This is a genomic window from Mesorhizobium sp. Cs1299R1N3 (assembly GCF_037179625.1).
Classification (GTDB): domain Bacteria; phylum Pseudomonadota; class Alphaproteobacteria; order Rhizobiales; family Rhizobiaceae; genus Mesorhizobium; species Mesorhizobium salmacidum.
Map to the genome: position 1 here is coordinate 1 of NZ_JAPYKQ010000024.1, position 55224 is coordinate 55224.

Consider the following 55224-nt stretch of genomic DNA (forward strand, 5'->3'; position numbering starts at 1 on the left):
TCGCGCGAAGCGCGATTGATGCGGGATTTGCAATTGAATTCGACGCGGCCGTTCCGTGATCGCGAGTGTCGGCTGGGCGAGCCGCTAACATATCTGCCACGCGTCAGCACCTCCCTGTCGGCGCTGTCCAAGGCGCGGCTGGCCGACGACCCAAGGGCTGCCAACACATCAACCCAGCGTCACTCCGTGTCGGGCACATCGCCCACACCGACGAGCGTGGTGGGCTCCCCGTAAGTGCGACCACCCCAACAGCGAGAGGGTTGGTTTGATTCCGAAATCGTTTCTGGGCGGCACTGGCAAAGTCCGCGGGCCGGGCCGTGTACGTCAATCTCGCTGTGATGCCTCTCCTCTGCGTCAGAGAGGGGCGTGGGCCAATACCAATCCGTTTTTGCTTTGCGTCGAATCTCTGAATGAGTTTAGTTTTTCACGCATCCATGGAGGAGGGCACATGCCAATTTATCAACGAGCTAAAGAAGCTGGGGTGTTCGATTCCTCCGAAGTCGCTCTGCTGGGCCGCGTTTTCGAGAAGTTGAAAACCGAGGGCCAATCGCCGGAGCGGCGTGAAGCGCTCGCATCCCGCGTTATAGCAAACTATCAGGCCGGGATTAAAGACGAGGAAGAACTTGCGGCGGTCTCCAAACTGCCGCTGGGGCGGTGAAGACCATCCGTTCACGCTGGGCTGTCCGCAGGTGCATCAGCCCTGTCGAAACAGAGCAAAAAGCCCGTCAATTGCCGACGGGCCTTCTGACTGCCGGGCGGGAGAGTGCCATCCCGCCGTCGCGGCTGGTTGGCACTTCGACCCGGTATTTGCACTAACGGCGGGCGATTAGCAGACAAAGCTGTCGCAAGTCGCGGTCGTAAGAGTCTTGACTATTGAGTACATCCACGCAGCGCTTCTTCATTCGGGTCAGCTGTGCACCTGATATGTCGGCGGCGGCGCTAACCAATCTCGCCCTATTGGAATTGGACTGGCTACTACTCGGGACGGATTGACCGCTTAGGATGGATGGGCTGCTTAGGATGTTTGCCGTCCCAACGCCCGAGTTGATGCCGCTTCTGGAAGCCACGGCGGCTCTGCCGCGGTCCCGGATGGCCTGCCCAGCGTTGCATTCAGTCTGGTCGCCACGCCGTCGACCCCATCCACTGTCGCACCGGCTCCGGCTTTCAGCGAATTCGGGCCGCTTACTGTTGCGCCCAATGCGGCCACCACCCCATCGGACCCACCGGCCGTTGTGGATACTCCGGCTCGCAGGACCGCCAGCCTTTGGCGCAATTCCGGCCCCCGAGATTTTGGCCCCGCCCACTGTCGCGCCGACGCCAGCGTCGATGCCACTCTCGCCTCCCACCGACGCACCGAGACCCGCGCCGACATCGCTCGATCCGCCAACCGCTACTCCCAGGGCATTGACGCCGCCAGCCGCACCGATGGAAGCACCGGCCTCGGCGCTGATGCCGCCAGAGCCACCGACCGAAGCACCGGCCCCAGCATTGATGCCGCCGCTCCCACCAACGGAAGCGCCGACGCCTGCGCTAATTCCTGCGGCGTTTGCGGGCGCACAAAGAACTGCAATGATGACACCACCCGCCAATGTGCGGGCGGCTCTCGCAACGATACTGCCCATGACACTCTCCTGTGGCTGGCAAGACCAAGTGCAACAAGGCGCTTGGCCTGCTATCCACATTAGAACGGGCTCACGTGCCCGCCGTTTCACAAGCGGCAGAGCGTTCCACCAGGGGTCGGATGGGAGTCCGTGTCGTCACTTCGAAGCAGTGACACGAACTGCTTTAGAACGCTTTGCGCAGTTCTCTCCACAGCCTCACCCGCTATCGCCCATTGAGCGAAGTGTCCATCAATATGCATACGGGCCAGCCCGTAAACCAGCGCCCTGGCGGCGACATTGGCCTCGGCGATATTCACGGCACCCAGCTTGCCTTGTTGCTGTGCATCTTCGATCGCGCCCTCCATAGCCGACCGCACCACCCTGTTGTCCTCACGAAGCGATTCCGAGCTATTCCAGTCGATGAGACTGCGCGTCGAAATGATCTGGAAGTGCGTGGGATTGTGGATCGCCCAGTGCAGGTACGCAGAGCCAACCGCCTCGAAACGCGCCATTGGATCGTCCTTCGGAATGCTCTCGACGGCATCGACGACTTCGGAACGGAATAGACTCATGGCCTGCTCCGCAACGGCCGTCATCAACGCGGTTTTGTTGGGGAAATGACGAAAAGGCGCACCGGGAGAAACTCTGGCACGCTTTGCAACTTCACGGACGCTGACGTTCTCGGGACCAACTTCCTCGACCATTTGAATGGCAGCGTCGATCAGCGCACCCCTCAAGTTGCCGTGGTGGTAGCTACCGCGACTGGGCGCCTTGGCTCTTGGCATCAGTTTATCTCCTGTTTCGGAAGTGCCGTGACGGCGGCTGAGAGAACGCAATATAATGTAATCACCGTTTACAAAACGTTCAAGATGATGTAATCACTGCTTACTGAGGGATATTAACGGGCTGCGATACCGCTGTGCCTGGATTCCCAGATGAAGGAATGACCATGCTCACCAATGTCGCCGAACCCCAATCCGTTCGCCCGTTCTCATCCCTCGATGGTGCGGACAAGCCGTATTCGCATTCGTCGGGCAAAACCGTGTCCAGCGCTTCGCTCTATCGACTTGCGTCGATCGCTGGCGTGGGCAGCTCGCTCGTTCTTCTAGTCAACGCAGCCAAGCGTGCCACCCTTATTCCAATCAACGACCTCACCCAGCTTGTGGCACCACTCGCCGAGGTGATGGCGCTCGGCCTGGTCCTTGGCTTGTTCATGGCATTTGGACGACGAGCCGGCCTGTTTGGAGCTATTGCCTTCGTCATCAACTTCATTGCCCTTGCGTGCTTGGAGGGCGTCGAAGTTGTGATCAACCTCGTCTTTGCGAAACTCCCGCCTGAAACGATCATGGAGCTCCGAGCGGGACCCCTGGGACTGATGTTGACCGCTATCTCGATGCTGTTCCTTGTAGGGTCGATCGCCTTCGCGATCTCGATGGTGAAAGCAAGGGGCGTACCATGCATTCCCCTCGCCCTTTACGCAGTCAGCTCAGTGCCAATTGCGTTCCGGGCGTTTGTTCCTGAATTGGTCTTGGACTTGGGCTTGGTGACCCTTGCGGCGGCTATTGCGTGGTTGGCCGGATGGCTTTGGGTCGATACCCGCTTCGACGACCTCCCGCCGAAGGTGGTTATCGCCGCAACGGCTCGTTAGAATGTCCTGCCCACGCCACACCGCACTTTGGCGGCTGGCACGTCGCGATGCATGAGCCGACTGCCCTCTCATCGGGTTGTCCGCCAACGCCGTTCGCTTAACTGGCACATGCCTGCGGCACTGTTTCGGGGAATAGCAAGTCCTTCGACCACGACGGTGATGGCCTCCTACCGCTGCCGGGCGGATCCAGCCAGTCACGCAACCCGTCGCCCAGGAGGTAAAACCCGCCAATTGCGGCTGAAACAAGAGAACCGACATGCGTTGCTCTCGTTTCCGATAGAGAGGAACGAAGATGGCGGACGACAAAAGCAAGCCTGATTTCCGGGGCCGTGACCGCGTCTCGCCAGATGAGGAGTACAGGTCGAGTACTTCGCCCGGAAGGCAAGCCAACACCGCAACTGGTCGGGGAGCTCATTGCCAGGTACGGCAATGACTGCGCTATGCTGGAGCTTGATGCCAAGGCCCTCAAAGGCCGTTGATGCTCGATCACCAGGTATCGGTAGAAGAGCTCTATGGCGACGAGCTCGTTTCCAGTGGAGTCGGTCGAGACCGATCCGATGAAGGCAGGGGCAGTTGCCGCCGGCTGCAAAGTTTCACCGGGCCTTGCAGGAACACTGGTTTCGCGTGGTCGATGAAGAGCCGCCGAGTACGAGTTCAGCTTAGCCGAACCGGGCGGAATAGAAGGAGGTCTCCGACCTTGCCGCCCGAGACTCTGATCGATCAGACTCGGGCGCAGCCCCCGGCCCCCCTGTCATCAGGGCTGCTAGGACGCGCACCGAGGGCAGGTCTAGACATATCGGCTGTCTACGACCGCTGCGGAGAACCATTGGAGGTTCATGAGGCCTCCCAACCGAGCCTTCTTGCGAAGTCATCCGAATTGAGGAGATCCACGATCTCGGTCGCGTAATCCCTATCGATCAGGTCGACATAGGAATGGCCCTCAATCTCAGCGGGCAGTCCGGTGAACACGTCAAAGACCGCCCAGGTGCCGCCGATTTCGTTCCTGAGGCCGTACCTTCGAGTTTCCATATGGCCACATTACTGCAATCTAATATGGCTGGGAATAGCGGGAACAAGGAGCACCAGTGGAGGCTCACATGATGTGCCCCCGGTTGATCCTTCGCTTCATGTCGGCTGTGTTCAGATGGATGACCAAATCGGTCGCCCAGGTCAGGTCAAGACCCACCGCAAGGTGCCCCCGAGTTATGGCCGGCTGCCCGGTATGTCGGTCGACCACTGACCACCCGAGATTCATCTTGTCGAGAGCGGCCTTGAGGCCGCGTGCCTGCGATGGGGGCGGTCGCGAACTAGGCCTGCCAAGGCCATTTTGCACATTCGTTCCGAACCTGAGTACCAGTAAGACCCAGGTCTGCAAGCTGATGGTCTTCGAGCTCGGCCAATTGTTTGCGTTGGCAGTGGAGTTGGATCCAGCGCGATACGATCACAATCGCTCCTGTCACATTGTTGGCGATGTGACGGACATATGTCGGCAGTGACGACAAAGGCCTCCGCGCTTCGGTCAGCGGGTGATTGAACATTTCTCATCCTTTCGCCGCATCCATATTGACCTGTGGCGTTGGAATGCCTCAATCTACTGGCGTGTGCAAAGCATCGTTTCTCGTGCTAGCCCCAATTTTTCTCATGACGTGGTGTTAAATTGGCTCGCCGGTTGCCATCGCTAAATGCCCTCAAAGCCTTCGAGGCGGCGGCACGCCATGAGAGCTTCACCAGGGCGGCGGAAGAGCTGTCCGTGACCCAGGGCGCGGTGAGCCATCAGGTGAAGGCGCTCGAGCTCGAATTGGGCATCAGGCTGTTCGATCGCGAACGTCAAAAGCTGAGCATCACACGGGCCGGGCTTTCCTATCTGGAGGTGGTGCGCGATGCCTTCGACCGTATAGCTCTGGGCACCCAGCGCATCCAGCATCTATCACGGGCCGGAGCGCTGACGGTCAGCACGTCGCCCGACTTCGCCGCCAAATGGTTGGTCAACCGCCTTGGCCGGTTTGCCGAGACGCATCCAGCCATCGATCTCAGGATTTCCGCGACCATGCATCATGTCGATTTCGCCAGAGAGGATGTCGATCTTGCGGTGCGGCATGGCGATGGCAACTGGATGGGGCATGACGTTGTCCGTCTGTGCTCCGAGGAACTGTTCGCGGTCTGCAGTCCCAAATTACAACAGCGGATGCGCGAGCCGTCCGATGTGCTTAAATTTCCGTTGCTGCATCTTGATGACCGAAAGGACTGGTCGAAATGGCTCGAGGCCGCTGGCGTGGTCGATGCCGAACTCTCCCACGGGCCGGTCTTGAACCGCGCCAGCATGCTCATAGACGCCGCTGTCGACGGCCAAGGCGTCGCACTCGCCCGCACCACCCTTGCGGCGTGGGATCTCATCAACGGGCGCCTTGTCAGGCCGTTCGCCACGGCTCTGCGATTGTCCAAGACCTACTGGATCGTCTGTCCCAAGGCGACGTCGATGCTGCCCAAAGTCATTACATTCCGCGACTGGCTGTTGGCCGAGGCTGCTGATGACTTAGGTCGCCTCAAGACGCTCGCTCCATAGTGGTACTTCCAAATCGCGAACGCCTGGCAATCGCAGGTGTTACTCGCCAAAGGCTCAATTCCTGGACCGACTCTTCCGACGGGCGACCATCCGGTTACGGGTCGTGAGCGATTTCGACCAACACCGATGTAAGAGGCCGCCTGGGCGCAAACCTGCCGTTCAACCGATGCTATGAAAAAGACCGGATTGGGGCCGTTTCCAGTCCGTCCGGTTGTGGACGAACTGGGCGATAACCTGACACTCTCCAACGGCTTTCAACGAATCTTGGAACAGCTACGGTTGGCTGTGCCGGACGAGCGAGCGCATTGTTGCGCGCTAACGCTTGCGCAATAAAACCGGGACGACGTGGTGAAAAGCGATTCCCTCATCGCGGTGTTCACCTCCGGTAATGGCTGCAAACCATGCTGACGCAGCGCCAAGCGCGGAGCCCGCAGCAGTCGCGAAGCTAAATATGGCAGCTATGTGGGCTGAAAGGCGCACCGTGCTTTCGTTAAGTTGCGCGTTAGCGGGATTGACCACGGCGGTCGCGCCGTGGCCACCAAGCATCGCTAAGAAAAACGCTGCTCCGAGTGTCGCTAGAGCCCAGACTGCGATGCCATGTATGCCATCGCGGAATTCGCTTTCACTTTGTTTGCTATCCTCCCAGCGGGTGCGCATTCGTCCGACTACATACCCGCCAGCTGCAGAACTTGCTATGGCGACGATAACTACCCATAGTCCTGCCGCGAGCACGTTCCAAGAGGCGCCACCGTTGGGAAGAGTTGGCGACCCTAGCGCCAAACCAGCGCTTGATCCGAATTGCAAAAGAACCACTGAAATGGCGCAAGCAATGACACCCCCGCCAAATATGCCTCCCCATTCAAGATAGGACGATGGGGCCGCTTTTGGGGTCACTGCAGCGCTTTCTGTTGGGACTATTTTGGCCATGATCTTACCGAAGCCCAAAAAATGACAGAATGAACAAAACGATCACGACGAGACCAACAAGATAGATTATTCCGTTCACGGCATCCTCCTCCTGATTGCGGACCGTGAGACAACGTGTCCGTGAGGGTTTGGTTGCAAAAGAGCCGGGCCTGGCCTGAGATCGGTATCCCCACTGATGTACGCGTTTAAGCAGCGGCAAAGCCGATTCAATGACATCCGTTGCGCTGCTTCTAACGGAGCCGGACGACGACCGGCCGTTATGAGATTGGTGCTGGTAACCACTGCGTCAACGCACTGCTTTATGGGTGTGAGTCTGCCTGGGCGACGGCACGGAATTGGCCGCGCCCGCCACTTCTAAGGACGGGATTGACGCGACCAAGTCACCCCACGTTGCCGAGTTGGAGTTCGCCGGTGAGCATGCGCTCGTTCGGATCGATCGAGCCAAGAGTCTTCACCACCCGAAAGCGGGCGCGCTGCGCCTGCGCGAATATCTGTTCATGCGAACATGGGTGCTGGCCGGGGACCATTTCGGCCGGACCGACCGGTCCCTCGCTTCTACGGGCATGATTGAGCGCCCGGGTGATCGCGTCGCGCTGGACCGTGCCGGCCTCGTTCACCGCCGCTTCCCACATCCTGATCGCCAGGTAATGGCCGGTGCAGCTGCCGCCCGCAGTGAGCATGGCGCTGCCGGGGAACCGGTCGCTGTAGTTGTAGGAGCGCGGCCAAACTGAGCTGTAGAGGCCCTCGATCTGCTCGAACGGGACAAGGTTGAAGAAAGACTTGACAGCTTCTCGCACTTGGTGAGTTCCGGTTTCTGATAGGTCTTCTTCATAAAGGTGCTCCCCACTTTACCCCTAGCCCGGCAATTGCGTTGCATGCGAGTCTTGCCAACCCGGGCGCCGGAGAAGAGAAGCGCGGCGCCGGCCCTCGTTTTTGCAATCACCGCCTGAGGGGTATACGGTTAGCCATCGGCGCAATTTTCCCCGGATGCGTCCGACAGTGAGAGAGAGAACCATGCTCTTGCCCGAGATGGGAGAAGAGCTATGCCCCAATCCACTTTTCGCAATCACATTTTGAAGACCCTAGCGCCCGCAGACTTCGCGCTGGTGCAGGCTTCATTGCACCGTGTCATTCTCGGCGTTAAGACCCAGTTGGTGTCGGTCAATGCGCCAATCAAATCCGTCTATTTCCCAGAGGCAGGTGTTGCTTCCGTGGTCGCAACGATGGTCAGCGGGCATCAAAGCGAGGTCGGCGTCATCGGGCGCGAGGGTATGACTGGTCTGGCCCTGGCGCTCGGCCAAGATAGGTCGCCAAACCAAACGTTTATCCAGATCGCCAGCAACGGATGGTGCCTCGCGGCACCAATGCTCCGCGCGGCACTGGCCGAAAGTTCGACCCTCCGCGATACCGTGTTGAGATATGCTCACAGCTTCATGGTTCAGTCCTCACGAACATCGCTCGTGAACAGGCGCTCAAACCTCGAAGAACGATTGGCGCGTTGGCTGCTGATGGTTCATGACCGTGTTGATTCCAACAAGATCGAACTTACCCACGATCTTTTGGCTATCATGCTTGGAACCGGGCGCCCTGGCGTGACCACGGCAATGCAAATGCTGGAATATCGAGGCCTCATCAGCGCCAAGCGTGGCGCGCTTGAAATCCTTGATCGCGCTGGATTGGTCAATGTATCGAATGGCGCTTATGGTGAGGAAGAGCAGCGTCCTTTCCGTGAGCTACCCGCCACCTACCCGGGACCTGTGCCCGTGAGTCGGGCTAGCTAAAGGGAAAGGCCTGCGTCAAACCTCTACGCAAACAGCGTGGGCCGACCGGTCGAAGCAGCGCGGAGCGAAAATCTCAGGACCTGCATGGCGACGTGATCGGCAGGAACCAAGACACCCCTGCCTCGTTTCTTTCGGGAAGGGACGTTTTTCAGGCATACAGGAATAGCAAAATGAAGGTTTTGATCTTGAGCGCCTTGGCGCTTTCGCTGGCGGCTCCGGTCGCTTCTTCGGCTGCCGAGGCTGACGTAGTGATCTCCGCGCATCACCGGCATCACCATCGTGCCACCGTCATATACAACGATGAAGGTGGCCGTCTTCACCACCGGCACCACGGGCAGGAAGCATTCTACGACAACGGTCATCGCTCGTGGCGCTATCGCCATCACCGCCCGAACACCGTGGTTGTCACCAGTTCGATCCACCGTCACCACCACAATCGGCCCGTTGTCATCCAGCAGGACGACAACGGTGATAGTGACTACTGATCGCCTTCCAAACTCGGCTCCATGCGTCAAATGCGAGGAGCCGGGTTAACGTCTAGATGCGTCCGGCCTTCAGCAGGCGTACGATGAACATGCGGGAGGGAACCGGGGAGGACGTGCGATGGTGAAACGCGAGCGGTAGCTGCCAAGCAGCGCGTGACGCTACCGATAGTGAAGACACTCGCCGATCGGCCGGTTTACGTCAAACCCCGGCCCGCCAAGAACAGACCGGCTCCGCCGCAGCATCACGCCGCCAGCAACGTGTAGGCTTTCAGACGCCCGCACTTTCCGAGCAGGACCGAGCTTAAGGATTGAGCGCCGACGCTCTATCCTTTCTCCTCTTTCTCCAGAACCCTCACGCGGTGCTGGTGAGGTTGCGACGTTCCGCGATTGGCGAAGCTCAAAGTTCTTTTCTTTTCAGGCTGAATCCCTGATGAGAGAAGCGAGATTGCTGCGTAACAACATAGGGGCTCAAGCCCCCGTTCAGCACCCGGCGGCCCGGAACATTGCAGGTTAACATATGTTAGACCGCATATGGCCCTGGCTCATCCCCCTCAATCGAAACCGGATAGCGTCCTTGTGGCCGCTGCACGATTGCAGGCGGCGCTCGACAGGCGAGCCGGCCACGATAAAAAGGGACGATCGGCAAGGCGGCCGACGCAGTGCCTGAGTTTACCGCGCCGGCCAGGGCCGACCGCAGGTCCGCCGCGCGCATACAAGACAGGACAAAGGGCCTGCGGTCAACATTCGCAAGGTGATGGATCAGGCGTGGCGGCGTGGTCCCTGTTCCTTGGAAGGGCCGCGGGAAAAGGCGGGCTTGGATGCCTACTTCGCTTTCGCGCCGTCCTTGCGTACTATCGCAAGCTTCGGCCTGTGGGCTTCAAGGATGACTCTGAGAGCTTCGTCTCTGGTGAAGCCGACCTTGCGGGCGTAGTACTCAGCTTCTCGCGCCGCTGGCGATCCAGTGGACGTTCGGTCTCCTGCTTTGCCTTCTTCATGAGGCGAATCATAGCACACCACGGACCTTGGCTAAGCCGCGCGGCGGGGCATTCTCGTGCCTACGGAGTACCACTGAGACGCGACTGTCTGGCGAGGTAGACGCACAGACGGTAGAGCGGTTGGCCCACTGCATCGGATTCGATCATTCCTGGTGCAGGATCTCGGAAGCTGTTCTACTGCCCGAAGTGCCGGAATGGATGTTGCTCGGACACTCCTAGTTCACCGGCCCTGTCCGTTCCATCGTACGGCGCGTCCTCGCCGGTTCCTGCATCTGTCGCGCGCGCACTCACAAAAGCCGCGACATCATGTGGATTAGGTGAGCAACTCGCGTACCAAGGCTGATTGTGATTTCGCCATCGTCGGTAGCAAAGTCCCAGCCGAAGAATGCTGCCCAGCAAAAAAGCAGAACGGAGTTAGCAAAGGCTAAATTAGCGGTATTGAACAAACCTTAATGCGTGGATGCTCACGCCGCGCCGCTTCCTTGCGTTCTTGCGCCACCGGTCAGCCTGGTCGGCACCTATATGATGCTGCTGAAGTTTGCCCACGCCCTTCTCTCCCCAATGTGAGAGTGCGTCCAACGTGGCGAAGAGTTAGTGATTGGTAACCCGCGGCTATGCCTCCGCATAAAGCGTCAATGCACTAGGAACACGCCGTCTCCTAGATCGTTGACTGCTGTCATGCCGTCGACCTTGATACGCAGAACGGAGTACGATCCAGACAAAAGGATTCTGTCGGTGTGGCTAGTGACCGACAACAAACGCTATGAGTTTGAGGACGTCCCGCCGGAGACCTTTGCAGAGTTCCGATCCGCCTTCGCCAAGGGCCGCTACTTCAACAGTCACATCCGTAATCACTTCCTTTACCGTCGAAGCGATAGCTGACTTCAAGCATCCATTTCCAACCGATCATGGACCGTCTTATCGTGCCAGATTACTTGCCTGAGATCCCGCATATCGACGGGCTGGTCACAGATCGGGCAGGTGTAAAAATGCTCGCCCTCGTTCTTGGGCGGGTGGCCGTGGCGCGTTCCTGTGATCGGCGGCCCTAAGTCGGATAGCTTCGTCATTCCACTAAACATTCAATTTTGCTAAAATGTTCCGGAACCTGAATCGAGCAGCCGTATGCGTAAGCCTGCCGGGGAAGATCTTGGTGGAGAAGCCTGAAGGCCATCATACGGCGCCAGCACAATCGCAGGCCCTGTATTCGAAGCAGAACCAGTGCGGCGGCTCGCGCTAGCGTCAATATCAGCGGAACCTAATATCCGCCGCGAGCTTACCGGCAGATGAGCACACGCGGCATCAACTTCCTCGATAAATGGATGGCAGAGCACCTGCCGAACGCGATGACCGACGACCCGGCGGCGATCAGCGAACTTGCTGACCAGGCCATGGAAGCAGCGGGCCGGGAGGGGATCGAGGTAAGCGAGATCTATGAAGAGGTGGGCAGCGTCTTCGAAGTGATCGCGGAGGCGATGCAGCACCGCGAAGGCAGCCTGGCGGGCTAACCGCGCGGCTAGCTCTAGGCACTGACCGGCCCTGTCGTGTTCCACTGAATGAATGTGGCATCCTTGCCGGTGATATCCTTGACCGTCTTCAACAGCGCCTCATGCGTCCTTTGCAGCGTCCTGTAGTGTTCGCTGGAAGGCGATAGAAGCGGCTGGACGATGCTCTTGTGCAGAGCTTCCGCTGCCAGCAGAAAGCGGTCCAGTTCCGCCTTCGATAGTTGCTTGGAAAGTTTTGTTCTAGCCATTGCGACCTCCTGTCAGAGAAATCGCCCCGCCTAGGACAAGGTTCCTATCGCGCTACTTGGCGGGAAGCAATAGCAAGACCATGGCGCAGACGGCCATTGATGGGGGGCAGACCATGTCGCGCTGCCGGTAGCGCAAACCGCGCTGGCGATCATTAGGTCGATGGGGCGCTAACCCGCCAACGCGCGCCCGACGCCAATAATCGCGATGGACCAATTCATCACGCTTGGCGGGCTTTCTCTTGGCGGCTTAGCAAGGCCAATAATTCGAGCAGCCGTCAACGGATGGTTCTGAACTGCCGCTGCCCGGCAGGAGCTTAATCGCAACGATTATGGTGACAACGATTACTCCTCCGAGAAGCAAACCGGTTATCTCCGATTGCTTGGCTTCCTTTTCCCGGATCGCGGCGGCAGGTGCATTGTCGTCGCTCGCGGCTAGACGCGCCTCTTTATAAGAATCATATTCACCGACCCTGACCGCGTCGACATTGCGAATGAGGATTCAGCGGTCACCTTCTTGTGTGATGCTATAAGGCGGGTTGGTCCTGGAGTGCCAAAAAAGCGGGGAGAGAAAGCGGGGAAAGTTCCCGATTATCCTAGAAAACGCAATGAAATCAATAGTTGTTGGCTCCCCGGATCGGACGAAGCTGCGAACTATGAATTCGCGATTCCCCTCCAAGGTACGCCTACGCCTAAGAAGATGCGTAAACGTGACCGCGACCGAGCTGAGGCCGGATGCTTGGCCGGCGTTCCAAAGCCGTCGCTAAGAGAGCGGGCCGTAGCCCTCGCACTTGACAAGGGCGAAGTCAGGACGAAAGAGCTGACTGATATCGGCATTCCTCGTTGCTACCTTGCCCGCATGTGCGACGAGGGCCTGCTCTTGAAAGTAGCCTATGGGCGCTACTGTGCGGCAGTTCCGAATGCGGCCTAAACGTCGCATTCGCGACGGCGGTTCAAGTAGGGAGAGCGCTACCGCCTTTCCCCATGCTCACAGAGCTGCCAGTTCAGAATTCGCTGTTCCGGCTGAGGGACGTGAACAACAACCAAGGACATTAGCTAGCGATTAAAGCTGCGCGCATCCGTTTAGAAATCGACACGATCCATGTACGCAGTTCCGGGCCGAAGGGCTTTTGCAGGGCCGCACGGTCCCAAGCGAGGAAATAGGCTTGGGATAATCTGAGCCGTTGATTGAAAGGTATGATGAGCCTGCCGGACGCGATATCCTCGGCGGCCATCGAAAGCTGCGCCAGCACAATGCCCCTTCCGTTCGTTGCTGCGTCGATCGCGGCGCTCGACAAGGAAAAGGCGACTTCGCCTGAAGCCTTTCGGTACAACGTTCCGATGCTTGCGGCCCATTCCGCCCAGCTTGGCGGCGAACGGTGGTCGCGAGCCCATTCGATGCTGAGAAGCGGCAGATCGAGAATGTCGGCAGGTTTGCGGACCGGATGTTTCGCCAGCAGCGAGGGCGAGCAGGCCGGCACCACCCAATCGGTGAACAGCTCAATATAGTGGTTGAAATCGCGATACTTGTCGCCATACGAAATGCGGAAGTCGACCTGTTCGGCGCCCAGCCGGGGTTCTGTCTCGGCGCCCACCAGCCGCACGGTGGCGCCGGGGTGACCGATCTGCCAATCCAGGAGCTGCGGACCAATCCATTTGCTGGCCAGCGATGGCAGGCAGGAGATTGTCAGCGTGTCTGCCGATCGCGCCCGTTCGATGACGTCTTGGGCTTCGCGAATTTGATCGAACCCGAGGGAAACCGCCGCGTGATAGACACGCCCCAGAGCTGTAAGGGCGACGCTCCTGCCGCGCCGTTCCAATAGCCTGGCCTCCAGGGCATCTTCCGCCTTGCGGATCTGCTGGCTGACCGCGCCGACAGAGACGCCGAGCTCATTTGCCGCAGCCGTCACGCTGCCACGCCTGCCGAAGGCCTCGAAGGCCTGTATCGCACGCAGGGGGGGCGGTTTCTTCACCGGGGCAACGATCCTGGAGTCAGCTTGATTTAGTTTTTCTAAAATAGAACGCAGATGCAAGCCCTATGTCGTCCCGTGCCCGCAAGATATTCGTTTGGGCGTTCACAAGCTGGGGAGGACGCCATGTTTCTTCGAAACTGCTGGTACGTTGCGGCATGGGACCATGAGGTCGCCGACCGGCTGGTGCCGACCCGGATCCTTGGCGAGGACATTGTTCTCTACCGCCGCACCGATGGTGTGGTGGCGGCGCTTGAGGATGCGTGTCCGCATCGCAAGCTGCCGCTGTCCATGGGCCGCATCAAGGGCGACACGGTCGAATGCGGCTACCACGGTCTGACCTTTGACAGCACGGGAACCTGCACGCGAGTGCCGGGCGCGGAAAAGATACCGCATGTCGCATGCGTCCGGTCCTATCCGATCGCGGAGCGCTACGGGCTGCTCTGGGTCTGGATGGGCGAGGCGGCAAAGGCCGATCCCGCGCGGATTTTCGCGGTCGACCACTGGGGCGATCCGGCATGGGGTGTCAATCGCGGCGAGTCGATGGCGCTGGATTGCAACTATCTCTACATGACCGACAACCTGCTCGATCCATCACATGTGTCGTGGGTCCATCAATCTTCCTTCGGCGGTGTCCAGGCCATGGAAGATGCGCCGCTCGAAACCACCGTCGGCGAGGACGGCGTGACCGTATGGCGCTGGGTGCTCGATGCCGCGCCGGCGCCCTTCTATGCGCCCTTCCTCAAATTCTCCGGCAATTGCGACCGCAAGCAGCACTACGAAGTGCGTTACCCCTCCAACGCGATCATCAAGGCGATTTTCGTGCCGGCCCGCACCGGGGGCGAGGGCAAGCCGCTGCACGAGGACGTGTTCCTCATGGACAGCTACAACTTCATGACGCCGGTCGATGAGAACCAGACGAAATATTACTGGTTCCAGATGCGCAATTTCGCTCCCGACGATCTGGAGGTGTCGCGCCAGTTCGCCACCTCCGTGCGCGGCGCTTTCGACGAGGACCGCACCGTGCTCAACGCGGTGCACAAGGGTATGGCCAACAAGCGCACGCCCAATCTTGATCTCAAGATCGATGTCGGGCCGCTGCGTTTTCGCCGCAACCTGGCCAAGCTGATCGCCAGCGAAAGCCAGCAATTGGCGGCCGCCGAATGAACGTATTCACCGCTCGCGACACCATCGCAAGAAGCGGATTTCGCGACCTGAGGGTGGTTGCGAAGGTGCGCGAAAGCGCCATCATCACGTCGTTCCACATGGAGCCGGTCAATCCATGGGATTGGCGCGATTTCGAGCCGGGCCAGTTCCTGGTGTTCAAGATACCCGTGCCGCAGGCGGCCGGCGAAAAGGGATATGTGCTGCGCAACTACAGCGTTTCCAGTTCTCCGGCCAGCAAGGGCCGCTACCGGATCAGCGTGAAACGGGAAGCAGCAGCAGCGCCTGGCCTGCCTGACGGGATAAGCTCATGCTTCTTGCATGACCGGATCGAAGTCGGCGACATACTTCAGGCCGAAGGGCCGCGCGGCGAGTTCGTGCTCGACAATGCGAGCAGCCGTCCAGTCGTGCTGCTCAGCGGCGGCGTCGGGCTGACGCCGATGGTCTCGATGCTGCATAGGCTGGCTTCGATGCCGTGCCGCTGTGCCGTGTTCATTCACGCCTGCGAAAACGGCGACGTGCATGCCTTGCGCGACGAGGTGACCGGCCTTGTGGCGACACGGCCAGGCCTGACCGCGCACTACTGCTACCGATCCCCGTCCGAACGCGACAAGGCCGAGCAACACTTCCACAGCGAAGGCATGATTTCGCGGGCCGTGCTACAGCGCCTGTTGCCGATAGACGATTACGATTTCTACCTCTGTGGTCCGCCGCCGTTCATGCAGGCGATCTACGCCATGTTGCGCGAGCATGGCGTGCCGAAGCACCGCATCGCCTACGAATTTTTCGGCCCGGCGACGGTGCTTGAGCCTGATGCCGTACCAATCCCTGCGGTTGTCGCGCAGACGGCGGGGATCGCGCCGGCAGGCGAGGCAACAACCGTGGAGTTTCGAAAATCGGGACTCAAGGCCATCTGGAATGGCTCCGCCGCATCGCTGCTCGACTTTGCCGAGGATCAGGGTCTGGAACCGGAATTCAGCTGCCGGTCCGGCATCTGCGGCACATGCAAGTCGCGGCTGGTCTCGGGCGACGTGGCCTATTTCGAAGAACCGCTGGACGAGCTTGGGGCAGGCGAGGTGCTGCTGTGCTGCTCTAGGCCCTGCGGATCAGTCGTCCTCGATATTTGAGAAGATCGTGGTGCCGCGTGTGGGCGGAGAACGGAAGTCGGGATTTGGAACAATCGGTCAAACCAGCGTCGAGCCTGCCGCTCAATCCGCATATCGCTGCCTTGCCGCCCTACAATGCCGGCATGAACATCGCGATGGCGCGGGCGCTGAGTGGCCGCCAAGACATCGCCCGGCTGGCTAGCAACGAGAACCCGGATGGCTGCTCCCCCGCCGTCATGGCCGCCTTGGCCTCCTCATCGTTCGAACCTTGGCGCTATGCCGATCCGGCCTGCACGGCGCTGCGCGCAGCGCTTGGCGAGAGGCTGGCGATCGATCCCGGCCTGATCGTTGCCGGCAACGGCTCCGAGGAGATGATCGCCGCCATCTCGCGCGCCGTTGTGGTACCAGGCGCCTCTGTCGTTACCACAGCGCCGAGCTTCGGCCTGCATGAGATAGAGCCGCTGGCGATGGGGGCTGATGTCGTCAAGATTGCGATGACGCCGGACATGGGGTTCGATCTTGCCGCGCTCGAAACGGCAATCGCCGCCGAGCCGCGGATCGTTTTCATATCCTCGCCATGGAACCCGGTCGGGCCGGGCCTCGACCATTCCAGCCTGCAACGGCTGATCGGCGCCGTGCAGCCAGGCACGCTTCTTGTCCTCGACGAAGCCTATTTCGAGTTTGCCGATCCCGGCGCGCCCGACGGCATCGAGGTCCTGCGCGACAGCGGCATCGATCATGTGGTGCTGCGGACATTTTCGAAAGCCTATGGCCTGGCGGGATTGCGCGTGGGCTATGCCGTCTGTTCGGGTCTCGAATTGGCAAGGGTGATCTCCGCTGCCAAGACACCGTTCAACGTCAATGCGGCGGCGCAGATCGCGGCCATCGCCGCACTCGCCGACGAAGGCTGGATGAAGGCGTCGGCGGGCCGCGTCAGGGCCGAGCGCGTGCGCGCAGCCGCCGCGCTTGCCGCCCTTGGTTTCCGGGTTGCGCCGTCGCAAACAAACTTCCTGTTCTTTGACTGCAAGGGCGACAGTTCGAGACTTGCCGCCGGTCTCCTGAAGCAAGGGATCATCGTCAAGGCATGGCGCGAGGCCGGCTACGAGCACTACCTGCGCGCCACCATCGGGTTGCCGGCTGACAACGACCGGCTGATCGCAGCACTTCAAGAAATGGTGGCGAGATGACCGGCCTCGCGTCTCCAAGGCAAATGAACTCGACCGACCAGGCGGTGCCGCCGTCGATTGTCGACGCGATCCGCGATGTCGTCGGTGCGGCGAATGTGCGCACCGGAGAGGATGCCGGGGCGATCGACCTTGGCTCGAATGGCGCGGATTGTGACGCCGGCATCGTCGTTGCGCCTTTATCGACCGCCGAAGTCGCGGCGGTGGTGCGCATCTGCCGCCAAAACGAGATCCCGATCGTGCCGCAAGGTGGAAAGACCGGCCTGGTCGGCGGCAGCGTTTCGCGGCCAGGCGAGGTCGTGCTTTCGATGACGCGCATGAACCGCATCGAGCGGCTTGATCCTGTCGAACGCGTGGCCGTCGTCGGCGCCGGCGTCACTCTTGAAGCGCTGCAAGAGGCCGCGCGCGAACACCGGCTGGAGCCGGGCATCGATCTCGCCGCGCGCGGATCGGCGACAATCGGCGGCATGGTGTCCACCAATGCCGGCGGCGTGATGGCCTTTCGCAACGGCGTCATGCGCCATCGCGTGCTTGGCCTCGAGGCCGTGCTGGCCGACGGATCGGTCTATTCCGATCTTACCCGGGTGGTGAAGAATTCCGCCGGCTACGATCTGAAGCACCTCTTCATCGGCGCCGAGGGCACGCTCGGCGTCGTCACCCGCGCGGTGGTCAAGCTCGACCCTTTGCCGCGAGCCAGCGCCACCGCGCTATTCGGGTTGCCGTCGGTCGAGGCCGCTCTGCGGACTATTCGCCTGGCACTTGAATCGGATGCCGGGCATCTGCGTGCGGCGGAAGCGATGTGGAATTCGTATTTCGGTCTGGCCGCTGCCGCGCATGAATGGTCCGAACCTGGCGTGCCGCTCGACCAGCCGCTGTTCCTGCTGCTGTCGCTTGGCGGCGCGCGCGAAGAGGCGCTGCGCGAGGATTTCGAGCGGATTTATTCGGAAGTAATGGAGCACTATCCCGAAGCGACCGGCATCATCGCAGGCTCGCGGCGGCAAGAGGACGATTTGTGGCGGCTGCGCGAGGACACCAGCGTGCTCTACCGTGCCCATCCCCATGCGCCTTCCTTCGACGTGTCGGTGCCTCTGTCGGAAATTCCGGCCTATCTCGACAGAATACTGCCTGGGCTCGCTGCGATCGAACCGGATCTCGCGCCCTATGTCTTCGGACATCTGGCCGACGGGAATCTGCACATCATCTTAAACCGAAAGGGCCCGCTTGGCCTTGACATGGCGGAGGCTGTTGAGGGCGTCCTGTATCAACAACTGCGGGAAATTGGCGGTTCCTTTTCCGCCGAGCACGGTGTTGGGTCGAAGCGCATTCATTCGCTGCTGGGGACGGCGGACCCGACGAAGCTCGCCGTGATGGAGCGGGTGAAACGAGTGCTCGACGATCAGTCGGTCATGAACCCCGACAAGGTGCTTCCCTGCGACGCCTGGTTCGTCCGGTCCTCCAGGCCGTCTCATTCCGGCAGCGAGCGCCGATTGCCCTTCAAGAACGTGAGCGACCTCACCGATGAGTAACCCCATGCCGGAACCACAGGGAATGAACGGATTGACCGCCAGCCATCCAGTGGGATCGACGATGCCCCGTGACGAGCCGGCCCCGGCCTATGCCTGTGATTTCGGCGCCTTGCGTCAAGAATTTCGCCAAGCAGCCGAGCGGGCGGGCGCGGAACTGTCTGAATATGTCCATCCGCTGAACGGGCCTGATGGCGGGGCGCTGGCGACGGATGTGGCACTGCTTGGCCGTCGCGATGCGCGCAAGCTGATCGTGCTCATCTCCGGCACGCATGGTGTCGAGGGGCCGTTCGGCTCGGCCTGCCAGACCGCCTGGCTCGGCCAGAAGAACCCGCGGCGCTTGCCTGATGACACGGCAATCCTAGCCATTCACCTCATCAATCCGTGGAGCACCGCGTGGTCGCGGCGTGTCAACGAAGACAATGTTGACCTCAACCGCAACTTCATCGACTGGTCTTCGACTATCCCGGTCAACAACGGCTATGCCGGCCTGCACGACGCCGTGGCATACCGCGAATGGGAGGGGCCGGACCGCGTAGCGGCCGACGAGAAGCTGGCCATGGCGCGCAGGAGGCTTGGACATGCCGGGCTGGCGGCGATCGTCGAGGCCGGCCAGTATGAGTTCGCCGACGGGATGTTCTATGGTGGCGGCGGCCCGGTCTGGTCGAACAGGACGCTGAACGAAATCCTGAAGACCTTTGCCCGCGAGGCGCGTCAAGTCATCGTCTTTGATCTGCACACGGGGGCGGGCCCCTACGGCTATCCGGCGCTGCTTTCGGTGGCGAGTTCCGAGCATGACGGTCTTGCGTGGGGCAAATCCATTTTCGGGCCGGCGCTGTCGACCGTGCTGACCGGCCCCGGCGCCAAGACAGGCACCGGCATCGCCGCGACGGCGACCGGCTATGTCTCCGACGCCGTCCGCAAGGCAATGCCGAACGCGCGCGTGCTGCCGCTTGTCGTCGAATGCGGCACGCTGGACGGCCCGGCGGTCATGGAAGCGGTGCAGGCCGACAACTGGCTGCATCTGTTCGGCAAGCTCGACTCGCCACTGGGCAAGCGGATCCGGGACACGCTGCGCTCGGCCTTCATTCCGGTCGATCCGGATTGGCAGCGCACCTGCCTGTCGAGCAGTCTGCGCTATTTCGACCGTGCACTGGCCGACCTGCGGACCGTGGCGTTGGACGAGACCAGCGGGAGCGAACGGATACCGCCAACGGCTCGCGCCGTTGTGGTGGTCGATCCGGTGTCCGTCGACGAGGCGAAGACCACGACGCCGGCCGTGCAGATCGACGAGCTTCACAAGAGCTTCGGCTCGCTTCTGGTGCTGAAGGGCGTCAATCTCACCGCTCACGCTGGCGAAGTCATTTCCATGATCGGCTCGTCAGGTTCGGGCAAGAGCACGTTCCTGCGCTGCATCAACCTTCTGGAACAGCCGGACGGCGGCAAGGTGACCATCGACGGCGAACTCATCAAGATGAAGCCGCTGTCCAACGGCCGTCTCGGGCCGGCCGACATGGCGCAGGTCGAACGCATTCGCGCCCGCGTCGGCATGGTGTTCCAGAACTTCAATCTGTGGCCGCACATGACGGTGGTGGAGAACATCATCGAGGCGCCCCGGCATGTGCTGAAGGAGCCGCGCGAGAAAGCCATCGAACACGCGCTCGCGCTGTTGAAGAAAGTCGGGCTCGCCGACAAGCATGCCCATTATCCCGGTCAGTTGTCCGGCGGCCAGCAGCAACGGGCGGCGATCGCCCGCACGCTGGCGATGCGGCCCAAGGTCATCCTCTTCGACGAACCGACTTCGGCGCTCGATCCCGAGCTGGTCGGCGAGGTGCTGCGGGTGATCCGTCAATTGGCGGAGGAGGGCAACACCATGATCCTCGTGACGCACGAGATGCAGTTCGCGCGCGAGGTCTCCCACAAGGTTCTGTTTCTCCACCAGGGAAAGGTGGAGGAAGAGGGTGCACCAGCGGAGCTGTTCGGCAGCCCGCGCTCGGAGCGTCTACGCCAATTCCTGGCACGGACGCTGTGAGGAAGCCGCATCCTCGAAGCGTCCGGTTCGCACCGGACAACGGCAATGAAGATCAACAACAAGGGGAACTGATATGAAACTGAAAGTCTTGACGCTGCTCGCGTGTCTAGCGGGAAGCATGGGCAGCGCCTTGGCAGCCGAAGGCGAGCTGTCCATTGGTACCGAAGGCGCCTACCCGCCATGGAGCATGTCCGATGCCAACGGCAACGTCACCGGCTTCGACGCCGATGTCGGCGCCTTGCTGTGCACGAAACTCGCGGTGACCTGCCATTTCGTCGTGCAGGCCTTCGATGGGTTGATCCCGGCGCTGAAGGCCAAGCGCTTCGACGTCATCATCTCGGGTATGTCGATCACCGCCGACCGCAAGAAGGAGATCAATTTCAGCGTCGGCTATGCCGAACTGGCCAACATGTTCGTCGCGGCCAAGGGTTCTGATCTCGCCGCCATCACCGACGTCGACACGCTGCTGAAATCGCTCGATGGCAAGAAGGTCGGCGTGCAGGCCGGCACGACCCACGCGCATTTCCTCGAGAAGCGTGCGCCGAATGCCGACCTGAAAACCTACGACACGCTCGACCAGATGCAGATCGACCTGGCGAGCGGCCGCATCGACACGGCTTTCGCCGATCAATCCGCCTTGCAGGATTTTCTGGACAAGCCGGATGGCAAGAACTTCCAGCTGATAGGTGTTGAGATCAAGAGCACGTTCGATCCGACGCTTGGCGAGGGCATCGGCGTCGGTATTGCGCAGGAAAACACCGAACTCAAGGCCAAGATCGACAAGGCGCTTTGCGAGTTGATCGCAGACGGCTCGGTCGGCAAGGCCAGCCAGAAATGGTTCAAGACGGACATTTCCCGGCCCTGCAAATAACGCCTTGGAATTGTGGCATGCGCCCGGACAGCCGGGCGCATGCGTCTCATTGGCACGACAGGCTAGGGCAACTCAGATGGAATTCGGTCTCTGGCAGGTTTGGGAAGCGGGTTGGGTGACCGCCATCCTGCGTGGCGCGTCGGTCACAATCCTTGTGGGTTTAGTCAGCATGGCAGCCGGTCTGGTGATCGGCATTGTCTGCGGGCTGATCAAATGGGCGCGGATATTTCCGCTTTCGCTGCTCGTCGATGCCTATACGTCGCTGGTGCGCGGCGTGCCCGAGCTGCTCATCATCTACCTGTTGTTTTTCAGCTCGGTTGAATTCGTGACCAAGGTCGTGACCGCGTTCGGCTATGCCGGCGTCGCGGAGAGCGGCTATGCATTCGTTATCGCGGTCATCGCCATCGGCGCGATCTCCGGCGCCTATTCGACCGAGGTCGTGCGCGGGGCTCTGGGCGCGATTCCCGATGGACATATCGAGGCCGCTCGCGCGCTAGGACTGTCGGGCGGCCGGATATTTCGCCGCATCATCGCCCCGCAGATGCTGCGCATCGCGGTCCCCGGCATCAACAATGTCTGGCAGACGACGATCAAGGACACCGCGTTGGTTTCCGTGGTCGGCCTTCAGGAGTTGATGCGCATTTCCTTCATCGGCGCGAACTCCACCCGCCATCCGTTCATCTTCTACCTGATTGCGGCGGTGGTTTATCTGGCCATCACGCTTGTAAGCCAGGTCGGCTTCGACGGCATCGAAAGCCTGCTCAGGCTACGGACGAGAAAAGCAGTATGATAGAACTCATCCAGCTTGCAGTTCCCGTTCTGCTCAAGGGCCTATGGGTCACAGCCGCACTGACTTTCGTTTCGGTGCTGATCGGCTTCAATCTCGGTCTCGGACTGGCGCTCATGCGGCTGTCGTCGAACTGGCTCCTGTCGGGCTTCGCCAAATATTACAGTACCGTCTTTCGCGGGACTCCGCTGCTGGTGCAGATCTTCCTGTTTTACTACGGGCTCGGCCAGCTTTCCCTTATCAAGAACAACGCGGCTTTGTGGTGGGTGATCAGCGAAGGATCGCGCTGCGCCGTCCTGGCGCTTGCTTTGAACACGGCTGCCTATACATCCGAAATCCTGCGCGGCGGATTGATGTCCGTTCCGGTCGGTCTCGTCGAGGCGGCTCAGGCGTGCGGCATGTCGCGCATCCTGCGTTTCCGGCGCATCGAGTTCCCGCTCGCCATCCGCCAGGCGCTGCCGGCCTATGGCAACGAGCTTATCCTGGTCGTCAAGGGGACCAGCCTTGCCTCGACAATCACCGTGCTCGAAATCACCGGCTATGCCAAGCGGCTGATGAGCCAGACCTTCGCGATCTTCGAGATTTTCGCCATTGCCGGAGTGCTCTACCTGGTGATCAATCTGCTGCTGATCGCGATTATCCGTTCCATAGAGCGTTTTCTAATGAGGCATGAATCCTCCTCTAGCCAGAAATCGACCGCACTCAAATCGATCTGACGTGGTTTCATGACGCGTCTGGTGCTGGTTCTTCGCGATGCGTCCGCAAGGCGATGGTCTTCGATCATCGTCAAATCCACCTCGCGCGACAGAGGATTGGGTGCCAGCGTTGAACGATCCGGCACTCGTCAACGTCAAGCACCGCGACAGCTCTACTGTCTGGAAGACATGTGCCCTTCTATGAAAAATGGGGGTTCACGGCGGATCTGCCGGCCGTCATGAGGAAATCCATTCAACGCTCGGGATTGCCTTTCGTCCACATCCGGGACGGCACGCCACCCGCGTGCCCGTTTTCTACGGTCCGGTGAAGTAGATCGCAGTCGCGAGCAGCGCGCTTTCAAGCCGAGGGACGTTTTATGCGCCGTCTAAAATGGTCCACGTCGTGAGTTTCCATGGCGAAGGCGAGGTCGGCGACGGGATCGTCGGCGGTGTCGCCCATATGAAGGACGCAGGCCCAATCTGATAAGGGTCCGCATTGTTTATTGCGAAATCCGGGTCCGAGACGCTGCCATCAGAACGATCATCTCTCATATTTTTCAGGCAGTTAATCAGATTTGGTAGCGGGAGAGGGATACCGCCAATACAGTGCTATCACTGAATTCGATTGCTGAAGAACGTTCTTGACCGATATCTAAGAATGTCGCCTACCATCCGCGGTGCTCGGTTTTGATGATATGGCTGGCACAGCCGATGATTGCAGATCGTGAACATCTCGACCCGGACAATTCAGCGACTCGTAGGAATCGTGCTCGACGCGTTGGGCACGATAGCCGAGTGGATGGCGGGGGCGACGCTCCCAAACTTCAGGGCTGCGACTACAGGTGTCACTGTCCCGCTAACGTTTCCTTTCCCCGTGACAGCTCATTCCGCTGGCGCGACCCGCAGCGATGGCATTCGGGCGCTTAGCCGGTCGAGATAGAGGTAAACGACCGGCGTGGTATAGAGCGTCAAAAGCTGAGAGACGACGAGCCCGCCGACTATCGCGACGCCGAGCGGCTGGCGGAGTTCCGCGCCGGTGCCGGTTTCGAGCGCCAGCGGCAAGGCGCCGAGCAGGGCGGCGAAGGTTGTCATCATGATCGGCCGGAAACGCTGCAGGCTGGCCTTGTGTATGGCCGCGCGGGACGAGAGCGCTTCCTGGCGTTCGGCCTGCAAGGCCATGTCGATCATCATGATGGCGTTCTTCTTGACGATACCGATCAAGAGAATGATTCCGATCAGCGAGATCACGTCGAACTCCATGCCGGTGATGATGAGCGCGAGCAGCGCGCCGATGCCCGCCGAGGGTAGCGTCGACAGGATGGTGATCGGATGCACATAGCTCTCGTAGAGGACGCCGAGTACCACATAGATCGTGGCGAGCGCCGCGGCGATCAGCAAAAGCTCGTTCATCAAATTGGCGCGGTAGGCGAGCGCCGTGCCGGCCAGTGAGCCGTGGATCGACACCGGCGTCTTCAGCTCGGCCATGGCGCGGTCGATCGCGGCCGAAGCGTCGCCAAGTGTGGCGCCGCCGGCAACGTTGAACGAGATTGTCGTGGCGACGAAATGGCCCTGGTGGTTGACCGAGATCGGCATCGTCGCCGGGCCGTAGGTGCTGAAGGCGGCCAAAGGCACCATTTTTTCGGCCGAGGTGCTGACCGCCGCGCCGCTTGACGCGCTGCCATGGCCGGTGACGGCAATGGCATTGGTCGCCTGGTTCCGCAGCGAGCCCGTCAGGCTGCCGGCCAGCGCGTTGGTCTGTTGCACGCCGCTGGCCGCAGCACCCGAGGTGCTGACATAGATGCCGTTCAGCGCGCTCGGATCCTGCAAATAGCGCGGCGCCACTTCCATGACGACATGGTACTGGTTGCGGGCGTTGAAGATGGTCGACACCTGGCGCTGGCCGAAAGCATCGTAAAGCGTGGCGTCGATGCTGGCCGGGGTCAGGCCGAGGCGCGCAGCGCTCTCGCGGTCGACCGTGATGTTGGTCTCGAGCCCGTCCTCGTCGCGGTCGGAATTGACGTCGGTGAGCTCGGGCGCCTTCTTTAGGAGATCGACCAGCTTCGGCGTCCATTCGTCCAGGTCGGCGGTCGTGTCGGCCTGCAGCGTGTATTGATAGGTTGCGAGGCTCTGGCGGCCGCCGACCCTGATCTCCTGGCGCGGATTGAGGAAGAGCCGCGCGCCGGGCAATTGCCCGAGCTGCGCGCGCAACCGCGTCAGCACCACTTGCAGCGGCGCCCGTTCGCCCTTCGGCTTCAGCGCGACCTGGACGAAGCCGGAATTGGTCTGCCGACCGCCTATATAGCCGACCACATTCTCGACCGCCGGATCGTTCTTGAGAATCGCTTCCAGCTGTTCGAATTTCTGCCGCATCAGCTGGAAGGAAATGGCCTGATCGGCGCGCAGCCCACCCATCAGCTCGCCGGTGTCCTGCTGCGGAAAGAAGCCCTTCGGCACCACCGTATAGAGATAGACGTTGAAGACGATGGCCGCGAAAAGCACCACCAGCATGATTTCCGAATTGTCGAGCGACCAGGCGAGCGAGCGGCCATAGAAGGCGCGGACGCGCTCGAACACGCCTTCGCCGAAGCGCGCCAGGATAGAGCGCCTGGCCGACGGGCTCGCGGACGGGCGCAGAAAATGCGCGCACATCATCGGCGTCAACGTCAGCGACAGCACCAGCGAAATGGCGATCGACAGCGACAACGTCAGGGCGAATTCCTGGAACAGGCGGCCGAGTATGCCGCCCATCAACAGGATCGGCAGGAAGACGGCCACCAGCGAGGCGCTCATCGACAGCACCGTGAAGCCGACTTCCTTGGCGCCGGTCAGCGCCGCCTTGCCGCGCGGCATGCCGTCCTCGATATGGCGCGTGATGTTTTCGAGCACCACGATGGCGTCGTCGACGACGAAGCCGGTGGCGATGGTGAGGGCCATCAGCGACAGATTGTCGAGCGTGAAGCCGAGCAGATACATCGCCCCGAAGGTGCCCAAGATCGAGAGGACCAGCGCGACGCTCGGGATCAGCGCCGCACGCCAGTCGCGCAGGAAGCAGAACACGACGAGGATGACGAGCAGCACCGCCAGCACCAGCGTCAGCTCGGTGTCGTGCAGCGAGCCGCGAATGGTGGTCGAGCCGTCGGTGGCGATGCTGAGCCGCGCATCGGCCGGCACCGAGGCCTGGAGTGTCGGGATCAGAGCACGCACGCGATCGACCGTCTCGATGATGTTGGCGTTGGGCTCGCGATAGAGCACCAAAAGCACCGCCGGCTCACCATTGGCTAGGCCGAGATTGCGCACGTCCTCGACGGAATCCTCGACATCGGCGATGTCGCGGAGGCGCACCGCCGCATTGTTGCGCCAGGCAATCACCAAGTCACGGAAATCGGCGGCGTGGCTTGCCTGGTCGTTGGTGTAGAGCTGGTAGCGCAGCGCGCCGTCTTCCTCGAAACCTTTCGGGCTGCGCGCGTTGGCCGAGGCAAGTGCGGCGCGCACATCCTCCAGGCCGATGCCGTAGTGGAACAGCGCGCCGGGATTGAGCTCGACGCGCACGGCCGGCAGTGACGAGCCGCCGAGGTCGACATTGCCGACGCCCTCGACCTGCGACAGGCGCTGCTGCAGCACGGTCGCGGCGGCATCGTAGAGCTGGCCAGGTGTCAGCGTGCGCGAGGTCAGCGCCAGGATCATCACCGGGGAGTCGGCGGGATTGTATTTGCGATAGGTCGGGTTGCTGCGCAGGTCCGACGGCAGGTCGGCGCGCGCGGCGTTGATGGCGGCCTGGACGTCGCGCGCCGCGCCGTTGATGTCGCGGTCGAGGTCGAATTGCAGGACGACATTGGTCGAGCCGGTGCCCGAGCGCGAGGTCATCTCGGAGACGCCGGCGATCTGGCCGAGATGGCGCTCCAGCGGTGCGGCGACATCGCTCGCCATCGTGTCGGGGCTTGCGCCCGCCATCGAGGCCTGCACCGAGATGGTGGGGAAATCGACCTTGGGCAAAGGTGCTATGGGCAGATTGAAATAAGCGATCAGGCCCGCGGCGGCCAAGCCGATCGCCAGCAGCGCGGTGGCAACCGGCCGCGCGATGAACGGCGCCGAGAGGTTCACGACGTGGACCCGCCGGTGGAGGGTTCGACGACGCCGGAGCCGCGCCGCGTCAGCCGGTCGAAGGCGAGATAGATGACCGGCGTGGTGAACAGCGTCAGCACCTGACTGACGATCAGCCCGCCGACGATGGTGATGCCGAGCGGCTGGTGAAGCTCGGAGCCGGCAAGGCCGCCGAGCAGCAGCGGCAACGCGCCGAACAACGCGGCGAAAGTCGTCATCAGGATCGGGCGGAGCCTCAGCAGGCACGCCTCGTAGATCGCCTCGCGAGGATCGAGCCCCTGCAGCCGCTCAGCCTGGAGGGCGAAATCGATCATCATGATGGCGTTCTTCTTGACGATGCCGACGAGCAGCACGATGCCGATGATGCCGATGACATCAAGATCATGACCGGCGAGCATCAGCGCCACCAGCGCGCCGACGGTGGCGGACGGCAGCGTCGAGAGGATGGTCAGCGGATGGATGAAGCTCTCGTAGAGCACGCCCAGAACCACATAGACCGTGGCCACGGCCGCCAATACCAAGAGCAATTCGTTGGACAGCGAGCTCTGCAGCGCCAGCGCCGCGCCTCGGAAGCCGGTCGTCAGGCCGGCGGGTGGCTGCATGTCCTGCTCGGCGGCGGTGATTGCCGCAGTCGCATCGCCCAGCGAGGCGCCGGAAGCGAGGTTGAAGGAGATAGTCGCCGCCGGGAATTGCGCGAGATGGTTCACCAGCAACGGCGCCTGCCGGACATTAATGCTGGCTATCGCCGACAGCGGCACCTGGCCCGAACCCGACGATGGCAAGTAGATCGAGCCCAGCGAAGCCGGCGTTTGGCCGACCGACGGATCGGCTTCGAGGATGACGCGGTATTCGTTCGACTGGGTGAAGATGGTCGAGATGATGCGCTGGCCAAAAGCGTCGTAGAGCGCGTTGTCTACCGTCGCCGGCGTGATGCCGAAGCGCGCCGCCGTAGCGCGGTCGATGGTGACGTCGACGGCAAGTCCGCTCTGCTGGCTGTCGCTGGCGACATCGGCAAGCTCGGGAAGCGCCGAGAGCCTGTCGGTGAGCTTGGTCGTCCATGCCGCCAGCTCGACGGGATCGGAATCCTGCAGCACATACTGGTATTGCGAAGCGCTTATCGTGGAATCGACCGTCAGGTCCTGCACCGGCTGCATGTGCAGCGCTATTCCCGTGACCCCGGCGGCTTCCCGCGTCAGCCGCCTGATGATGGCGCTGGCGTCAGCCTGGCGCTCGTCGCGCGGCTTCAGATTGATCAACATATGGCCGCTGTTGGCGGTCATATTCTGGCCGTCGACGCCGATGAAGGACGACAGGCTGGCGACATCGGGATCCTTCAGAATGGCGTCGGCCAGCGCCTGCTGATGGTCCGCCATGTCGGCATAGGAAGCCGAGCCCGCCGCCTCGGTGATGGCAGAGATGGCGCCGGTGTCCTGCGCCGGGAAGAAGCCCTTCGGGATGGCGATGTAGAGGTAGACGGTAAGCGCCAGCGTCAGAACCGCCACCAGCAATGTCAGGGCCTGGCGGTCGAGCACCCAGCGGAGCGCCGCACCATAGCCGTTCGCGACCGCATCAAAGGCGCCTTCGCTCCAGCGCGCCAGCGCGCCCGGCCGCCGTTCGGCTGGCGGCTTCAAAAGCCTGGCGCACAGCATCGGCACCAAGGTCAGCGAGACGACGGCCGAGATGACGATGGCGATGGCCAAGGTGATGGCGAATTCGTAGAACAGGCGGCCGACCAGGTCGCCCATGAACAGAAGCGGGATCAGCACCGCGATCAGCGAGACGGTGAGCGATATGATGGTGAAGCCGATCTGGGCCGAACCCTCGAGCGCGGCGGTGACCGGATCGTCGCCGTGCTCGATGAAGCGCGAGATGTTCTCGATCATGACGATGGCGTCGTCGATGACGAATCCGGAAGAGATCGTCAGCGCCATCAGCGACAGATTGTCGAGGCTGAAACCCCACAGATACATGACTGCGAAGGTGCCGACGAGGGACAGCGGCACCGACAGGCTCGGGATGATCGTCGCCGGGATATTGCGCAGGAACAGGAAGGTGACGAGCACGACCAGAAGCGCCGCCAGCCCCAGTTCGAACTCGACGTCGTGGACGGAGGCCCGGATCGTCGTGGTGCGGTCGGTCAGCGGTTCGACATCGAGCGCCGCCGGCAGGCCGGCGCGCAGTTGCGGCAGCAGCGCCTTCACGCCGTCGACGACGCGGATGACATTGGCGCCCGGCTGGCGCTGGATGTTGAGGATGATCGCCGGCGTGCGGTTTTTCCAGGCGCCCAGCCTGGAATTTTCAGGCCCTTCGACGATGTCGGCCACCTCGCCCAGCCGCACCGGCGCGCCGTTGCGATAGGCGATCACCATATCGGCATAGGTCTTCGGATCGGCGACCTGATCGTTGGCGTTGATGGTATAGGAGCGCGCCGGCCCGTCGAAACTTCCCTTCGGCGTGTTGACGTTGAGCGTGCCGATGGCGGTGCGCAGATCGTCGATGTTGAGGCCCATGGCGGCCAGAGCCTTGAGCTTGACTTGCACGCGCACGGCCGGGCGCTCGCCGCCGCTGATCGAAACCAGGCCGACGCCGGGAAGCTGCGATATCTTCTGCGCCAGCCGCGTCTCGGCATAGTTCTCCACTTGCGTCAGCGGCAGCGTCCTGGAGGTGATCGCCAGCGTCAGGATCGGCGCGTCGGCGGGATTGACCTTGGCGTAGATCGGCGGCGCCGGCAGGTCGGCGGGCAGAAGATTGCCCGACGCATTGATCGCCGCCTGCACCTCCTGCTCGGCGATGTCGAGGCTGAGGTCGAGGCTAAAGCGCAGCGTGATGACCGAGGCGCCGGCGGAGGAGCCCGACGACATCTGCTCTAGTCCCGGCATCTGGCCGAACTGCCGCTCGAGCGGCGCGGTTACCGAAGTGGTCATCACCTCCGGGCTGGCGCCCGGGTAGAAGGTCTGCACCTGGATCGTCGGATAATCGACTTCAGGCAGCGCCGAGAGCGGCAGAAACAGATAGGCGATCATGCCGACGATCAGGATGGTGGCCATGATCAGCGTCGTCGCCACGGGCCGCAGAATGAACGGCCGCGACGGATTCAGCCAGCCGGAGACGAGGCCGCTCGGCGTGTTCATCGGCTTTCGCCGGAATCGCCGCCATTGCCGGCACCACCGCCGCCGTCGCGACGATTGTGGCGGTGGTGCTTGTGGCCGGAAGCATCGCCCGATGCAGCCGTGCCCTCGCCCGCCGAGTCGTGGCCTATCGAACCGGCGCCTTGGCCGCTCGACGTCGCGGGCGGGTTGCCGGGATTGGCGGCCGGCGCACCGGCGGCCGCGCTGCCCGCGCCCGCTGCTTGCGGCGGCGCTGGAGATGCGGCGCCGGAGATCGGCGCCGCGCCGTTGTCGGGCACGGTGACCTTGGCGCCGTCCTTGAGCCGGTCGACGCCGTCGATCACGACCTTGGCGTCAGGCGCCAGGCCGGACAGAAGCTGCGTGACGGTGGCGTTGCCCGGGCCGAGCGAAACGGTCTTCACCGAGACGGTGCTGTCGTCGTTGAGCTGGTAGACGAAGGTGCCCGGCGCGCCGTGCTGGATGGCGGCGTTGGGCAGAATGCTGACCCCGGTGAGCGTGCGCACAAGCAGATGCACGTTGACGAACTGGTTGGGATAGAGTGCGCCGTCGACATTAGGGAAAACCGCGCGCAGCTTCACCGTGCCAGTGGTCGGATCGATCTGGTTGTCGATCGTCTGCAGCGTGCCTTCGGCGACCTGCTTGGTGTCGTTGCGGTCGAACAAGCTGGCCTTGAGCGCGGGATTGCCAGGCGTCTGCTCCAGCACTTGCGCCAAGCTGTCCTCGGGTAGCGAGAACAGCACCGATATCGGCTGCATCCGAGCGATCACCGCAATGCCGGTGCTGTCACCCGGCGTGACATAGTTGCCCTGGTCGACGAGGCGCAGGCCGATGCGGCCGTCGGTGGGCGCCGTGATATGGCTGTTGGCGATGTTGACCTGCATACCCTCGATCTGCGCCTGGTCGGACATCACCGTGCCCTCGTCGGACTGCACCGTCGCGCGCTGCAGGTCGACTGCCTGCTGAGTGACCGCGTTGGAGGTAAGCTTCAGGTCACGGTCGAGGTCGAGCTTGGCGTCGGCAAGCAGCGCCTGGTCGTGCTGCAATTGCCCCTGCAATTGGTGCAGCGAAGCGTTCAAGGTGCGGTCGTCGATCTGGGCGAGGAAATCTCCCTTCTTCACCATCTGGCCCTCGGAGAAGCCAATTGCGGTGATCTGGCCGCTGACCTGCGACCGCACGGTGACGGTCGACAGTGACGTGACCGTGCCCAGCGCCTCGAGAACGATCGGGATATCCGCCTGCGCCACGGGCGCCACGGCAACCGGCTGCGCGAGATCGCCGCCGCCGCGGAAACGGCCGGCGCCACGCTGGCTGCCCTGCTGGTGGACCTGAATGGGATGCAGCCAGAACGCGCCGCCTACCGCCGCCAGGACGAGGAGCAGCGCAACGATCCAGCCTCGCCGAGAACGGCGCATGACCAGTGGCTGGACCCCCGTCAGGGGCTCGGCGGGGGTCACGGGGCCGCTGGGGGGCGCCGCCTTGCCGCGGAGCTTGCGCCGGCTGACGACTTCGTCGTCCACTTCTCTCACCTGTCCTTCGACCGCATTCCCGGGCTACCGTCTTCGCCGACCGCGCCGACGGACCGTGCCGAGGCGACAGCCCGAGGTGCGATCCAGCCGGAGCATAGGCACCCGAATTTCCCCGTTCAATTCCAGGGCACATTAAATTCTCGTAATAAATTGAAACACTTAGGCGCTGAAAGCTACTTCATGTCGCGAGATAGGCCGGTCGCGGTGCGCGCCAATCCGACGAGAGTGGATGAGTGGCTTTATGCAAGCGACGACAAGGCCTTACGGGCCACGTCACTCGCGCGAAACGGGCCGCGAACACAGTGGTGCGGCGCTCATGGCCTCGACGCCCCCACCTTCACGACTGGGGTTGCGAGAAATCTAGCTCGCAAAAATGTGAATGCGCCACCGACTGTCCCAAGTCTGCATTCGGGTCGGAAAGCTTGGGCGGCTCGTAGGTCAAGATCACGACACCCGAACTGAGTATCTTCGAGCTGGCGAGCCGCAGCTTCGCGGGGTGACCACCCTCGACGAAGAGGCGTTTGCCGCCGCCGATCACGAACGGATGCACCCAGACACGGTACTCGTCGACCAGGCCGTGCTTCATCAGCGTTTGCAGGAGTGACGCGCTGCCATACATCTCGATATCCTTGCCGGGCTCCAGCTTCAGTTTGGCAATCTCCTCGGCGACATCACCGCTGATCAGCCTGGCGTTCCACTCCAGAGGCTCGGCCAGGGTCCGTGAGGCGACAAGCTTCGGGATACTGTTCATCCGCTCAAGGTAGGGTCGCCGCCCTTGGTCTTGCCCCACGCCTTTGACAGCAGCTCATAGGTCGTTCGCCCGCACAGGAAATAGTCGGCCTCCATCAGGTGCTCGAGCGAGTCTTGGACGGCTTCCTCAGTGAAATACGAGTTGGCCCAGCCACCTTGCTCAGTCTCACCGAAGCCACCTGGATCCTGGATGACTCCATCAAGCGTGACGAGCGTCGATACTTTCAGCTTTCTCATTTTTCAGGATTCTCCGGTTCTGTAAGTGGTTGCCAGTTCAGACGCTGTGACGGGAGACACCGAAGACATCTTCGGCCCAGCGCTTCAGCGTCGTCGGTGTGGTGTTGCGAGGGCCTGGCGCCTCGAGCGCCCAGCGTTCGCCATTATTGAAGCTTGTCGCAGTCTCGACCAGCGCATCCGCAAAGCTCGCGGACATGCCACTTTCGACCATGCCTGCGCGGGCATCCGCATAAGAAACCGTCTGATAGGTGACGTTTCGACCGACGGCCCTGCCGAGGAGTTCGGTTGCTTCCGCGAAGGTATGGTAGCCGCCGCCATGCAGTTCGACCACGCGGTTCCGCGGCCAGTCCTCGGTGGTCAGCAGATCGGCGACGCGCTCGCCGACGTCGCGCGCCGCAATCAGCGGAATCGGCAGGTCGCCGCGGAACGGCGTTGCGTACACGCCGGAAGACGACTGTTCAACGAACCCCATTCCCTTCACGAAATTCTCGTTGAAGAACCCGGCCCGAAGATGCACCAGTTCGTCGAGGCCGAGCGCCTCCAGCCGGTCTTCCATCTCGGCGGCGCCCAGCGATGTCCCCATCTTGAGGTGCGCGTTAAGACCGCTCAAAAGGACAACGCGGCGCACGCCCGAGACCGAGATCGCCTCGGCCAATCGGCTGCCGACACCGCGTTCGAAGCGGTGAAGGTCGGCTGCGTGAACGTCGAACGGGATCATGACATAGGCACTGTGCGCACCGGCAAAGGCGCGATTCAGTGCATCCTGATCAGAGAGCGCAACACCCAGGTTGCGCGCCACGCCCCTCACGACATGGCCTTGTTGCTGGAGCCTTGCCGACGCCACGGCGCCGACATCACTGGTGGCACCGACTACCACGACGGTGCGCTTACCTCCGCTCGACTGATCCAAATGGGTCATGGCATTCTCCTTTTTCAAATCGGTACGAGCCAACTCGGCTCGACGAATGCTTTACAGTTGCGCGAACGAAGACGCGGCTTGCGTTGGAGCGCTCCGGCCCGAAACAAATGGAGCGGCGTGCTCGCTCGCGGTCGTCGACGACCGTAGATGTTGATGCGTGGTCACTCCTCCTCCGCCAGGGTCAGCCGGTTGTGAGGGTGACCGCAGACAGGCCCGCGGCAATGAATGTTAGACCAGCGCCGATGTTGATGCCGGCTATCGCGCGAGGGCGCTGTCGCAGCCATGTGTTCGAACCGGCGGCAACGCTGCCGATAAGGGCAATGCCGGCGGCGGCAATGATGGCGAGCCATGCGCCGTAGACCAGAATCTGTATGTCGATCGGGCCGCGTTCGGCACTGGCGAATTGCGGGACGAAGGCCAAGACGAACAGACCGATCTTCGGATTGAGGACATTGGACAGCAATCCAGCAAGATAGACTTCGCGAAGCGATCGCCGCGCGGTGGGCGTGAACGTTAAAAGGTTGCGATGGAGCAAGGCCCTGACTCCCATCCCGATAAGATAGGTCGCTCCGACTAGTTTGAGCGCCACGAAGCCGATGTCCGACGTTTGCATGATGATCGCAAGGCCGAAGGCCGCGGCCATTGAGTGAAGCAGAATGCCGCTGGCTGCTCCGAGCGCCGACAGGGTAGCTGCGGCGCGGCCCTGGGTCAGCCCGCGAGAAATCGACAGCACGACGTCCGGCCCCGGTGCGATGACAATCACGACACTCGCAGTGGTGTATGCCAACCAGATGTCGATCGGAAACATGATGCTGTCCTCCTCGTCGCGGCCACAGCCGCTGCGCTGGTCGATCCAGCGATGGCAGGACGATAGATGTCAGGTGGCGGCCCGCACAGTGACAGTCACCAGCCATCTGATATGGTACAGATGGACCTCACCGGCATCTGTACTATGTGAATTTGACTTCATCTGTGCCAGTCGGTTGCCGCCGCGTTGTTGTAGGTATGGAAATGGACGCTGCGCCCGAAGACATCCTCTATCAACAGCTCGCCGAATCTCTGGCCACGCCTATTCGGGCGGGAACGTTCACGCGAGGTGAGCGCCTCCCATCCGTGCGAGAGCTGGCCGGGCGCCGCCGCGTTTCGATCGGTACCGTCCTTCAGGCCTACCGCGTGCTGGAAGATGCTCGCCTAATCGAAGCGCGGCCGCGCTCCGGCTACTTCGTGGCAGCGCGACCCGCGAGTCTGCCTGAACCGGAGACTTCGAATCCGCCCCCCGACTCTTTGGCTGTCGATGTCAGTTCCATGGCCGCTCGAGTCATGCATCTGGCGCACGATCCCAACTACATCTCCTTCGGCGCCGCGTGTCCGGGTGCGGAGCTCTTCTCTGAAGAGCGGGTTCGCCGCGCCATCAGTCGGGCCGTCCAGCGCCATCGCTCGACGCTCTGCCAGTATACCACGGGCTACGGCGACGAAGGACTGCGGCGGGCCATCGCCAGGCATGCGGTTGGTATGGGCTGTCAGATCGATCCAAGTGACATCGTGGTGACAAACAGCTGTCTCGAATCGATCACCCTTTGCCTGCGAGCCGTCACGAAGCCAGGAGACATCGTCGCGCTCGAATCGCCGACGTTGTTTGCGTTCCTGGAAATCCTGGAGAATCTTCATCTCCGGGCTCTGGAGATTCCGACGCATCCACGCACGGGCTTCTCGCTGGAGGCTTTGCAACTCGCCTTCGAGACGCAACCGATCAAGGCTGTCCTCGCGGTGCCCACGCTCTCCAATCCGATCGGCTCGAGCATGACTGTGGGGGATCGACACGGTCTTGCTAAGTTGGTCGCGAAATACGGTGTGCCGCTTGTCGAAGATGTCATCTACAACGACTTCGCCCTTCACGATGATCACCGCCGGGCAGTCCGCTCCTTTGATACGACGGGGCATGTGATGATCTGCGGCTCATTCTCGAAGACCGTGGCCCCGGGTCTCCGGCTCGGCTGGGTCGATGCGGGCCGCTGGGGCGACAAATTGGTGCGCATGAAGGAGTCAACCAGTGGCAGTCAGACCACAGTTGTCGAACGAGCACTTGCCGACCTGTTGGCCCAGCCCGGGCTTGAGGCTGGGTTCCGACAGTTGCGCTCCACTGTTGCAGCGCGGCTTGATGAGGCCCGTGAACTGATTGCCAAGCACTTCCCTGCGGGCACGCGCGTCACGCACCCGCCTGGTGGCTTCATTCTTTGGATCGAGTTGCCCCACAGCGTCGACTCCCTCGAACTGGCCCAAGCATGCCTCGCCGAGAACATCGTGGTTGCGCCTGGCAAGATGTTCAGCGTCACCGACAACTTTTCCCATTGTGTGCGCCTCGGCTTCGGCGCTCGCTGGGACGACACGCACCGTGATGCGGTGCGGCGGATAGGCGAGCTTGCGGGGTCATTCGCCTAAGGCGCTATATCTCGTTGACGGCGCTCGTTACGATGGTCGAAGCAAGTCCGCTTTGGGTAGAAGCGGTCATCGCGAGACCGAAGCGTAAGTGACTAGGCCGAACTATCCCATCATCCAGGCCGACCGCCAAATCCATGCGAGACAAAGACGGCGGGGTGCCGCGCCTCTCCAAGAACGGCGCATCGAGCGCGACCTCTCCGACCTGGAACAGCGGCCCGTCAGGCGGAAAGTCGATCGAACGTGTTGCTGAGCCTGCTTTCGACGGATACCAGATCGTGATGCGCAAATCGCGGCGATGCTCCGCGTCGCGCACAACGGCGCTCGGCAGGTTGGCGAGCGGGTGCCGTTCACCCACCGTGGCGAACGCGGGCGCGGCACCTGCGAGGTAAAGCGCAACTGCGATCCCAGTCAGCATTCTACTCGTCCCTCAGTGGCTGTGGAGGAGTGGATTGCGAATGCCCAACGCACAGCCCGTCGATATAGAAATCGAGGTGACGGTGTGCGAGCGCACGCTCCTCGTCGGCAGGCAATCCCATCGCCAATGGCCGCGCGAAGCGGGTTAACCCGAACACAATATCGCGCTCGGACAGGTCACGACGGAGCGAGCCGCGCGCCGCGCCCGCCAGAAGCCTTTTCATGAGCGCCTCCGCACGGGTCCGAAGGTCGGGCCAGTCCGGTTTTTGCAGAAGCGGATGAATGATATTTACCGCCGCAATCCCGTTATCGAGAGCCGCGTGCATGTATTGGCGCAGTGCATCGACACCGTCAGGAACGGTTTCGATCAACTCTTCTCCGGCGCTGATACTCCGGTCCAACACATGGCGGGCGGCGGCATGGAGAAGCGACTGCTGATCGGGGAAGTGCCTGTAAAGCGTACCAATGCCGACGCCGGCGCGTTGTGCGACGGCGTCTCGCGTAGGCTCACCGCCTACTTCCAGCACTAAGTCGACCGCCACCTCGACGAGGCGCTGCCGGTTTCGTTGCGCATCAGCCCGCATCGCAGACCTCGGGTTTCTCCCATGGCGATCGGATTGACTCGCTCATAAACGGAGGGTAAATCTCCGCTTATAACCATGTCAAGACGATTAGGGGCAGCCCAATGAATCGAAGACAGTTCACTCATTCGTCTCTCGTCGTCGCAGGAGGCCTTGCTCTTACGGCTGGCGCATCGGGACGCGACAAGCAAGCGTCGCGCCGTCTGGACGCGAAGGCCTACCACTCGTTGCGCTGTCACGCTTCAACCTCGTGCAAAGCGTGCGGTGTCGATCTCTGCCGCTCCCACCCGTCAATCTAAGGAGATGTCCATGGCCAAGGCTGAAAAAATCGCGCCCCATCAGGTGCTCGACTATGTTGGTTGGTTCGCCGCCCACAAGGCTCATCTTGCCGAGGAGAAAGCATTCACGCGCCGGCGTGAACAATTGGCAAGCGAACGGCGTGCCCTCCCCTGGCTGAAGATCGAAAAGGACTACGATTTCGATACCACAGAGGGCAAAAAGCGGCTCGCCGAGCTTTTCGCCGGCCGAAGCCAGTTGATCATCTATCACTTCATGTTCCCGCCCAACGCCGACTATCGATGCGAGGGCTGTTCATTCCTGGTCGACCATATCGATGCCGCCAACCAGCATCTGCCGCATCACGACGTTACCCTGATTGTGTGCGCGCGCGCGCCGCTGCCTGAGCTGCTGGACTACAAGGCACGCATGGGTTGGCAATTCGATTGGGTTTCCTCTTTCGGAAGCGATTTCAACTTCGACTTCCAAGTGTCGTTCAGCGAGGAGCAGACCGCTACTGGTAAAGTCCTGTTCAACTTTGAAGAGCGCGCCATGAGCGCGGGTGATCGCGCAGGGGTGACGGTTTTCTTCAAGGACGACGACGGCCAGATCTACTGCACATTCCAGGTACGGGGCCGCGGTGGCGAAAACCTTATCGGGACGTACAGTTACCTGGACCTGACGCCGAGCGGCCGCAACGAAACCGGCCCTTCGCACACCCTCGCCGACTGGGTGCGCCTGCATGACGAATATGGGTCAGCAAACAAATTGAATGAGCGTCCTTCAAAGGATACGGGACATTGTCACTAGCGGTGAGCGATCGCGTTCTGATCGCTTGCGGTACATCGAGAGCAGGGATGGCTTCCATTCTTCTGTTTCATTCGGTTCTCGGTCTCCGTCCGGTGGAGCTTGCCGCCGCAGAGATGATCCGCCGAGCCGGACACAGCGCGTTGACTCCCGACCTCTATGACGGCGCCACAGCCGACACCGTCGAGGGTGGTATGGCGTTGAAGGACGCGATCGGATGGGAACGGATTTGCGAGCGGACAATGATGGCAGTGGATACGCTGCCGCCTGCGACAGTCCTCGCAGGCTTCTCGATGGGTTGCGGCGTGGTGGCGTCTGTCTGGCCGGAGCGTCCCGAGACGCGAGGCATTCTGCTTCTTCATGCTCTCGCGGACATTCCCGATGTGCCCGTCAATAATCTGCGTGCGCAGTTGCATTTGGGCGAGCGGGACGGCTTCTGGTCCGCAGACGACCGGATGACCTGGCAATCGGAACGACACGGCACGGCATGGAGGCGGAAGTATTCGTCTACCCGAGCGCAAGGCATTTCTACACCGATCCAGGCTCGACCGATCATCAGGCTTTGGCGGCGCGCCAAACCTGGGAACGGGTGTTGCGGTTCCTGGACAGAAACCCAGCCAAACGGACGCCACGAGGGTCGCAATGGATCAACTCGATCCTAAGGCCGGATTGGGTGCAGAGGACCGGCCGAGGTCGGCGGCGAACGTCTGGCCGAGCGTCTCGACCTCGCTGCGGCGCAGTGTCGAGCAGCCTTCGGGCGTCTCGGCCATGTATGTTCGATGCCGATAGATCGGAAGATGGTACGTTGTTCCAACGGTTGATTCGGGGGTGAGCCACCACATTCGCGCGGGTGGGTGGACTACGTTGTGGCGACCATTACCGCGCTTTTTGCAAATTTCTGCATTGGCTAAGTTCTCGACGCCTCCGCCATTCGCATAGCGATCGTCACCGCCAGCATCAGCCGACCGCGGGAGACGCAATCGCGCGCCTGTATCGATAGTCCTTGGAGCAAAGCTGCATAGAGATCCCCCATCGCTTCAGCAGTCCGTATCCGGCCTCATTTTACCGCGTCTACCGCCTGCCCGAACACGCGCGATGATTGAACGTGTCCGCTCGGTTCGCGGGCTCGAAAGCCATTCCTGTATGGACTTGTCCGAACAATTGATGGCCGAGGTCACCACCATGCAGACCCACGTCTCTCCGCGCCGTGTTAAGAGTTGCACGCCGTCGCGCAACATACGCTCTATCGCCACGCAAGGGATCGCCTCTTCGGCCAAGGCGCGATCGGCAATCCTCTTTCCTGCAGTTCGTAGAGAGTGATGGCCTCTCTGAAGAGCACCTCCTTGCTCCGCATACAGGCTGGCCGACGACACTCCCAGATCGTGCCCCATGCCGTGGTGTAGCTGAGGCCTCGCCGGCGACCCCCTTGCGATAGTTGGGATTTGCGTCCTCGTTCCGCCGACAAAAGCTCTCCAATGAGCCGCCACTCTGCGTCCCAGAGATCCCCAAGCCTAGAACGGCAATGAACTAAAAGAGTTGCTTCCCACATCGGCTCGCATGGCAGCCCTCCCGTTGAACCTTGTGATCGGCTTGACCTCGTCGCAAACGGAGGATAATACTCCGTTTAAATTGAGGTCGAGTCCACGGTGCGAGAATTCAGGGATTCAGCATCGGGACAACGAAGTCGACCGCCAGCCAAACCTGCAGGCCGCTGGCAGCGGCCGACGCAGCTTGAGGAGATGCAATGTACGCAAAAGATGTTCCCGCCGGCACCGTCTTCTATCATGGCACCAAAGCCGACATGGGGGTGCGCGACCTGATCGGAGCCGGCTTCGAAAGCAATTTCGACGAGCGCGGGCTGAAGCACGTCTATTTCAGCGCCACGCTTGACGCAGCGACCTGGGGGGCGGAACTCGCCAGGGGTGAGGGCCGTGGCCGCATCTTCATCGTCGAGCCGACCGGTCCGTTCGAAGACGATCCGAACCTTACCGACAAGCGGTTTCCCGGCAACAAGACCGCATCCTACCGTTCGGTCCATGCTTTGCGGATCACCGGCGAGGTCAAGGACTGGGTCGGCCATTCGCCCGAGCAAGTCCAACATATGAAGGAAAGTCTCGCCCGCATGAGCCAAGAGGGGAGCAGCACAATCATCGAGGACTGATTTGCCAAAACGCAAACAAGTAACTTGAGGGAACAAGCATGCCCCACGTCACGTCTGCGGATGGCATCCGGATAATCTATCCCATCGACGGCAGCGGTCCGGCGGTCATCCTCGTTATCGGCTCACTCCACAACGGCAGCGAAAACGCTCCGCTTGGCGACCGCGCCGTTGTGGCGGCGACGCGTCGATTGAGGTTGGGCGAATAGTAAGGCTTCATCATGATGCAACCTCTGCATGCTGCGAGAGATAGAAGGCGAACAGGAGTTCGAGATAGCGCCGCACTGGCCGAGCACAGCGCGTGCCGACTCGGGTCCGCCGCCGGCTTTGGCGACGACAGAGGCTCCCTGGGTTGTCGCCTGCATGAAAAGCGCAACGTGATTGGCCTCGAAGGTCGCCTCGCTGCCTGACGCCTTTCGCGCGTCGCGCACCAGCCTGGCCATGCGGGCGTTGTGTTCGGCAAAGTCCTGCGCCGCAAGCCCGTCAGCGGGGCGCTGGTATCGTGGAGCTCCTGCGCTATCGTGCCGGCGAGGCATGAAAACCCCGCCACCGCCCCCTCGATTGGGCGATGCGGAAATCGACATAGGCAAGCAGGCGTACAACCGGATCCTTGACGGCGTGATAGGGCGCCGAGGCGAAGAAATCTTCGTTGTTGTTCGAGCAGGTTTCGAGTGCAGCGGCGAGGCGTCTTTGCTGTCGAAATGATGGAAGAAGCTGCCCTTGGTGACCCCGGCGGCCGCACAGATGTCCTCAACGCGCGTTCCAGTCCGAGATCATCAATGGAGCTCTGAACGCATTCGACTGGCCAGTCGGACGCCGCCCATTCGCTAGGCTATACGGGTGGCCAACTGTTTCCGAAGGATTCTATCCCACAGGTTGCCCTTACGGCAATTCCCGACCTGACGACCTCGATCATGGTCATCATGGAGGCACTTTCCCTCGGGTTCGCCATCGAGGTGGTCGATATCTTCGCCCAGCCCAATTGACCGCGGCGCTGAACTACTACTACGTCGAAGCCTTCGTGATTGCCGTCGTGATCTACATGGTCATTGCCTATATCGTCACGCAAATTGCGGACAGACTAGAACGGGCGCTGAGAGTGCGGACCTGAGCGAAGCCTTGTTCGTCTAATTTATCGGCCTGGTCCCGACCGGGTGCCGACGAAGGCGCCGCCATCTACGTGCGGCATCCCCAACCGTCGAATCCTTCAGCCGTGTTCGCGCAAGGATGCCGGCAATCGGCTCGGCTCAGGATTGCGCCAATCCTGTCAGATGTTCCTTCCGGACGGTGGTTTGCTCGGCAGAACAGTGGTCGAACAAGCATTGCGCGGGGTGTGTTTCGCCTTCTTGAGCGCCGCTGAAAAGCGGACGCCGGATGATGAGCGTCAAGATCAAGATGGTCGGGGACGGTGGCACGGGAGGCCAGCCTCTCGTTGAACCGCGAGTCATCTCTTGGGCGGAATCGGATCTTTCTTGACGTGCTGTGTGCTCTGCAACATTATCGCAGGGCCTGGGAGTTAGTCCGCCAGGTTGGGTCGCTTGGGCCTTAGCCGGTCCGACTCACGGGTTCGGGATGGGTGGCCAGTAGCTGACGGAAAGCACGCTGCTCTTCCTCGCCATAAGCGCCGTTCGACAGATTGACCAATCCGGCGCGATCTCGGATTTCAAGCGCGCCACGCTTGGCGCTAATATGGCCTCGGTATTCCAGCATTTGCACTGCCGTGGTCACGCCGGGGCGCCTGGTTCCCAGCATGACAGCCAAAAAACCGTGGGTCAGTTCTATCCTGTTGGAATCAACACGGTCATGAACCATCAGCAGCCAACGCGCCAAGCGTTCTTCGAGCTTCGAGTGGCTATTCACGAGCGATGTTCGGGACAACTGGACCATGAAGGTGTAGGCATATCTCAACAGGGTATCGCGGAACGTCGAACTTTCAGCCAGCGCGGCGCCGAGCATTGGTGCTGATAGGCACCATCCACTGCCCGCTATCTGAATATAAGTTTGGTCCGGAGACTTGTCCTGACCGAGCACGAGTGCCAAGCCAGTCATGCCCTCACGCCCGATGACGCCGACTTCGCTTTGCCGCTCACGCGACATGGCTGCGACCACTGACGCAACGCCCGTCTCTGGAAAATAGACGTATTTGATGGGCGCATTGGCGGCCACCAACTGCGTCTTAACGCCGAGAATGACACTGTGCAATAAAGGCCGCACCAGCGCGAAGTCTGCAGGCGCTAGCGCCTTCAGGATATGATTGCGGAAAGTGGATTGGGGCATAGCTCTTCTCCCATTTCGGGCAAGAGCATGGTCCTCTCTCTCACTGTCGGACGCATCCGAGGAAAATGGCGACCGATACTTAACGATATACCCCTCAGCGGACGATTGCAAAACGACGGCCGAGGCGAAACTGGTGATCTCCCGGCGATGTCGGTTGGCAGATCTCGCCGGCGCAAGATCAGTGGGAACGGATCAAGGGCTTTGTGGCTGGCGGTACGAAGGGCAAGCGCGGCCCGCGCACCGACAACCGGAAGTTCCTCGATGCCCTGCTGTGGATGGCCCGCTCGGGTGGGCGCTGGCGTGATCTACCCGAGCGGCTCGGCGACTACCGATCCGTGAAGCGGCGCTACTATCGCTGGATCGAAATGGGCGTTCTCGACGAGATGCTTATGGTTCTTGCGCGCAAAGCTGATCTGGAATGGCTGATGATCGACTCGACCATCGTGCGAGCACATCAGCACGCCGCCGGGGCGCGCAAGGCAAAAGGGGGGCAGATGCCCAAGGTCTGGGCCGCGGCGGCCTGAGCACCAAAATCCATGCTGTAGGCGATGCTCTTGGGTTGCCGGTTCGCCTGATCGCAAGCCCAGGGCAGCGTAATGACATCGCCTTCGCGCATGATCTCGTCGACGGCTTCGAGACCGGCGCAGCGATCGCCGACAAGGGCTATGACGCCGACCATTTGCTTGAAAAGATCGCAGAAATAGGCGCCGACGTCGTCATCCCACCCAAGCGCAATCGAAAGCATCAGCGTCCCTACGACGCTGATCTCTACAAGAAGCGCAACATCATCGAGCGTTTCTTCAACAAACTCAAACAGTTCCGCCGCGTCGCAACTCGATATGACAAGCTGCTCGCCAACTTTATGGGCCTTGTTAAACTTGCCGCTATCGCTATCTGGCTCAGGTAGTTAAATCGTCACTACGCCCTAGAGCCCGAGTTCGTAAAGGGCCCAGTTTACCGTCACAATGAGTGCAGGCGGTTACCGTCTTCGCACTCCGCTTACCGGTCCAGCGTGTTTGCAAACGGGAAACTGATTGCATCCACGAAACATCGATCCGTCTTTGCCGCGTCGCTCGACCAATTGACCGACGAGGCAGGTTGGACATTGGCTCAATTCGGCTCCATCAACCGTCTCGAAGCGGACTTCCCCGCCGGCGATCTCGCAAAGCTCCTGAATATAGCGGGATGGCTGACGGCGATTGGTAAGCATGTAGACGCCTCGGCTGGCACGCGTGAGCGCTACGTAGAACAAGCGTCGTTCTTCGGCATAAGCGAAGGTCTCGGGGCGGGGAATGACCAAGTTCAGCAGCTCATCGTCTTCGATGCGGCTTGGTACGCCGTAATTCCCCTCGCTGACATCGAGCAGGACGGTATAGTCCGCTTCAAGACCTTTGGCCCTGTGAAATGACAGCCCGGTCACCTCAGTGTTGGCAAAGGACGGCGGCCGCCCTTCGAATGGATCGAGGGCGTTGTAGCGCCACAACACCAAAACCTTGAGCTTGTCGCGCTTTTCGTCGCGCCACCGGTTGGCGATGCCGCCCAGAGCGGCATCCAGCCGTTCGAGCAGCCGCTGACATGCCACCGCGAAGTCTGGCTTGTCGCGTTTATCATCGATGGGAATGACACGGATTGATCGCGAGACGGCCGGGCGCGTCGAGCGGACGGACTTCTTGATCTGTTCGGGATTGCGCTGGACGAACTTTGCGGCCGTCTCGGCAATGAGTTGGTTACAGCGATACGTCTGCTCCAGGCGCCCCTGCCAACTGGTCCCGAAGTTCGCTTCGAACCGTGTAAAAATCGTGATGTCCGATCCGGCAAAGCGATAGATCGACTGCCAGTCGTCTCCGACTGCGAACACCTTGCTGAACGCTTTCTGCTGTTTGAGCGCCTTGATGAGGTTAGCGCGTGGCTCGGAAATATCCTGAAACTCATCTACTAGAATAAGGGAATAGGGACTTCGATATCGGTCGGTCTCGACCAGCCGGACCGCATCCGCGATCATCGAATCGAAGTCGATGCGTTTCGTTTCCTCGAGCTTTCGGGAATATCCCTGGGTGATCGCCCAGACCACGCGAGCGAAAAGTTTCGCACGCTGCTTGTCATGCAAGGTCTTGGCACGTTCGAGCAGCATGTCGAGCGTCAAGTGGCTGGCACGTATGTGTTTCAAGCAGGTGGATATCAGCTGGTGATAGTGCTTGGTCACTACCGGATCGAGCGCCTTGGTGATTTCGGCGTAGCTCTTGCGCTCGAAAGGTATGGATCGGCGCGCCAGTTCGGATTCGAGTGTGCTGAGCAACGTCTCGTTGCTGGCCTGAGCGGAAGTCGTCTCGAAGAAATCGATCTCATTGCGGCGATATGCCTGCCGCTTGTTCTCGGCGTGCTCGGCGTAGTCCGCAAAGGGTGAGCTTCCGTCCGCATCGAGGGCGAAATGCTCATGCACCGTTTCGGTCTGCGGATAGTAGAAATCTGGATGCAGATGGCGGACGCTGCCACCGTCTTCCTCCACCGCAATTTGCGGTTCGTATTCGAAGGCGACTGAATGCAGCCAAAGCCAGTTGGCGATCTTCTTCTCCTGCAAAGACTTTACGATCACGTCGGACAGCGAACCGATCGTGGCGCTACCCTTTCTAAGGGTGTCCGATGCGTAGCGCCGGTAGTCGGCCTCCCCGTCAAATACCTCTATCGGGATGTCGGCCTTGGGGTGCACGACGAGGAGTTCGGCCCACATCCGGGCAAATTCCGGATCGCTCTCGACAAGGTTCTGTATTATCGCCTCGATGACCCTGTTTTCGCCGGCGGGATGATCAACCCAATTGGCGAGCTGGGGTGGGCGCCCCTCGACCTCCTCGATGATTCCGCGCCCGAGCGCATGAAAGGTCGTAACACGACATTCTAGGGCGTCCTCTGCGACCTGTAGCTGGGTGGCGATTCTCGCCCTGAGTTCATCGGCTGCGTTTCTGTTGAAGGCCAGGAGCAGGATTTCCTCGGGCCGATAGAGCTGCTTCTGAAGAACGTAGGCGACTTTGCCCACCATGGTCGCCGACTTGCCAGACCCTGCCGAGGCCACCAGCAGGTTGCTGTCCTCCAAGCGGATGCAGGCCTCGCGCTGCTGATCGGAAAACGAACGCCTGTCGAGATCGTCAAAGAACGTTTGGAATTGTATCAGTTCCGAGCTGACGAAAGCCTCATTGTAGGCGTGGCGGACGCCCGGGTCCGTTATCATGGCGAACGAGGCCGGGAGGGAGGCCCTAAGTCCTGCCGGCATCAGGTCCGGGTTTAGAAGCGGGTGAGAGAGGGCGGCCGCTGCGGCCCCAGGGACGCCGGCAACGGCCCTGCCCAGATCGGCCTGTGCAAGATACTGTCTGTTGCCTTCGGTGATTTCGCGAAGCCTTTCGTCGACATCGAGCAGGCGATCCTTCTCGGTGGCGATCAGCCCGAAGAGGTGAGTGTTGATGAAGGCATGAAGGTCTGCGGCCAGTTGTGTGGCCGCGTCGCCCGACAGCGCCGATAGCGAATCTGTTCTGCCACGAGCGCGGATCTCCACTGTGTGCCACAAGAGGGCCTTGCTGACGGAAATCGACACGATATCGAGGCAGCTAAGCTCTACCTCGCTACCTTGAGCCAGCCGGAAATATCCCGAGATTTTCGGGTTTAGGGTCAGCTTCCATTTTCCCGCCGGAAAAAGCCGTGCAAAGAAGCCGGGACGGTAGGGCCGCGAGCGGCCAGATAACAATTTGATCAAAGCCACATTCAGTGCGCCCGGTCAGCCAATGGTGCCGACGGCCGAATATCATGAACAGATTGAGATGTTCCAAATCGCTGCGGGCGATGCAAACTCATGCCGACAGTTAGTGGTCACGAGCCCCTTTTTGAGGTTGCGCTTCGATAGACTCGATTGGAACGTAGCCAACAATGATTAGGGACAGAGCATACTCGATAGATTGCCGGAGCTAGAAGGCGATTCGTCACCTTCCCTGCCTCGGACGGGCTGTCTGATCGCTCCCGTGAAGGGGTCTAGCCCGGGGACTGCGAAGATTTCAAAGTCTGCGATCACCCGGCCCTTGATTGAGTAGACGAACTTTGGCCCTTCGTTCCATTCCACAGCGAAGTTCACTGCGCGGAGGAAGGGGTAAATCTTCGTTACCTGCGGTGCTCCTCCTATCTTTCCCCTCAGCTCTTTCTTGCGATCCGTGAACTTTGGATCGCTAAGCATCTCTGCCAGGATAGTTAGTGGCTCATAGTTTAGCTTAATACGTCCGCCACTCTCCTTGGCGATGTTGATCTCAGCGCCCATTTTGTCCCTCAGGGCGGCTTGAAATTCGGTTATGTAGTCACCGACGAAGCGGATCGGTGCTTCGCTGGTCCGAGGAATTCCAAAACCACGCCAGGCTCCGGTGCCTGAAGCTACGTAGCGCTTTATGGCTTTGTTGTAGAATATCTTCCAGATGAAGAACCTTGATTTGATCCACGACCACCCCCCGAAAATGAAGCTTGTTTCAAGAAGGTCCTTCTCGAACTCTGCCGGGATTGTACCTTCGTGGACCCTCACAAAAAAATTCAAAAGGGAAAGCACGCGGGTTTTTAGTTTGGTAATGTCAACCTCACGATCGAATGCCTTCTTGTAGTCGATGATCGCATTCTGAAGCTGCAAGATGAAGGGATAGGCGATTGTGGTATGACCCGCAAAAGCTATGCAGCAGTCTTCTCGGGGGAGGGAAAAAACCTTCTGACAGTGATCCACATTGCCACCCCCGCTCAGGCGGCTATCGGAAGCGAATATCAACTCGTGGGCATTGCCGCACTGCCGAACCCAGGCGATCGATAGCGTCATCAAACCATAACCTCATGACCGTGACATCGTGAGACCGGATGGCGGATATCCGGAAAGCTGGTAACGCCTAAAGCACTGGCCATTGTGCATCAGATGTGGAGGCAACCAAACACTGTCGCTGTTCAACTTAACTCCGAAGCTGGCAAAGGCTCCGATTGGGGTGGTGGCGACCGCGCGAACAGTTCATACGCGTCCGCCCGCAAAACATCATCCACAATGTCATTCTTGTCCATGTACCGGATGACGAGATCGACCTGCTCTTTCGAGTTTCTTGGCAGCTTATAAACTTCATCGAGCTGGGGTTGGCTGAGGTATTTCGGCAAGTGAGCATGGGGATCCGGCGGCACTTTCCAGTTGCGTAGCCAATTGCCCGTCATCGCTTTCCAGAACATACGCTGGTCCGCAGCCGCTTTCCGCTTGTGGAGGGCATCATAGTCGAGCAGAGCGACCAAGCTCTCGGCCTCAAGTTCCTTCTTCATCCACCCGTTGAATGCGGCCACGCGGGCACGGTAGTCGAGAAATACCGTTCGCAGATCGACGTGTTCGGGCGACGCCTCGACATACGCCCTGATAGCGGTAAGGTTGGCGCCTAAGCCATTCGCGTGGGCGCCTACGATGCGCTGGAGAACATCCTTATCTATCACGAATGTCGCACTGCTCGAACCCTCAATGAGCCACCCTGGTTCTACGGCCTGCAAGTGGTGAAGAATAACCCGAAGGCCAATGACGAACTCATGCAAGCCGTCAGACCCGAAACACTCCGCACGCTTGGCATTGTAACCGGGGAGGGGTTGGAGCTTGTGTACCCGTCGCCCATGATCGACCAGCGAAGCCGCCGCGTTCGCTGTGGCAAATAGTTCCTTTTGGATCCGGCGCTCCGTCCTGCCGGATTCATCTTCCCCACCAGGTGCGAAGTAGTTTGACTCTTTGGACAGTGCCGAGCGCTCAAAAACGCAGATAGCGACGAGTAAATCCTGAAGACACTGCTCCATGATAGCGAGGCTGGTCAGGTAAGAATCTCGCCGCTCCGCAATCGGATAACCAGCATGGTCGCGCAAGATCGCACGTGCATACCGGTTATTGAGCTCAATGACGGTTTGCGCAAGGTCATCCGGCAGCGGCACTTTGCTTGCTGCCACGGCTTGCCGAATAAGCTCGCGTTGCTGCGCTTCGCGCTCTTCCTGCTGTTTCAACAGTGCGAACATCCGCTCGCGTGTGAATTGCGGTACGCTAGGTACCATTTTCTGTCATCTCCTGGATGAGGAACCGGGCGATTAGGACCCAGCCGTTCGCTAAATCTGGTCACTAGGCTGACGTCTGGGGAATCGTATGACTGCCGATTGAAGAAATCACCGAGGCAAAGTTCGTCCACCAGCAGGGACACTTCAACGAAATTGTCTGCGTGAAACCTCTGTGCCAGGCTATCGCCGTACATTAGAATCGGTGAACTTCCTAGTTGACGGGACAGACGATCAGCTGAGAGTGTCTTGACGAAAACTTCGACAAAGAAACTTGTAGGGGAACGGAGGATCCCGGGGAATCGGAGTGGCGTTGACACCGTGCGCGCTTCCCGAGACGCGCATCAGTTTCACGAAGCGTGGCTAGCGCGCCGGGCGCTCGGCCTTTTGCGCGCAAGGGACGATCTCTGCGGGATTGCTATTGAAGGCCAGAAGGTCCTCGAAAGCAATTTTCCATTCCGCGCAGTGAATGGACGCGACCTTCATGGCTATCGGATCGCTGGCGGTCAGGCGGAATGAGCTGCAGGCTGGCTACGCAGGCTGGAGACCTAGAATACGTTCGACACCTTCGACAACCGCTTTTGCTTCATTGCGGCCAAGTGGCAATGCGGAGTGAACGGCCGCGTTGCGCAGTTTGATCCAGTTTGAAATCTCTTGATCCGCAACGTTTTGGATAAGATCTGCTTGTGTGGCTCGGCCCACGAGTTGCCTCATCGATGCGGGTTTTTCGACCTTTTCCCACGGCTCTTTATCCAGCCGTTGACGCAGCTTTGCCTCTAGTAGAGACATTGCCGCGATTACTGCAGCGCGGTACTCTTTCGCGTCGAAAAGCCGCCTCGGCTCAAGGTTCTGCACATTGCCCATCTCTTGCGCCAAGCGAGCGAACTCCAGACCAAGCGCGCGCACAAATTCGCCGTCTTCCGACAAGACGACTGGTCGCCTGATATAAATGATCCCGCTGATATCAGTCGGAATCCGGGCGCCATCTGTCAGCACCGAAATGACGCGCAATGACCGCCGATTAGGACGCGTGGAGACTTCCCGGGCGCGTCCGAGCGCCAAGCCTAACTCAGCCTCTGTGCTGCGTGTCGTTGCATCCACCACCATCACCGCAGCACGGTCGATAAGGGTGTCGATCTTGGCGCTTATGCTTTCACCCAGATTGACCACATCGGCAGGGGTGACCGGCACGAACCCGGCAGCTTCAGCGAGTGGAAAAATGTACTGCCTGTAGAAGGGAAGCACGTCGAGCGGCGTTGCGAACAAGCAGAGCCGCGACAGCGCGTCACGTGGCAACAGAAGCTGTTCGAGCGGCTTTTCCTCGGTCGGCTTTAGCGTTGGGCCCGCATTCTCGCGCCGGTATTCGCGGAGTTCAGCAAAAGCTTCTGCTAATACCTGGCCGTATCGGTCCCGCGTTCCCGGAAGGTTGATCACTTTGACGCCTCGCCGCTCAAGACGGGCAATGTCGCCTGGCCGGGCATTGACAACGACGGCATAGGTCATGCGCCGGGTTTTACCCAGCCGGCTTGCCACCACATGCCAGATTTGCCGGAAGTCAGGGTCGTCCAGGCTGTAGCCGATGAACACCGCCGTCTTGGTGATGAGCTGGTTTGCCAGATAAGTTGCGATCAGCGGATAGTTGGTAAGGAAACCGTCGTAGTCGGCCTCGGTCACCACAAGCCGCTTAGGGTGCCTGATATCGCCATGCAGTTTGAGCAGCAGAATACCAGCCGCTCCGATGTTGATTGAGAGCTGGTCTTCATCCACCACCGGATGAACCGAGCGGTTGTCCTGCCGCGCAAGGTCGTATTGTTTCTCCAGCAGGAAATCAAAATTCGTAGTGCAAACGATATCGAACGGAAGGCTGCAAAACTCCTTGTGCGCGGGACCCGGCTGCACCTTGTCGAGATGTAGCAACTCGGCGAGCCGTTCGATAAGGCGTGTTCGTCCGAACTCATGTTCGTAGGCGGAAATCGCGTCCAGAACGCCGGACGGTGAATAGTCCGTCAGCTCATCAGCAAAATATTTGCTGAGATCCCCCCAAAGCGGCATTTTGGCTGGCGGTGGGAGCACGGCATTAAGCGACATACCTGCACCGACCACAGGCAACCAGCGACCGCTCACAAGGTCGTCCAGCAACGGTTTAGGGAAATACGACAGATACTTGGGAGTCACGGCCGCCTGCAATTAAGTTGGTGCTGAAAACTACGTCAATAGAACGCAAGCAATCTCGATTAAGCAAGTGTCCGTGAAGAATTGGTTCATCCTGCTCTGCCGGACCGGGCTCTATCCGGCTTCGCTTGCGCTAAAGCCGCAGCGTGAATTTTGGCACCCGGCAAAGCGGTGATTGCAGCACCGGCACGGTGCATCCGGCCGCCTTTATCTCCGCCGTTAGCGAAGAGACGCCGGCATCGTCCAGTCGTGGATCGACCATGACCTCATCGCAAATGGCGTTCACATCAAAATCAAACAGAACCGCTTTTCCCGCGCTTCGCTTGGGATTGGTGTCCTGAAACAACAGGCGAACCTCCCGCTCGTGGTCGAAGGCTTCGCGCTTCACGCATAGGAGCCTCGCAAAGCCCGTCGCCTGGCCGCCGAAGGCGATATCCGTAAAAGTGGCCGAGGCCATAAAGTCGGCAATTTCTGCTTCCGTGGGGTACTGCACGTTGCCGATCAGGTACTTCAGTGAAGCGAAGGTGTCTGTGTCATCGTAAAAACTGTCAAACAATTTGCGGATCGTCGTTCTGACTTTGATGCCATCCTTGTCGTGGCTGTAGATCCGCCACATGGCGTCTGTGTCTTCGTTCAGCGTCCAGCACTGGCCGTACCAGTCCTCGGCGAGCCCCTCGGTCGAGATTTTTTGGCCGCTGGAATCCTCCACCTCCGACTGTAAGAAAAAGTTCTCGAAAGGATCATCCCACAACCTGGGCTTTACCAGAGCATTTTTGCCGGTGCGAACCAGCTCGAGGAACCGGCCTTTGGAGAAGACGCGGTAAAGCGGCGCGTCCAGATCGGGAATGTCCAACAGATTATCCAACTTCATGAAAGCGCACTTCCTGCTCGATGGGTGGGCGCACCACAGCGCTAAGCCTCTCGTTCGGCAAGATGAAATCTGCGCTCTCATCCGGGATATTGCGGAAATCGCGAGGTGCTCACAAAATGGAAGCATCCTACTTCACCCACCAGGCTATCCGGCTCGGCCAAGGGCGACGCCGGATAGAGCCGTCGGCACCTCAGCCCCTTCGAGTAACGATCCTTGCTCTTGGCGCTACCGCGCTGTAGCTCGCCGCGAGGCGGGATCGCCATCGCCCTGGCATCATCCGGAGTTCAAAAGCTCGGCTTGCCGGCGATCTGCCTGGAGACGGTGCATGTGCGCGCCGCGATGTCGGCGCAGCGCAACAAGACCGACAGGGCCGACGCGCCGGGGCATCGCCCATCTGATGCGCACGGTCTGGTATCGCCAGGCCCACATCAAGTTGCAGAGCTGCTACTGGACACGGCTTCTGCCGACGCTCCGGCGCAATTTGAAGGCCGAGTCCCTCGACCTGTAGAACGCCTCCGCCACTCGCTGAAGGCGTTCGGCATCCGCCTGAGCAAGGTCGGGCGAGGGGCTTTCGAGAAGGCCGTGCGCACCGCCGTCGCGCAGGATCCGCTGTCGTGCGAGTGATGGACGCCTTGCTGTCGGCACGCGCAACGCTTTCGAGGCAGTATTGCCGGCTGGCACGATCTCGTCGTCAAAATGGTGGCCGGCAGCGAACCGTGCGGGCGCTTCATGGCAATCCCAGTCGTCGGCCCCGTCACAGCGCTATCATTCATGACGGCGATCGACGATCCGTCGCGCTCCCGTCGCTCGCGCGACGTCGCGGCCTACTTCGGGCTGACCTCGCGGCGATGGCAGTCGGGCACCTCGATCGACCTTCAGGGTAGTATATCGAAGGCCGGCGATGCCGATGTTCGACGCTCACTCTGCGAGGCGGCTTCGGGGCGGATGACGCGCTTCAAGGGCAGGGACAAGGTCAAGAACTGGGGGCCAGGCGATCGCCAAACGCTCCTGCCACCGCAAGGCCTGTGTCGCCGTGGCGCGCAAGCCGGCGGTGATCATGCACGCGATCTGGACCGACGGAACGTTCTATGTCGGCGATCCGGCAGCAAGCCAAGCGGACGCCGCGCGGCATGCCCATGACAAGCATCGCCGGCTGCTGGGAGCGCACCGATGAGCAGCGCAATGGAAGTTGAAACGCATGGCGCCGGCACGCTCACGAGCGTCACCTGACACAAGAGATCCGCTCCGGCGGATGAGGACCGATGCAGACTAGGAACGACGAAACGCACCTTATCTTGCATGCGGCCCCGCTGATTGCGACAGGGCCGGACCGCGCCCGATTGCCTGTGATGATGCTCCGTCAGTCCGATGGAAAAGTGCGCCGCGACGGTTCCAGTGCTGCAAATAAGCAGCGCAACTACGCCGTCGCAGAGCGCGGAAGACTGCGCGGTGCATCGGACTAAACGCAAGAGTACGCAATCGTAGCGTAGAGCATAGAATGGTGTATTATCGTACGTTAGAGGAAGAGCGACGAATGTATAGTAAGTATCGCGAAATACGACCGATTAAGATGGCAAGATAAAAGCCCGCACATTGCGCGTCGGTCTGGCGGTTGTTTTTCAATGATTTAGAACGTGATTTTGCAATGTGTGCATGTTTACTGCACATTGCAAAAATCGAAGTTTCTCAGCGATTTCCATGCGTTAATGCAATGTGCGGGGGCCGGCCGACAGTTGAGGAGGCTTGGGCGCCGGGAAGGGGGTGGTCAGAGACGGCAGCGAGACGCTCAACAGAAAACCGAGCTCTCGGAAGGGAAAGCGAGGTCCCGTCGGTGACCTCTGGTCGGCGGGCATCTGAGCTGCTGGATCCTCAATGTTAGAATCTTGTCCACCTGAATTGCGGTGACTCGCGGTTGGTGGTGGGCACGGCGTCTGGACGCTCGTCGTGACGGCTCGGCGAGAGCCGACCTCGCCAGCGCCGTAGGATGGGGACCGATCGCACGCTTGTCGGCTGGCGGTCCCTCCGCACTGCGGATGCGCAGCATTGAAGGCCTTTAATGGAAGCGCCCGGCCGCGACACGCCTGCCCCCATCCAAGCTTTATCGCGGCTTGTAGGGCGCGGCATCCTGCCCGAGATGCGGGCCCTGGGCATCGCCCAGCCGCAGTGGCTGTCGGCTCAGATGAGACCTTCCATCCTGACACGAATGCGCAACCCGGCGTGTTACGGTCTGATGGTGTTACGTCTCCGTTCGAATGCCCTCGAAGCAGATGGAGTTCGCCATGTCCAGCATCAACCGCCGCGCCTTCCTCTTTCACTCGGCCAGCGCAGTCGTAGGCTCGACGGTTGCGGCGGAGGCACTCGGCCGAGAGCCGCCGGGCGAAGACCCAGAACCGTCCAATCAATTGCGAATGCTGATTGAGGTGCACAAGGCAGCATACTCGTCCTTCGGTGAAGCCTTGAATAAAATAGGCGGTGACAGCAGCGACTCCGCCAGAGCCAGCCGGGAGGAGGAGAGGGCGCTGCTCGCCATCTGCAGCTATGCTGCGATTGGGGAAGGGGATCGCCTGGCCAAGGCCCGGTATCTTCTAGAGGTCGAGGCGCGCGGCGAACTCGACCTCGCAGAGCATATGCAGGCTGTTCTTCGGTCGACGATGTGCAAGTGATGATACGACCGCACGCGGCCAGTCTGCTGCTAAATGTCTGGTATGCACCGCCCTATGCCGGACATCCCGGGCGCCATCGCCACCAATTTAAAGCAGACGTTGCTGGCGAGCACGCTGCAGGTCGCGGTTAGAAAGTCATTGCGCAGCATGGTGGACTTTGGCGTTGGCAACAGGAGCGTTACGACCGTCCAGGTTTCAATTCCTTCGGCGCCGATGAAGACGACTAGGAGTCGGGCCGGCACATGACCGCGATTGTTGGCCTTGTGGGGCAGTCCGTAGCCTTAAGCATCGTCTGGCCGGCGGAGTAGGCGTGAGCGCCCTTCGGGCCGTAGTCGACGCTGACTTCACTCTCCAGCGCGTATACAAAGCTCGGCACCTTGTGCAGGTGCCAAAGGGAGGCTTCTCCCGGCGGCATGACGACGATCTCCGCGCTCGCGAACGGAACGTCGGCTGGATAGGCGATGATTGGCCAATCGCAGTCTTGTTCCTTGCCGGCCTAGAGTAAGAGTGCCCCGAGGGGCGTGAGAAGCAAGCCTTGGTCGCGCAAGAGCGATTCCTCGCACTCGGAAGGTCCCGGTCCTGACTGGACACCGCCGCCAAATGACCGGTATCGTCAATATGCTCATCAAGCTAGTGCATCAGCGCCGGCCTAGCTGCCAACGTGGAGCGCAAAGTGCTCGAGGAACCGAACCGAAATCCTGGGTCCCATCGCTATGGGAAACCGAGTTTGTGGTGGCCACCGCCGCAGCTTTGATGG

The 55224-nt window shown here is 60.7% G+C and carries 45 protein-coding genes and 3 pseudogenes; 25 read left to right on the forward strand and 23 right to left on the reverse strand.

Features of this window, described 5'->3' with window-relative positions; genetic code table 11:
- Both O7B34_RS29225 and O7B34_RS29230 read left to right on the forward strand, forming a co-directional pair.
- Positions 1-234, forward strand: a 234-nt coding sequence (locus O7B34_RS29225; RefSeq protein ID WP_337149271.1) for a hypothetical protein, incomplete at its 5' end; no start/stop codon positions are given.
- Between the two features lie 214 nt (positions 235-448).
- Positions 449-658 (forward strand): hypothetical protein, encoded by a 210-nt coding sequence (locus O7B34_RS29230; protein WP_337149272.1) that lies wholly within the window; start codon positions 449-451, stop codon positions 656-658.
- Positions 659-1708: 1050 nt separating this feature from the next.
- On the opposite strand, the gene O7B34_RS29235 is transcribed toward O7B34_RS29230, so the two are convergent.
- The gene (locus O7B34_RS29235) at positions 1709-2386 is read right to left on the reverse strand and encodes a TetR/AcrR family transcriptional regulator (RefSeq protein ID WP_337149273.1); all 678 of its coding nucleotides are present in this window, start codon (positions 2384-2386) and stop codon (positions 1709-1711) included.
- A gap of 158 nt (positions 2387-2544) precedes the next feature.
- Here O7B34_RS29235 and O7B34_RS29240 point away from each other — a divergent pair, with 158 nt between their 5' ends.
- Positions 2545-3249, forward strand: a complete 705-nt coding sequence (locus O7B34_RS29240) for a hypothetical protein (RefSeq protein WP_337149274.1) — start codon at positions 2545-2547, stop codon at positions 3247-3249.
- Positions 3250-4083: 834 nt separating this feature from the next.
- On the opposite strand, the gene O7B34_RS29245 is transcribed toward O7B34_RS29240, so the two are convergent.
- Entirely contained in the window at positions 4084-4278 is a 195-nt protein-coding gene (locus O7B34_RS29245) for a hypothetical protein (protein WP_337149275.1), read from the reverse strand.
- Positions 4279-4556: 278 nt separating this feature from the next.
- Positions 4557-4787: a DUF1127 domain-containing protein gene (locus O7B34_RS29250; RefSeq protein ID WP_337149276.1), complete on the reverse strand. Its 231-nt coding sequence runs from the start codon at positions 4785-4787 to the stop codon at positions 4557-4559.
- Positions 4788-4918: 131 nt separating this feature from the next.
- On the opposite strand from O7B34_RS29250, the gene O7B34_RS29255 reads away from it, so the two are divergent.
- Positions 4919-5812, forward strand: a complete 894-nt coding sequence (locus O7B34_RS29255) for a transcriptional regulator GcvA (RefSeq protein WP_337149277.1) — start codon at positions 4919-4921, stop codon at positions 5810-5812.
- A 315-nt stretch (positions 5813-6127) separates the two neighbouring features.
- On the opposite strand, the gene O7B34_RS29260 is transcribed toward O7B34_RS29255, so the two are convergent.
- The gene (locus O7B34_RS29260; protein ID WP_337149278.1) at positions 6128-6739 is read right to left on the reverse strand and encodes a hypothetical protein; all 612 of its coding nucleotides are present in this window, start codon (positions 6737-6739) and stop codon (positions 6128-6130) included.
- A gap of 380 nt (positions 6740-7119) precedes the next feature.
- Positions 7120-7536, reverse strand: a complete 417-nt coding sequence (locus tag O7B34_RS29265; protein WP_337149279.1) for an ABC transporter substrate-binding protein — start codon at positions 7534-7536, stop codon at positions 7120-7122.
- A 246-nt stretch (positions 7537-7782) separates the two neighbouring features.
- On the opposite strand from O7B34_RS29265, the gene O7B34_RS29270 reads away from it, so the two are divergent.
- From O7B34_RS29270 to O7B34_RS29285, 4 genes are all read left to right on the forward strand, one after another.
- A complete protein-coding gene (locus O7B34_RS29270) occupies positions 7783-8520 on the forward strand; it encodes a Crp/Fnr family transcriptional regulator (protein WP_337149280.1) in 738 nt (245 codons plus the stop codon).
- Between the two features lie 170 nt (positions 8521-8690).
- Positions 8691-9005, forward strand: a complete 315-nt coding sequence (locus tag O7B34_RS29275) for a hypothetical protein (RefSeq protein ID WP_337149281.1) — start codon at positions 8691-8693, stop codon at positions 9003-9005.
- Positions 9006-10678: 1673 nt separating this feature from the next.
- On the forward strand, positions 10679-10882 hold the full coding sequence (locus O7B34_RS29280) for a KTSC domain-containing protein (RefSeq protein WP_337149282.1): 204 nt from the start codon (positions 10679-10681) through the stop codon (positions 10880-10882).
- A gap of 401 nt (positions 10883-11283) precedes the next feature.
- Entirely contained in the window at positions 11284-11505 is a 222-nt protein-coding gene (locus O7B34_RS29285) for a DUF768 domain-containing protein (RefSeq protein ID WP_337149283.1), read from the forward strand.
- 14 nt (positions 11506-11519) lie between these two features.
- Here O7B34_RS29285 and O7B34_RS29290 read toward each other — a convergent pair whose 3' ends face one another.
- Both O7B34_RS29290 and O7B34_RS29295 read right to left on the reverse strand, forming a co-directional pair.
- Positions 11520-11750 (reverse strand): hypothetical protein, encoded by a 231-nt coding sequence (locus O7B34_RS29290; protein WP_337149284.1) that lies wholly within the window; start codon positions 11748-11750, stop codon positions 11520-11522.
- Positions 11751-12799: 1049 nt separating this feature from the next.
- Complete coding sequence (locus O7B34_RS29295; RefSeq protein WP_337149317.1) at positions 12800-13720, reverse strand: LysR substrate-binding domain-containing protein; 921 nt, start codon at positions 13718-13720, stop codon at positions 12800-12802.
- Between the two features lie 123 nt (positions 13721-13843).
- On the opposite strand from O7B34_RS29295, the gene O7B34_RS29300 reads away from it, so the two are divergent.
- From O7B34_RS29300 to O7B34_RS29335, 8 genes are all read left to right on the forward strand, one after another.
- Positions 13844-14884, forward strand: coding sequence for an aromatic ring-hydroxylating dioxygenase subunit alpha (locus O7B34_RS29300; RefSeq protein ID WP_337149285.1), 1041 nt, complete (start codon positions 13844-13846; stop codon positions 14882-14884).
- On the forward strand, positions 14881-16008 hold the full coding sequence (locus O7B34_RS29305) for a 2Fe-2S iron-sulfur cluster-binding protein (protein ID WP_337149286.1): 1128 nt from the start codon (positions 14881-14883) through the stop codon (positions 16006-16008). Before O7B34_RS29300 ends, O7B34_RS29305 begins: the two co-directional genes overlap by 4 nt.
- Before the next feature lie 44 nt (positions 16009-16052).
- Positions 16053-17174 (forward strand): histidinol-phosphate transaminase, encoded by a 1122-nt coding sequence (gene hisC / locus O7B34_RS29310; protein WP_337149287.1) that lies wholly within the window; start codon positions 16053-16055, stop codon positions 17172-17174.
- 23 nt (positions 17175-17197) lie between these two features.
- Positions 17198-18697, forward strand: a complete 1500-nt coding sequence (locus O7B34_RS29315) for an FAD-binding oxidoreductase (RefSeq protein WP_337149289.1) — start codon at positions 17198-17200, stop codon at positions 18695-18697.
- A gap of 61 nt (positions 18698-18758) precedes the next feature.
- Positions 18759-20726, forward strand: a complete 1968-nt coding sequence (locus O7B34_RS29320) for a DUF2817 domain-containing protein (protein WP_442921014.1) — start codon at positions 18759-18761, stop codon at positions 20724-20726.
- Positions 20727-20799: 73 nt separating this feature from the next.
- The gene (locus O7B34_RS29325) at positions 20800-21597 is read left to right on the forward strand and encodes a transporter substrate-binding domain-containing protein (RefSeq protein WP_337149291.1); all 798 of its coding nucleotides are present in this window, start codon (positions 20800-20802) and stop codon (positions 21595-21597) included.
- 76 nt (positions 21598-21673) lie between these two features.
- Positions 21674-22387, forward strand: coding sequence for an ABC transporter permease (locus O7B34_RS29330; protein WP_337149292.1), 714 nt, complete (start codon positions 21674-21676; stop codon positions 22385-22387).
- Positions 22384-23100: an ABC transporter permease gene (locus O7B34_RS29335; RefSeq protein WP_337149293.1), complete on the forward strand. Its 717-nt coding sequence runs from the start codon at positions 22384-22386 to the stop codon at positions 23098-23100. The genes O7B34_RS29330 and O7B34_RS29335 overlap by 4 nt, the downstream gene beginning before the upstream one ends.
- Positions 23101-23961: 861 nt before the next feature.
- On the opposite strand, the gene O7B34_RS29340 is transcribed toward O7B34_RS29335, so the two are convergent.
- The 7 genes from O7B34_RS29340 to O7B34_RS29370 all read right to left on the reverse strand — a co-directional run bounded on the left by O7B34_RS29340 (position 23962) and on the right by O7B34_RS29370 (position 34548).
- Positions 23962-27180, reverse strand: a complete 3219-nt coding sequence (locus O7B34_RS29340; RefSeq protein ID WP_337149294.1) for an efflux RND transporter permease subunit — start codon at positions 27178-27180, stop codon at positions 23962-23964.
- A complete protein-coding gene (locus O7B34_RS29345) occupies positions 27177-30278 on the reverse strand; it encodes a multidrug efflux RND transporter permease subunit (RefSeq protein ID WP_337149318.1) in 3102 nt (1033 codons plus the stop codon). The genes O7B34_RS29340 and O7B34_RS29345 overlap by 4 nt, the downstream gene beginning before the upstream one ends.
- Positions 30279-30307: 29 nt before the next feature.
- Complete coding sequence (locus O7B34_RS29350; protein WP_337149295.1) at positions 30308-31825, reverse strand: efflux RND transporter periplasmic adaptor subunit; 1518 nt, start codon at positions 31823-31825, stop codon at positions 30308-30310.
- 346 nt (positions 31826-32171) lie between these two features.
- Positions 32172-32585, reverse strand: a complete 414-nt coding sequence (locus O7B34_RS29355; protein ID WP_337149296.1) for a dihydrofolate reductase family protein — start codon at positions 32583-32585, stop codon at positions 32172-32174.
- On the reverse strand, positions 32582-32821 hold the full coding sequence (locus tag O7B34_RS29360; protein WP_337149297.1) for a hypothetical protein: 240 nt from the start codon (positions 32819-32821) through the stop codon (positions 32582-32584). Before O7B34_RS29360 ends, O7B34_RS29355 begins: the two co-directional genes overlap by 4 nt.
- A 37-nt stretch (positions 32822-32858) precedes the next feature.
- Positions 32859-33773, reverse strand: a complete 915-nt coding sequence (locus O7B34_RS29365; RefSeq protein ID WP_337149298.1) for an NmrA family NAD(P)-binding protein — start codon at positions 33771-33773, stop codon at positions 32859-32861.
- A 148-nt stretch (positions 33774-33921) separates the two neighbouring features.
- Positions 33922-34548 carry a LysE family translocator gene (locus tag O7B34_RS29370; RefSeq protein ID WP_337149299.1) on the reverse strand — a complete coding sequence of 209 codons (627 nt, stop codon included), beginning with the start codon at positions 34546-34548 and terminating at the stop codon, positions 33922-33924.
- Between the two features lie 203 nt (positions 34549-34751).
- Here O7B34_RS29370 and O7B34_RS29375 point away from each other — a divergent pair, with 203 nt between their 5' ends.
- Positions 34752-36179, forward strand: a complete 1428-nt coding sequence (locus O7B34_RS29375; RefSeq protein ID WP_337149300.1) for an aminotransferase-like domain-containing protein — start codon at positions 34752-34754, stop codon at positions 36177-36179.
- A 4-nt stretch (positions 36180-36183) separates the two neighbouring features.
- Here O7B34_RS29375 and O7B34_RS29380 read toward each other — a convergent pair whose 3' ends face one another.
- Together O7B34_RS29380 and O7B34_RS29385 are read right to left on the reverse strand one after the other, a co-directional pair.
- Entirely contained in the window at positions 36184-36594 is a 411-nt protein-coding gene (locus O7B34_RS29380) for a hypothetical protein (protein WP_337149301.1), read from the reverse strand.
- Between the two features lies 1 nt (position 36595).
- Positions 36596-37177, reverse strand: coding sequence for a TetR/AcrR family transcriptional regulator (locus O7B34_RS29385; protein WP_337149302.1), 582 nt, complete (start codon positions 37175-37177; stop codon positions 36596-36598).
- 306 nt (positions 37178-37483) lie between these two features.
- On the opposite strand from O7B34_RS29385, the gene O7B34_RS29390 reads away from it, so the two are divergent.
- Complete coding sequence (locus tag O7B34_RS29390) at positions 37484-38260, forward strand: DUF899 domain-containing protein (RefSeq protein ID WP_337149303.1); 777 nt, start codon at positions 37484-37486, stop codon at positions 38258-38260.
- Positions 38261-38307: 47 nt separating this feature from the next.
- Complete coding sequence (locus tag O7B34_RS29395; RefSeq protein WP_337149304.1) at positions 38308-38919, forward strand: dienelactone hydrolase family protein; 612 nt, start codon at positions 38308-38310, stop codon at positions 38917-38919.
- Here the strand turns inward: O7B34_RS29395 and O7B34_RS29400 are convergent.
- The gene (locus O7B34_RS29400) at positions 38905-39027 is read right to left on the reverse strand and encodes a hypothetical protein (RefSeq protein WP_337149306.1); all 123 of its coding nucleotides are present in this window, start codon (positions 39025-39027) and stop codon (positions 38905-38907) included. The genes O7B34_RS29395 and O7B34_RS29400 overlap by 15 nt on opposite strands.
- A gap of 974 nt (positions 39028-40001) precedes the next feature.
- Here O7B34_RS29400 and arr point away from each other — a divergent pair.
- From arr to O7B34_RS29415, 3 genes and pseudogenes are all read left to right on the forward strand, one after another.
- Positions 40002-40418: an NAD(+)--rifampin ADP-ribosyltransferase gene (arr, locus tag O7B34_RS29405; protein ID WP_337149307.1), complete on the forward strand. Its 417-nt coding sequence runs from the start codon at positions 40002-40004 to the stop codon at positions 40416-40418.
- Positions 40419-40456: 38 nt separating this feature from the next.
- Positions 40457-40624, forward strand: a complete 168-nt coding sequence (locus O7B34_RS29410; RefSeq protein ID WP_337149309.1) for a hypothetical protein — start codon at positions 40457-40459, stop codon at positions 40622-40624.
- A gap of 548 nt (positions 40625-41172) precedes the next feature.
- A pseudogene (locus tag O7B34_RS29415) lies at positions 41173-41526 on the forward strand (ABC transporter permease subunit); the annotation flags it as partial.
- A 434-nt stretch (positions 41527-41960) separates the two neighbouring features.
- Here O7B34_RS29415 and O7B34_RS29420 read toward each other — a convergent pair.
- Positions 41961-42692 (reverse strand): Crp/Fnr family transcriptional regulator, encoded by a 732-nt coding sequence (locus O7B34_RS29420; RefSeq protein WP_337149310.1) that lies wholly within the window; start codon positions 42690-42692, stop codon positions 41961-41963.
- A 203-nt stretch (positions 42693-42895) separates the two neighbouring features.
- Between O7B34_RS29420 and O7B34_RS29425 the strand changes: the two are divergent.
- A pseudogene (locus tag O7B34_RS29425) lies at positions 42896-43599 on the forward strand (IS5 family transposase).
- 72 nt (positions 43600-43671) lie between these two features.
- On the opposite strand, the gene O7B34_RS29430 reads toward O7B34_RS29425, so the two are convergent.
- The 5 genes from O7B34_RS29430 to O7B34_RS29450 all read right to left on the reverse strand — a co-directional run bounded on the left by O7B34_RS29430 (position 43672) and on the right by O7B34_RS29450 (position 51804).
- Positions 43672-46440, reverse strand: coding sequence for a UvrD-helicase domain-containing protein (locus O7B34_RS29430; protein WP_337149311.1), 2769 nt, complete (start codon positions 46438-46440; stop codon positions 43672-43674).
- A 168-nt stretch (positions 46441-46608) separates the two neighbouring features.
- On the reverse strand, positions 46609-47523 hold the full coding sequence (locus tag O7B34_RS29435) for a hypothetical protein (RefSeq protein WP_337149312.1): 915 nt from the start codon (positions 47521-47523) through the stop codon (positions 46609-46611).
- Between the two features lie 122 nt (positions 47524-47645).
- A complete protein-coding gene (locus O7B34_RS29440; protein WP_337149313.1) occupies positions 47646-48716 on the reverse strand; it encodes a hypothetical protein in 1071 nt (356 codons plus the stop codon).
- A gap of 576 nt (positions 48717-49292) precedes the next feature.
- Positions 49293-50936 (reverse strand): SIR2 family protein, encoded by a 1644-nt coding sequence (locus O7B34_RS29445; protein WP_337149314.1) that lies wholly within the window; start codon positions 50934-50936, stop codon positions 49293-49295.
- Positions 50937-51066: 130 nt separating this feature from the next.
- On the reverse strand, positions 51067-51804 hold the full coding sequence (locus tag O7B34_RS29450) for a DUF2971 domain-containing protein (protein ID WP_337149315.1): 738 nt from the start codon (positions 51802-51804) through the stop codon (positions 51067-51069).
- Between the two features lie 247 nt (positions 51805-52051).
- Here O7B34_RS29450 and O7B34_RS29455 point away from each other — a divergent pair.
- A pseudogene (locus O7B34_RS29455) lies at positions 52052-52978 on the forward strand (IS110 family transposase); the annotation flags it as partial.
- Between the two features lie 1105 nt (positions 52979-54083).
- Positions 54084-54467, forward strand: coding sequence for a hypothetical protein (locus O7B34_RS29460; protein WP_337149316.1), 384 nt, complete (start codon positions 54084-54086; stop codon positions 54465-54467).
- Positions 54468-55224: the final 757 nt, after the last annotated feature.

Excerpts from the sequence above, each read along its gene's own strand:
- O7B34_RS29230 (WP_337149272.1), top strand. The coding sequence starts at position 449 with ATGCCAATTTATCAACGAGCTAAAGAAGCTGGGGTGTTCGATTCCTCC.
- O7B34_RS29235 (WP_337149273.1), bottom strand. The coding sequence starts at position 2,386 with ATGCCAAGAGCCAAGGCGCCCAGTCGCGGTAGCTACCACCACGGCAAC.
- O7B34_RS29240 (WP_337149274.1), top strand. The coding sequence starts at position 2,545 with ATGACCATGCTCACCAATGTCGCCGAACCCCAATCCGTTCGCCCGTTC.
- O7B34_RS29245 (WP_337149275.1), bottom strand. The coding sequence starts at position 4,278 with ATGGAAACTCGAAGGTACGGCCTCAGGAACGAAATCGGCGGCACCTGG.
- O7B34_RS29250 (WP_337149276.1), bottom strand. The coding sequence starts at position 4,787 with ATGTTCAATCACCCGCTGACCGAAGCGCGGAGGCCTTTGTCGTCACTG.
- O7B34_RS29260 (WP_337149278.1), bottom strand. The coding sequence starts at position 6,739 with ATGGCCAAAATAGTCCCAACAGAAAGCGCTGCAGTGACCCCAAAAGCG.
- O7B34_RS29270 (WP_337149280.1), top strand. The coding sequence starts at position 7,783 with ATGCCCCAATCCACTTTTCGCAATCACATTTTGAAGACCCTAGCGCCC.
- O7B34_RS29275 (WP_337149281.1), top strand. The coding sequence starts at position 8,691 with ATGAAGGTTTTGATCTTGAGCGCCTTGGCGCTTTCGCTGGCGGCTCCG.
- O7B34_RS29280 (WP_337149282.1), top strand. The coding sequence starts at position 10,679 with ATGCCGTCGACCTTGATACGCAGAACGGAGTACGATCCAGACAAAAGG.
- O7B34_RS29285 (WP_337149283.1), top strand. The coding sequence starts at position 11,284 with ATGAGCACACGCGGCATCAACTTCCTCGATAAATGGATGGCAGAGCAC.
- O7B34_RS29290 (WP_337149284.1), bottom strand. The coding sequence starts at position 11,750 with ATGGCTAGAACAAAACTTTCCAAGCAACTATCGAAGGCGGAACTGGAC.
- O7B34_RS29300 (WP_337149285.1), top strand. The coding sequence starts at position 13,844 with ATGTTTCTTCGAAACTGCTGGTACGTTGCGGCATGGGACCATGAGGTC.
- O7B34_RS29305 (WP_337149286.1), top strand. The coding sequence starts at position 14,881 with ATGAACGTATTCACCGCTCGCGACACCATCGCAAGAAGCGGATTTCGC.
- O7B34_RS29315 (WP_337149289.1), top strand. The coding sequence starts at position 17,198 with ATGAACTCGACCGACCAGGCGGTGCCGCCGTCGATTGTCGACGCGATC.
- O7B34_RS29320 (WP_442921014.1), top strand. The coding sequence starts at position 18,759 with ATGCCCCGTGACGAGCCGGCCCCGGCCTATGCCTGTGATTTCGGCGCC.
- O7B34_RS29325 (WP_337149291.1), top strand. The coding sequence starts at position 20,800 with ATGAAACTGAAAGTCTTGACGCTGCTCGCGTGTCTAGCGGGAAGCATG.
- O7B34_RS29330 (WP_337149292.1), top strand. The coding sequence starts at position 21,674 with ATGGAATTCGGTCTCTGGCAGGTTTGGGAAGCGGGTTGGGTGACCGCC.
- O7B34_RS29335 (WP_337149293.1), top strand. The coding sequence starts at position 22,384 with ATGATAGAACTCATCCAGCTTGCAGTTCCCGTTCTGCTCAAGGGCCTA.
- O7B34_RS29355 (WP_337149296.1), bottom strand. The coding sequence starts at position 32,585 with ATGAACAGTATCCCGAAGCTTGTCGCCTCACGGACCCTGGCCGAGCCT.
- O7B34_RS29360 (WP_337149297.1), bottom strand. The coding sequence starts at position 32,821 with ATGAGAAAGCTGAAAGTATCGACGCTCGTCACGCTTGATGGAGTCATC.
- O7B34_RS29370 (WP_337149299.1), bottom strand. The coding sequence starts at position 34,548 with ATGTTTCCGATCGACATCTGGTTGGCATACACCACTGCGAGTGTCGTG.
- O7B34_RS29375 (WP_337149300.1), top strand. The coding sequence starts at position 34,752 with ATGGACGCTGCGCCCGAAGACATCCTCTATCAACAGCTCGCCGAATCT.
- O7B34_RS29380 (WP_337149301.1), bottom strand. The coding sequence starts at position 36,594 with ATGCTGACTGGGATCGCAGTTGCGCTTTACCTCGCAGGTGCCGCGCCC.
- O7B34_RS29385 (WP_337149302.1), bottom strand. The coding sequence starts at position 37,177 with ATGCGGGCTGATGCGCAACGAAACCGGCAGCGCCTCGTCGAGGTGGCG.
- O7B34_RS29390 (WP_337149303.1), top strand. The coding sequence starts at position 37,484 with ATGGCCAAGGCTGAAAAAATCGCGCCCCATCAGGTGCTCGACTATGTT.
- O7B34_RS29395 (WP_337149304.1), top strand. The coding sequence starts at position 38,308 with ATGGCTTCCATTCTTCTGTTTCATTCGGTTCTCGGTCTCCGTCCGGTG.
- O7B34_RS29400 (WP_337149306.1), bottom strand. The coding sequence starts at position 39,027 with ATGGCCGAGACGCCCGAAGGCTGCTCGACACTGCGCCGCAGCGAGGTC.
- arr (WP_337149307.1), top strand. The coding sequence starts at position 40,002 with ATGTACGCAAAAGATGTTCCCGCCGGCACCGTCTTCTATCATGGCACC.
- O7B34_RS29410 (WP_337149309.1), top strand. The coding sequence starts at position 40,457 with ATGCCCCACGTCACGTCTGCGGATGGCATCCGGATAATCTATCCCATC.
- O7B34_RS29420 (WP_337149310.1), bottom strand. The coding sequence starts at position 42,692 with ATGCCCCAATCCACTTTCCGCAATCATATCCTGAAGGCGCTAGCGCCT.
- O7B34_RS29435 (WP_337149312.1), bottom strand. The coding sequence starts at position 47,523 with ATGACGCTATCGATCGCCTGGGTTCGGCAGTGCGGCAATGCCCACGAG.
- O7B34_RS29450 (WP_337149315.1), bottom strand. The coding sequence starts at position 51,804 with ATGAAGTTGGATAATCTGTTGGACATTCCCGATCTGGACGCGCCGCTT.
- O7B34_RS29460 (WP_337149316.1), top strand. The coding sequence starts at position 54,084 with ATGTCCAGCATCAACCGCCGCGCCTTCCTCTTTCACTCGGCCAGCGCA.